We start from the raw sequence: 57671 nt of genomic DNA, 5'->3' as shown, positions 1-57671 counted from the left end.
CTGGTCAACCTGCCCGCGATGGTGCTGCTGCTGGCGCTCGGCCCGTTCCTGCTCCCCGAGTCGAAGAGTTCCGAGCCGGGCCGCTTCGACCTGCTGAGCGTGCCGCTGTCCATGGCGGCGGTGCTCCCCGTGATCTACGGGCTGAAGAAGATCCCGTCCGAGGGCGCGCACCCGCTCTACGTCGTCTCCGTCGCCGTCGGCCTGCTCTTCGCCGCCCTCTTCGTCCGCCGCCAGCGCACGGCGGCCTCGCCGATGATCTCGCCGGCCCTGTTCCGCGGCCGGGGCTTCGCGCCCGCGGTGGTCCTCAACCTCGTCTCGTCCTTCGCGATGATGGGCTCGGCGTTCTTCACCACGCAGTACCTCCAGTCGGTGCTCGGCAAGAGCGCGATGGAGGCGGCCCTCTGGGCGCTGCTGCCGTCCGTGCCGATCGGGATGGCCGCGCCGACGGCCGCCGCGCTGGTCCAGAAGGGCGTCAACCGGGCCTACGTCGTGACGGCGGGCTTCGCGATCGCCGCGGTGGGCTACGGCCTGCTCGCCCTGACCGGCACGGACTCGCTCTGGCTGGTGCTGGTCGCGGCCGGAGTCCTCGCCTCGGGCATCGTGACGGTGCTGTCCCAGATGACCGACCTGGCGCTGAGCGCGGCCCCGGTGGAGAAGGCGGGCGCGGCCTCCTCGCTGCTGGAGACCGGCGCGGAGTTCGGCGGCGCCCTGGGCATGGCGGCTCTCGGCTCGATCGGCACGGCGATCTACCGCCATGGGATCCCGTCCTCCGCCCCGGCGGCGGCACACGAGACCCTGGGTGGCGCGCTGGCCGTCGCCCGGCAGGTGCCGGGGCGCGCGGGAGACGCCCTGGCCACCGCCGCCCGGGAAGCCTTCACCAGCGGGATGCACGGCGCGGCGCTCACCGGGGCGGCGGTCCTGCTCCTCGCGGCGGCCGGTGCGGCGACGACACTGCGCCGGATCCACGTCAGGGAGACAGCGGCGCCGATCACGGAGACGGAGCCGTCGAAAGCCGCGGCCTGAGAACACGAAAACGCCGGACGGGCTCCAGGAGCGCGTCCGGCGTTTTCGTGGACAAGGCCGTCAGGCCGAAGCGGGGTCCGGGGCGCAAAGCCCCCGGGGACGGCGACCTCAACCGGGGGTCACCTGAAACGAACGGCGACCTCAGACCAGGTTGACCGAGCGGGCGGACGTGGCCCCGATCTCCTCCGCAACCTCCGCAAGCACCCCGGAGGGCACCGTGTCGTCGACCGTCAGCACCGCCAGCGCCTCCCCGCCCGCGATTGCGCGGGCGACCTGCATACCGGCGATGTTGATGCCGGCCTCGCCGATGACACGGCCGACGGTGCCGACGACGCCGGGGCGGTCCTCGTAGCGCAGGACGACCATGTGGTCGGCGAGCGCAAGGTCGACGTCGTACTCACCGACCGCGACGATCTTCTGGAGGTGCTTGGGGCCGGCCAGCGTGCCGGAGACGGAGACCTCCTCGCCGTCCGCGAGCGTGCCGCGCACGGTGACGACGTTGCGGTGGTCGGCCGACTCCGAGCTGGTGGTCAGGCGTACCTCCACACCCCGCTCCTGGGCGAACAGCGGCGCGTTGACGTAGGACACCGTCTCGTCGACGACGTCCTCGAAGACGCCCTTGAGCGCGGAGAGTTCCAGCACCTTCACGTCGTGCTGGGTGATCTCGCCGTACACCTCGACGTCGAGGCGGACCGCGACCTCGCCCGCGAGCGCGGTGAAGATACGGCCGAGGCGCTCCGCGAGCGGCAGGCCCGGCTTGACGTCCTGGGCGATGACGCCGCCCTGGACGTTCACCGCGTCCGGGACGAGCTCACCGGCGAGGGCGAGGCGGACGGACCTGGCGACGGCGATGCCGGCCTTCTCCTGGGCCTCGTCGGTGGAGGCGCCCAGGTGCGGGGTGGACACGACCTGGTCGAACTCGAACAGCGGCGAGTCCGTGCAGGGCTCCTTGGCGTACACGTCCAGACCGGCGCCCGCCACGCGGCCTTCCTTGAGGGCCGAGTACAGCGCCTCCTCGTCGACGATCCCGCCGCGCGCGGCGTTGACGATGCGCACACCCGGCTTGACCTTGTGCAGCGCCTCCTCGCCGATCAGGCCGAGGGTCTCGGGCGTCTTGGGCAGGTGCACGGTGATGAAGTCGGAGACCTCGAGCAGCTCGTCCAGCGTCAGCACCTTGACGCCCATCTGCGCGGCCCGCGCGGGCTGCACGTACGGGTCGTAGGCGACGACCTTCATGCCGAAGGCCGACATGCGCTGGGCGACCAGGGCGCCGATGCGGCCGAGGCCGACGACACCGAGGGTCTTCTCGGCGAGTTCCACGCCGGTGTACTTGCTGCGCTTCCACTCGCCGTTCTTCAACGCAGCGTTGGCCTGCGGGATGTTGCGGGCGGTGGCGAGGAGCAGACCGCAGGCCAGCTCGGCGGCGGTCACGATGTTGGAGGTCGGGGCGTTGACGACCATCACGCCGGCCTTGGTGGCGGCGGAGACGTCGACGTTGTCCAGGCCGACGCCGGCTCGTGCGACGACCTTGAGCTTGTTCGCCGCGGCAACGGCCTCGGCGTCGACCTTGGTCGCCGAGCGGATCAGGATCGCGTCCACGTCGGCGATGGCGGGGAGCAGTTCGGCCCGGTCGGCGCCGTTGCAGTGCCGGATCTCGAAGTCCGGGCCGAGCGCGTCGACAGTCGCGGGCGACAGCTCTTCAGCAATGAGTACGACGGGTTTCGAGCTCACGTGAGTCCTCACAGATCTGGGGGCACCTCCCATGCCTTGAAAAGCTAGGGGGGAGCATGCGGACGGCCGTGTCCCGACGGCCGCAGGCGGAGGAGGGGGCTAGCCGCGTGGAAGACGCACGACGCTGTGGGCCTGACGCGTTGTAGTTCAGAAGTGTAATGGCGCCGCGTGGATCGCATTGCGCCACTGCGGAAGGATCACCCGTCCGTGGCTGGACGGGCGGGACAACACCGCGAACCGGCCACGGACCGGCGGCGTGGCCCGGGCTCGCCGAAGGGGCCGGAGCGGTACCGCTCCGGCCCCTTCGGCACGAGGCTCACGCCTCCTCGTTCACCCAGCTCATCAGCTTGCGCAGCTCCTTGCCGGTGGTCTCCAGCAGGTGCTCGGAGTCCTGCTTCTTGTACTCGTTGTACTTCTTCAGACCGCCGTGGTACTCGTCCATCCAGGCGCGCGCGAAGGAGCCGTCCTGGATCTCGGCGAGGACCTTCTTCATCTCGGCCTTGGTGGCGTCGGTGATGATGCGCGGGCCGGTGACGTAGTCGCCCCACTCGGCGGTCTCGGAGATCGACCAGCGCATCTTCTCCAGGCCGCCCTCGTACATGAGGTCGACGATCAGCTTCAGCTCGTGCAGGCACTCGAAGTAGGCGATCTCCGGCTGGTAGCCCGCCTCGACCAGGGTCTCGAAGCCGGCCTTCACCAGCGCCGCGGTGCCACCGCACAGGACGGCCTGCTCACCGAACAGGTCGGTCTCGGTCTCCTCGGTGAAGGTCGTCTTGATGACGCCCGCGCGGGTGCCGCCGATGCCCTTGGCGTACGACAGGGCCAGCGCGAAGGCGTTGCCCGAGGCGTCCTGCTCGACGGCGACGATGCAGGGAACGCCGCGGCCCTCCTCGTACTGGCGGCGCACCAGGTGGCCCGGGCCCTTCGGGGCGACCATGCAGACGTCCACGCCGGCCGGGGGCTTGATGAAGCCGAAGCGGATGTTGAGGCCGTGGCCGAAGAACAGCGCGTCGCCGTCCTTCAGGTTCGGGGCGATGGACTCCTCGTAGACCTGGGCCTGGATCGGGTCCGGCACCAGGATCATGATGACGTCGGCCTCGGCGGTGGCCTCCGCCGGGGTGACCACGCGCAGGCCCTGCTCCTCGGCCTTGGCCTTGGACTTGGAGCCCTCGTGCAGACCGACCCGGACGTCGACACCGGAGTCGCGCAGCGACAGCGCGTGGGCGTGGCCCTGGCTGCCGTAGCCGATGACCGCGACCTTGCGGCCCTGGATGATGGACAGGTCGGCGTCAGCGTCGTAGAACAGCTCGGCCACTTTGGGTTCTCTCCTTGGTGTGCAGTTTGTGCTTCCCACCGTATGCCGGTGGGGGGACGGTAGGTCTCGGAGTCTCGGTATCCGGGCGGCCGGTGTCACCCGACCGCCCGGACCCGGATCATGCGGAACGGTCCAGGGCGCGCAGCGACCGGTCGGTGATCGAGCGGGCACCGCGCCCGATCGCGATCGTTCCGGACTGGACCAGCTCCTTGATGCCGAACGGCTCCAGCATCCTGAGCATGGCCGAGAGCTTGTCGCTGGAACCGGTGGCCTCGATGGTCACCGCCTCCGGGGAGACGTCGACGGTCTTGGCGCGGAACAGCTGGACGATCTCGACGATCTGGGAGCGCGTCTCGTTGTCGGCGCGCACCTTCACGAGGACGAGTTCGCGCTGCACGGCCTGCGACGGCTCCAGCTCGACGATCTTCAGCACGTTGACCAGCTTGTTGAGCTGCTTGGTCACCTGCTCCAGCGGGAAGTCCTCGACGCTGACCACGATGGTGATGCGGGAGATGTCGGGGTGCTCGGTGACGCCGACCGCGAGGGAGTCGATGTTGAAGCCGCGGCGGGAGAACAGGGCGGCGATCCGGGCGAGGATGCCGGGCGTGTTCTCGACGAGGACCGAGAGGGTGTGCTTGGTCATGGTTCTCACTCAGCTCTCTGTCAGTCGTCTTCGTTGTCGCCGAAGTCGGGGCGGACGTCGCGGGCGGCCATGATCTCGTCGTTGGAGGTGCCGGCCGCGACCATCGGCCAGACCATCGCGTCCTCGTGGACGATGAAGTCGACGACGACCGGGCGGTCGTTGATGGAGTTCGCCTCCTCGATGACCTTGTCGAGGTCCTCCGGGGACTCGCAGCGGATGGCGTGGCAGCCCATGGCCTCCGACAGCTTCACGAAGTCGGGGACGCGGGTGCCCCTGGCCTCCGGGTTGACGTCGTCGGGGCCGGAGTGCAGCACCGTGTTGGAGTACCGCTGGTTGTAGAACAGGGTCTGCCACTGGCGGACCATCCCGAGGGCGCCGTTGTTGATGACGGCGACCTTGATCGGGATGTTGTTCAGCGCGCAGGTGGTGAGTTCCTGGTTGGTCATCTGGAAACAGCCGTCGCCGTCGATCGCCCAGACGGTCTTCTGCGGCTGACCGGCCTTGGCGCCCATCGCGGCCGGAACGGCGTAACCCATGGTTCCGGCGCCGCCGGAGTTCAGCCAGGTGGCGGGCTTCTCGTACTGGACGAAGTGCGCGGCCCACATCTGGTGCTGGCCGACGCCCGCGGCGAAGATCGTGCCCTCGGGGGCGAGCTGCCCGATGCGCTCGATGACCTGCTGCGGGGAGAGCGAGCCGTCCGCGGGCTGCTCGTAGCCCAGCGGGTAGGTCTCGCGCCAGCGGGCGAGGTCGTTCCACCAGGCGGTGTAGTCCCCGCGGTGGCCCTCGCTGTGCTCCCTCTGGACGGCCTGGATCAGGTCGGCCAGGACCTCGCGGGCGTCGCCGACGATGGGCACGTCGGCGGCGCGGTTCTTGCCGATCTCGGCCGGGTCGATGTCGGCGTGGACGATCTTGGCGTACGGGGCGAAGCTGTCCAGCTTGCCGGTGACGCGGTCGTCGAAGCGGGCTCCGAGGGCGACGATCAGGTCGGCCTTCTGCAGCGCGGTGACGGCGGTGACCGCACCGTGCATGCCCGGCATTCCCACGTGCAGCGGGTGGCTGTCGGGGAATGCGCCGAGCGCCATCAGGGTGGTGGTGACGGGCGCTCCGGTGAGTTCCGCGAGGACCTTCAGCTCGGCGGTGGCGCCGGCCTTGATGACGCCGCCGCCGACGTACAGCACGGGCCGCCGCGCGGAGGTGATGAGCTTGGCCGCCTCGCGGATCTGCTTGGCGTGCGGCTTGGTGACCGGGCGGTAGCCGGGCAGGTCCATGACCGGCGGCCAGGAGAAGGTCGTCTGCGTCTGCAGCACGTCCTTCGGAATGTCGACGAGGACCGGACCGGGGCGACCGGTCGAGGCGATGTGGAACGCCTCCGCGATCGTCTTCGGGATGTCCTCGGCCTTGGTGACCAGGAAGCTGTGCTTGGTGATCGGCATCGTGATGCCGACGATGTCCGCCTCCTGGAAGGCGTCCGTGCCGATCGCCTTGGAGACGACCTGGCCGGTGATCGCGACCAGCGGCACCGAGTCCATGTTCGCGTCGGCGATCGGCGTCACCAGGTTGGTGGCACCGGGGCCCGAAGTGGCCATGCAGACGCCGACCTTTCCGGTCGCCTGTGCGTAACCGGTGGCCGCGTGGCCCGCGCCCTGTTCGTGACGGACGAGCACGTGGCGCACCCGGCTGGAGTCCATCATCGGGTCGTACGCGGGAAGGATCGTGCCGCCGGGAATGCCGAATACGGTGTCGACCCCGACCTCCTCAAGCGAGCGGATGAGGGACTTCGCACCCGTGACGTGCTCGGGCGCGGACGGGTGTCCTCCGGATCGGGGCCGCGGCTGCGGATGAGGGGCCCCGGTGGCCTGCTCGGTCATCGGCATTCTCTTCTCGATGCTGAGGGTTTTTGCGAGGTTTGGGCGGAGTTCGGACGCTGCACGCCTGGCACTCGTGCAACAAAAAACCCCTCGTGCCGTAAGGCAAGCGAGGGGAAGCGCGCCGGTGAGGTCGCTGGGTTCCGGATCGTCGTCCGGTGGGTCCCAGCTCAGCCGACGCGCTGTCCAAGTACGAGAATTCGGGTGCGCATGGAAATGACCCTCCCTCCGGCACGCACCCGGTGTCAAGTGGGTGGGACAGGAGTCTCATTATGTGAGCGGACGGCCGTCCCGCCTCCGAAGACGACGGGCACCGCCGCGGTGTAGGCCCCGGCGCTTCCCCCGGCGAACACCGGTTCGGCCGGACCGTGCGGCACCGGGTAGCGGCCGGAGGTGAGCGCCCGGCGCAGCCGGTACTCGTCCAGCGGGCCGGAGAACGCCATGCCCTGCCCGTGGGTGCAGCCCATCGCGCGCAGGGCCACGACCTGCTCCGGCAGGTCCACGCCGTCGGCCACGGACCGGAGCCCGAGATCGGCGGCGATCCGGAGCAGACCACTGGTGATCTTGTGCAGCCGGGCGGACTCGACGACGCCCTCGACCAGGCTGCGGTCGAGTTTCAGCACGTCGACGGGGAGCCTTCGGAGGGCCGTGACGGTCCCGTGGCCGCCGCCGAAGCCGTCCAGCGCGATGCGCACGCCGAGCCGCCGCAGCGCGGCCAGACGCCGCTCCAGCTCGTCCAGCGGCACCCGCGGGTCGGTGTCGGACAGCTCGATCACCAGGGCACCGGTCGGCAGCCCGTGCCGGGTCAGCAGGGCCTCCACGGAGCCGGGCGGCAGCGAGCGGTCCACCAGACGGCGGGCGCCCATCCGGACCGCCACGGACACGTTCGGGCCGGCCGTGGCGCGCTCGGCGGCCTGCGCGACGGCCTCCTCCAGCAGCCAGCGGCCCAGTTCGGACGTTCTGTCGCCGTCCTCGGCCACCCGCAGGAACTCGGCGGGCGTGAAGTGCACGCCCTGCGAGGACCGCCAGCGCGCCTGGGCCGCGACCGAGGTGATCCGGCCGTCGTCCAGGCGGACCACCGGCTGGTGCAGCAGGGTGAACTCGCCTTCGTGCAGAGCGTTTCTGAGCCGGGTGGCCAGCTCCGCCCTGCGGACGACGTCCTGCTGCATCTGCGGCTTGTACAGCTCGACCCGGCCCTTGCCCGCCGCCTTGGCGCGGTACATGGCGAGGTCGGCGTTGCGCAGCAGCTCCCCCGCGCCGAGTCCCTGTTCGGCGAAGGCCACACCGATGGAGGCGGCCACGCGCACCTCGTTGCCGTCGATGAGGTACGGCTGCGACAGCGTCACCCTGAGGCGGTCGGCGAGCTCCAGGATGTGCCGTTCACGGGCGGTGCGGTCGCGGGTGCCGTCCCCGACGATCAGGGCCGCGAACTCGTCGCCGCCGAGTCTGGACGCGGTGTCGCCGTGCCGTACCGCCTCCTGGAGTCTGCGGGCGGCCTGGACGAGCAGTTCGTCCCCGGCCTGGTGCCCGATCGTGTCGTTGACGGCCTTGAAGCCGTCGAGGTCGATGAAGAGCACGGCCGTGCCGTGGTCGGTCGAGCGGCGGCCGGACAGGGCCTGCTGGACGCGCTTGGTGAACAGCGCCCGGTTGGGCAGGTCGGTGAGCGGGTCGTGCTCGGCGTTGTGCTGGAGCTGCGCCTGCAGGCGCACTCTCTCGGTCACGTCCCTGCTGTTGAAGATGAGGCCGCCGTGGTGGCGGTTGATGGTCGACTCCACGTTGAGCCAGCCGCCGTCGCCGGAGCGGAAGCGGCACTCGATGCGCGTAGTGGGCTCCTGGCGCGGGCTGGCGACCAGGAAACGGCGCACCTCGTGCACCAAGCAGCCCAGGTCCTCCGGGTGGATGAGCCCGGCCAGTTCGGTCCCGACCAGTTCCTCCGCCGGCCGCCCGTACACCCCGGCGGCGGCCGGGGAGACGTACCGCAGGATCCCGTTGGGCGCGGCGATCATGATGACGTCGCTGGAGCCCTGCACCAGGGAGCGGAAGTGGTTCTCCTTCTGGGCCAGCTCCTGGGTGAGCGCGATGTTGTCGCGCAGCACGATGCCCTGGCGCACGACGAGCACCAGCACGACGGCGCCGGCGGTGATCAGCACCACACGGTCGACGCTGTGGCCGTTGAGCGCGTTGTACAGGACCCCCAGCGTGCACACGGCGGCGGCGAGGTACGGAGTGAGGGCGGCGAGGGAGCCGGCGAGGGGCCGGCCGGACGGGTACCGGTCGTGGTCCGCGCCCTGCGCGGGCGGCCCGCCGTGCGCGGGGCGCACGGCGGGTTGCCGCCCGGGCAGGTGGTCGTCCAGCACGCGGCCGTGGTCTTCGGGGATGTGCCCGTAGGCGTCGGCCACGCGCGCGTGCCCGTCGGCGGAGCGCGGGTCCGGCTCACGCCCGTCCAACTGGTGTCCCTCCGCCTGATACGGCGCCGCCCGGTACGGGTGCGTGTCGGACTGCTCGGCGGCCGGCTGCCCCGGGCGGGGCGCCGCCCACGGGGCGTACGCCAGGAGCAGGGATCCGGCGAACCAGCCGGCGTCGAGCAGTTGCCCCGAGCGGTAGTTGTTGTGCAGCAGCGGCGAGGTGAACAGGGCGTCGCACAGCACGGTCAGGGCGAGTGCCCCGATCGCCGTGTTCACTGCGGTGCGGTTGATCGGGGAGCACCGGAAGTGCAGCGCGAGCACCATGGAGACCAGGGCGATGTCCAGCAGCGGGTACGCCAGCGAGAGCGCGGTCTGCGCGACGCTCGGCCCGTCGAACCTCGCCGCCTGGGCGAGTGCGAGGCTCCAGGACAACGTGAGCAGCGAGCCGCCGATCAGCCACGAGTCCATTGCCAGACACACCCACCCGGCCCTGTTCACCGGCCGCTTGGCGAGCACGAGCAGACCGACGATCGCCGGTGGCGCGAAGCACACGAAGAACAGGTCGGCGTAACTGGGACTGGGCACGGACGTGCCGAGGACGACTTCGTACCACCCCCAGACCGAGTTGCCCAGGGCCGCCATCGCGGAGGAGAGGGCGAACAGCAGCCAGGCGGTTCGAAAGCGGACGTGGCGGCCGCGCGCGTACAGCGCGCACGAGACGGCGGCGGTGCCGGCCGCGGCGCTCAGCCCGAAGTCGCCCATGAACAGCGCGACCTCGCTGGAACCCCAGCCGAACGCGGCACCGATGGCATACCCCGCGCACAACAGGGCCAGCAGGAGCTGCGGCGCCAGTCTCGAACGGCCGTCGGCGGCCGGCGGCCGGGGCAGCGGCGCCTCCGGCGCGGACGGCGTCCGCAGGGCGCCGTCGAACGCGGTCATGACGGGCGGTGGCGGGCTCACCGGGGCCTCCCGGTCCGTGCGGCCGGGTCCCCCGGCTTCCGGTGCGCAGGGTGGGCGTGCCTCCGGCGGCCGCCGGGCCTGTGGTGGTGATGGCTGTGATGGCCGTGCTGGCTGGGGTGGCCGCGTCTGCGCGCGGCCGTGCGCCAGGGCCGCCGGTGGCGGCCCCGCCGCGTCGGATCGTTCGTCCATAGGCCGTGCATCGCCCGTCGCCCCCCTCGCAGTTTGAAATGTCCGTCCCCGGCGCCGAACGGTGCGCGGCGCAGCCCCTGTCGGGACGATACACCAGTCTCGTCACTCAGGGACATAGCTTCTCTACGCTCCGTGACGACCAGCGCAGATGCGAGTACGGAACGCGTTCGGAGGGTCGCGGACCGTACCCGAAACGGACTAGGCGCTTGCCGTGCCCGTCGTGAGGACCACGTTGGCGAGCGGCTCCTGGTTCACGAAACGGCGCAACTGATCCGTCAGAAGCCGCTTGGCGCGCGGCATGAAGGCGGAGGTGGGGCCGCCGACATGGGGACTGATCAGCACGCCCGGCGCGTGCCACAGGGGGTGGCCCGGGGGCAGCGGCTCGGGGTCGGTGACGTCGAGGGCGGCGGTGAGGCGGCCGCTGTCCAACTCGGCGAGCAGCGCCTTGGTGTCGACCACGCCGCCGCGCGCGACGTTCACCAGCAGCGCGCCGTCCTTCATCCGTGCCAGGAAGTCCGCGTTCACCAGTCCGTGCGTGGCCTCCGTCAAGGGCGTGGACAGGACGACGACATCGGCCTGCGGAAGCAGGGAGTGAAGATCGGTGAGCGGATGCACCGGGCCGCGCTCCGTGGTGCGCGCGGAGCGCGCCACGCGCGCCACCCGCGCGACCTCGAAGGGCACGAGCCGGTCCTCGATGGCGGCCCCGATCGAGCCGTAGCCGACGATGAGGACGTTCTTGTCGGCGAGGGCGGGGCGGAAGCCTCCGCCCCACTCGCCCCGGTCCTGGGCCCGGACGAAGTCGGGGATGCCGCGCAGCGAGGCCAGGATGAGCGTCAGGGCGAGCTCGCTGGTACTCGCCTCGTGCACCCCGCGCGCGTTGCACAGCCGTACGCCCGGCGGCAGGTGCCGCAGGCCCGGCTCCACGTGGTCGGTGCCGGCGGACAGCGTCTGCACGACCCGTAGGGAGCTCATCCGGGGCATCGGGCGCAGACCGACACCGCCGGGCTTCATGTACGGCACGACGTAGAAGGCGCAGTCGGCGGGGTCCGCGGGGAACTCCTCGGCTCCGTCCCAGAAGCGGTAGGTGGGCCCCTGCGGAAGCCCCGCGATCTCGTCCGGCGGAATGGGCAGCCATACGTCAGCAGTCATGCTCAGGAGGCTATGCCAGGGGCACGGGCGGCCAGAGGTTAGGTTGGTGGGCCCTGAGAGAGGGAGGGTTACGGCCAAGTGGAGCGCAGGACGATCGGCGCGGCGGCACTCGCGGTGGGGGCCGTAGGACTGGGGTGCATGCCGATGAGCTGGGCGTACAGCGCGTCGCGGCAGCGGGGAACGGAGTCGCTGAGGGCCGTGCACCGGGCGCTCGACCTGGGCTCGGCGCTCCTGGACACGGCCGACATGTACGGCCCGTTCACCAACGAGCTGCTGCTGGGGCGGGTGCTGAAGGAACGGCGGTCCGACGCCTTCGTCTCGACGAAGGTCGGTCTGCTGGTGGGCGAGCAGCACATCGTGGCCAACGGGCGTCCCGGCTATGTGCGGCGGGCGTGCGACGCCTCACTCAGGCGCCTCCAGACGGACGTGATCGACCTCTACCAGCTGCACCGCGCCGATCCGGAGGTCCCGGTCGAGGAGACCTGGGGGGCGATGGCGGAGCTCGTGCGGGCCGGGAAGGTGCGGGCGCTCGGCCTGTGCGCGGTGGGCGCGCGCGGCCGGCGCCGGTCCGGTGCGCGGCTGCACGACGGAACGATCCGCCAACTGGAGCGGGTGCAGCAGGTCTTCCCGGTCAGCGCGGTGGAGGCGGAGCTGTCGGTGTGGTCGCCGGAGGCGCTGGAGTCGTTGCTGCCGTGGTGCGCGGACCGCGGGATCGGCTTCCTTGCGGCGATGCCGCTGGGCAACGGCTTCCTGACCGGCACCCTCACCCCCGGCCAGGGGTTCGAGCCGGACGACCTACGGGCCCGGCACCCCCGTTTCACCGCCGAGATGATGGCCGCGAACCAGCCGATCGTGGCCGGCCTGCGGCGGACGGCCGCCCGGCACGGCGAGAACGTCACACCCGCCCAGGTGGCACTGGCCTGGGTACTGGCCCAGGGCCGCCACGTGATCCCGGTACCCGGCACCAAGCAGGAGCGGTGGGTGACGGAGAACGCGGGTGCGCCGGAGCTGCGCCTGACGGCCGAGGACCTGACGGAACTGAGCCGCCTGCCCGCGGCCCAGGGCTCGTGGGACTGAGCCGGGCCACACCTTGAGAACGCGATCGGCCTGGGCTGGGGGCTGGGCCGGTGGCTCGGGCCCGAGGCCTGGGCCGCGGGGCTCGGGCCCGAGGCCTGGGCCGGATGCCTGTCCCGGGGGCCTGGCCCAAAGCCCTATCCCGGACGCCCGGTCCGGGAAGCTCGACCCGAAAGCCTGACCCACGCTGGAGCACCCGCGCGTGCGCGGCACCGCACACCCGCGGCACCGGCCTCCCCAGAGCCCGGAAACCTGCCCCAAGGACCCGGCCCGGGGGCTTGGGCCGGAGACCCGACTCAGGGGCCTGGGCAGGAGGCCTGACTCGGGGATCTGGGCCGGAGGCCTGGCTCAGGGAGCGTGGTGAGCCGCTCGGCCCAGGTGAGGGTATGAACACCGCGCCCTCCGCTCGCCGGACAGGGGCGGGGTGGCGGTTTCGCGTCGGCGGTGGATTCGGGGGCCGCGTGGGATTCGGGTGATCGGGAACCTGGGAGGTGCGGGCGGTGTAAGACAGGTAGAACCCGCCGCGTCGAAGGGACGAAGATCGTGCAACGTCGAGCTGTGACGGGCGTGCTGGCCGCCGCCCTGCTGCTGACGGCCGGCTGCTCCTCCGGGGGCGCGTCGGCCGGTGGGGACGGCATGGCGCCCGGCCGTACGACGGCGGTGGCCTCGGCCTCGCCCTCCGGGCAGGCACCCACGGAGACCGCGCCGCCGGCCAAGGGCGCGGTGAAGGTGCTGCGCACGGTCGCGGAGGGCCTGAACAGCCCCTGGGGACTGGCCCCGATCCCCGGCGGTGGTCTCCTCGTCTCCTCCCGCGACAAGGCGACGATCACGCGGGTCGACGAGAAGACGGGGCAGAAGACCGAACTGGGCCGGGTGTCGGGGGTCTCCCCGGAGGGCGAGGGCGGCCTGCTGGGCATCGCGCTGTCCCCCGACTACGCCTCCGACCACATGATCTACGCCTACTTCACCTCGGCCTCGGACAACCGCATCGTCCGGATGCTGTACGACGACAAGAAGCCGGCCGGTATGCAACTGGGCGCACCCGACACGATCTTCAAGGGCATCCCCAAGGGGGTCATCCACAACGGCGGCCGGATCGCCTTCGGCCCCGACAGGATGCTGTACGCGGGCACGGGCGAGACCGGTGAACGAGGCCTGGCCCAGGACAGGAAGTCCCTGGCCGGCAAGATCCTGCGGCTGACCCCGGACGGCCTGCCCGCCCCGGGCAACCCGTACCCCGACTCCCCCGTGTACTCGTACGGCCACCGCAATGTGCAGGGCCTGGCCTGGGACGACAAGCAGCGTCTGTTCGCCTCCGAGTTCGGCCAGGACACCTGGGACGAACTGAACGCGATCAAACCGGGCGGCAACTACGGCTGGCCGGACGCGGAGGGCAGGACGAACGACCCGAGGTTCCACAATCCGATAACCCAGTGGCACACGGACGTGGCCTCCCCCAGCGGCATCGCCTACGCCGAGGGGTCCATCTGGATGGCGGGCCTGAGGGGGCAGCGCCTGTGGCGCATCCCTTTGAGCGGCACCAAGCTCGCGGCGGCCCCCGAAGCGTTCCTCACCGGCACCTACGGCCGCCTGCGCACGGTGGTCTCGGCGGGCGGCGACAAGCTCTGGCTGGTCACCAGCAACACCGACGGCCGCGGCACTCCGAAGAAGGGCGACGACCGGATCCTGGAACTGGAGGTGAAGTAGCCCCCGGACCTCACTCCCGCCCGGTTCCGGCTTCCTCCGCGGGAGGTTCGGGCGGCCGTACGACGACCTTCCCGGAGGCGAGATCGATCGGTCCGCGCCCGGGATCGTTGTCCCCGACGTCCTCCCGGGTCAGCTCCAGCCGGTTCTGTTCGTCCCGGGTGTGCTTGCGGCCTGGCGCGAACAGTTCCTCGAAAACGTTGAACACGGCTTCCCTCCCGGTCGGCGTCTTCCGGTCATCCCGCGACCAGCCGGTCTTCGGCCCCGGGTGGGAACAGGCCCAGCCGGTGGGCCAGAGCGGCCGCCTCTCCCCGACCCGAAACACCCATTTTGGCCAGGATGTTCGAGACATGGACGCTGGCCGTCTTCGGCGAGATGAAGAGTTCCTCGGCTATCTGGCGGTTGGTGCGGCCGGCCGAGACCAGCCGCAGGACATCGCGTTCCCGGCTGGTCAGGCCCAGGGATTCGACCGGATCGGCGGAAGCGGAGGGCTGCTGCGGGGTGCCGGTCAGGGCGAGGCGGGCGCGGCGGGCCAGCAGGGCGACGGAGTCGGCGAGCGGGCGGGCGCACAGGTGCTCGGCGACGGCGTGCGCCAGGCGCAGCAGCTCGGTGGCCCGGTCCCGCGGGCCCTCGTCGGTGCCGAGCAGGGCCTCGGCGAGGCGGAAGCGGACGCGGGCGAGGTCGTAGGGGCGTTCCAGCGTCTCGAAGGCGGCGACGATCTCGGCCCACTCCTCCGGGCAGCCGCGACCCTCGGCACGCAGCAGTTCGGCGCGCACCCAGCGTTCGTACGCCTGCCAGACGGGCACGTTGGTGGCCAGCGTCTTGGCGGCGCCGCGGATGCGCCGCAAGGTCTCGGCGCGTCCGGGGCCGGCGGCGGGCAGCCCTGCCGCGCGGGTCTCCTCCCTGGCGGCGGTGAGCAGCAGCGGCCAGCCGTAGCGCTGGGTGCCTGGTGGGAAGCCGTCGTCCAGGACGCGTTCGAGTTCGGCGCGGGCGTCCAGCAGGCGGCCCTCGCCCGCGGCGACCCCGAGCGCGATGCGGGCGAGCGGCAGGGAGTACTGGGGTGCGTAGTCGTGGGGGCCGAAGTGCTCACGGGCATTGGCCAGTTGCTCGGACGCCTCGGCGAGGTCGCCGCGTTCGAGGGCGAGTTCGGCGCGGATCCGGGCGTGGAAACCGCGCGGCTTGGCGCTCTGCTCGGCGCGCCGGAACTGGGACGCCGCCTCGGCGGCCTCCTCCCAGCGCCCCAGGGTGAACAGCGATTCGGCGAGGTTGCCCCACACCCACGCCTCGCTGTTCAGCAGGCCGAAGCGCCGGGTGAAGGCGATCCCTTCCTCCATCAGCGGCACGGCCTCGCGGGAGCGGCCGACGGACTCCAGTTCGGAGGGCAGGTTGACGTAGGAGCGACCGGCGACGGCGGCGATGCCGTCGCCGACGGTGCGCTTGTTGACCTCGTACATCTCGGCGAGGCCCGCCTCGACGTCGCCGGCCTGGACCATGAGGCTGCCGAGGGTGAGCCGCGCGGTCATCTCGATCTCGCAGGCGCCGACCATGCGCGCGTACTCCACCGCCCGTTCGGCGGCGGAGAAGGCGTCGGGACCCGGCACGTGCACCATGGACCAGTTGGCGACGTTGGCCAGCACCTCGGCGTGCACCTCGGACGGCGGCAGCCCGCGCACCAGCTCCTGCGCGGTGCCCAGTTCCCGCCAGCCGTCGCCGTGGGCCTTCGCCTGGACCAGCCAGGAGCGCTGGACCCAGAACCAGGCGGCCCGCAGAGGGTCGTTCTCGTCCTCCAGGAGACGCAGCGCCCGCTTGATGATCTTCATGGAGCGGTCCCGCTCCCCGCAGAAGCGGCCGGCCACGGCGGCCTCGGCCAGCAGGTCGAGGTAGCTCAGCGGGGTGGTCGCCGGGTCGCAGCCGCACGGGGAGTACGTCTCGGTGTAGTCGACGGGGCGCAGCCGGGAGCGTACGTCCTGGGGCGCGGCGTCCCACAGTTCCATCGCCCGTTCCAGCAGCCTCAGTTGCTCGCTGTAGGCGTGCCGGGCGCGGGCCGCGACGGAGCCGTCGAGGACGGCGGGCAGGGCCTTGGCCGGGTCGTGGGCGTGGTACCAGTAGCTGGCCAGCCGCATGACGCGCTGGTCGGCGGGGACGAGGGTCGGGTCGGCCTCCAGAGCCTCGCCATAGCGGCGGTTGAGGCGGGAGCGCTCGCCGGGCAGCAGGTCGTCGCTGACGGCCTCACGCACCAGGGAGTGCCGGAAGCGGTAGCCGTCGCCGGTGGGGGCGGCGATGAGGATGTTGGCGTTCACGGCGCCCCGCAGCGCCTCGATGAGGTCGTCCTCGGTGAGCCGGGCCACGGCCGCGAGCAGCCGGTGCTCGACGGTGGACCCGCCCTCGGCGACGATCCTGGCGATCCGCTGGGCGGGCTCGGGCAACTTCTCGACCCGGACGAGCAGCAGGTCGCGCAGGGAGTCGCTGAGGCTGGTGCGGCAGCCCTCGTGGGCGGCGACGGCGAGTTCCTCGACGAAGAAGGCGTTGCCGTCGGAGCGTTCGAAGATCTCGTCGACCTGGACCGGGTCCGGTTCGGTGGCGAGGATGCCGGCGATCTGACGGCCCGCCTCCTGCCGGGTGAAGCGGGCGAGTTCGAGACGGCGGACCGTGCGCAGCCGGTCGAGTTCGGCGAGCAGGGGCCGTAGTGGGTGGCGACGGTGGATGTCGTCGGACCGGTAGGTGGCCAGAACGACGAGGCGGCCGGTGCGCAGGGTGCGCAGGAGGTAGGCGAGCAGGTGCCGGGTGGAGGCGTCGGCCCAGTGCAGGTCCTCCAGGGCGACGACGACGGTGTGGTCGGCGGCGACGCGCTCCAGCAGACGGGCGGTGAGTTCGAAGAGACGGGCCATGCCCTCCTCGTCGTGCCGGCCGGTGCCTCGCGAGGGGGCCGGCTCGCCGAGTTCGGGCAGCAGCCGGGCGAGTTCCTCCTCCTGCCCGGCGGCCGCCGCGGCGAGTTCGCCGGGCAGTTCGCGGCGCAGGGCGCGCAGGGCTGCGGAGAAGGGGGCGAACGGCAGTCCGTCGGCGCCGATCTCCACGCAGCCGCCGAGCGCCACGACGGCGCCGGCGCGAACCGCGGCGCCGGTGAACTCCTCGATCAGGCGGGTCTTGCCGACGCCCGCCTCACCGCCGAGCAGCAGGGCCTGCGGCTCTCCCCGGGCCGCGCGCGCGAGCGCGTCGTGCAGAGTGCTCAACTCGTCGGCGCGGCCGACGAACACCGGACTGACGGACCTGGTCTCCACATGCCCGAGCATCGCACGAGGGTCCGGCAGGGCGGCACCTGTTTTCCCCACGGCAGACGGACGGACCTGCGGGAGGCCCCGGCCCGCCTCCGTGGAACCGGGGCCGTCCCTGCCGCCGGGATCGCGCCGGCCCGTGTTCACGCCGCGCGGGCGAACCGCCGCCGGTGGTGGGGGCCGTGGGTATGGGGCTCCGCCTCGGCGGTTCGCCCGTCGGCCGAGCGACGGGCGGCACGGCGGGCGCGCAGGACCTCGCGGACCAGGCGGTTCTGCTCGGCGCGGCGGCCGAGTTCGGCGGAGCGCAGCTGGTGCAGTTCGTAGTGGAACATGTTCTCTCCCCGGTGAGCGGTGGTTTCGGCGTCGCTTTCCGCGATGCCTCCACTGTCGTCCCCCAGGGGGTACGGCCACATCGGGAGAGTTCCGCATCTTCCCCGCGCGGGGTGCCTTAGGCGCGTGTACGGGGACCGCGGGGCGGCCGTAAGGCACCGGTGGACGCGAGTAAGGCGGGTCCAGGGCACGCCCGGAACCTCGCCTGGCACGGGGGACGGTGGCACGGGGACGGCGGCACGGGGACGATGGCGAACCCGCCCGGCCGTCTCAACGACCGTCGCGCGCGCGTGCCTCACGCCACTCGGGGGCGAGCACCGCCCACACCTCCATGTCCTGGCGCACGCCCCGGTAGGGGAACCTCTCGCGCAGGACGCCCTCGCGGGTCATCCCCAGCCGTCGCGCCACGTTGATGCTCGCCTCGTTGGCGGAGGAGGCGTGCCACTCCACACGGTGCATGCCCCGCTCGTCGAACGCCCAGTCGATGAGCACCCGCGCGCCGCGTGTGACGAGTCCGCGCCCGGTGCCGGCCGGCTCCAGCCAGCAGCCGATCTCGCAGGTGCCGGTGGCCGTGTCGAAGACGCGGAACAGCAGTCCGCCGACCAGCTCGCCCTCCAGCCACAGCCCGTGCAGGAAGCCGCTGTCGGCGGCACGCTTGTCGGCGTACGACTGGAGGACGGCTCGCGCGGAGTCCACGTCCGTGGCGTTCGCGCCGAACGGGATGTGCCGCGTGACGAACTCCCGTCCCCGCTCCAGGTGCGCGAGGAACTCCTCGGCGTGCCACGGCTCCAGGGGCCGCAGTTCGGCTCCCTCGTCACCCAGAGGTATCGCGTACATCCCGCTGCGTCTCCTTCGTCAGAGCGTCCATGACGTCCGTGAGCCTCTCATGCGCCGCGCGGCACTCGGGCGGCTCGATGCTGATCCGGGGCAGCACGCGGTCGAGCCGGCGCGGCAGCCACCAGTTGGCGCGGCCGAGCATGTGCATCAGGGCGGGCACGAGCAGCGTGCGCAGCACGAAGGCGTCGAGGGCGACGGCGGAGGCGAGCGCGATGCCGAACATGGCGATCACGCGGTCGCCGCTGAGGACGAAGGCGAGGAAGACCGAGATCATGATGACCGCGGCGGAGTTGATCACCCGGCTGGTCTCGGCGAGTCCGACGCGGACCGCCCGCCGGTTGTCACCGGTCTCCAGCCACTCCTCGTACATCCGGCTGACCAGGAAGACCTGGTAGTCCATGGAGAGCCCGAAGAGCACCGAGACCATGATCACGGGCAGGAAGGGCTCGATCGGTCCCTCCCGGCCGAGGCCGAGGAACTCACTGCCCCAGCCCCACTGGAAGATCGTGACGACGACACCGAACGCGGCGGCGACGGCGGCGATGTTCATCGCGGCGGCCTTCAGGGGTATGCCGAGGGACCGGAAGGCGAGCAGCAGCAGTACGCAGCCGAGGCCGACCACCACGCCGACGAACAGCGGCAGTCTGCCGATGATCACGCCGGCGAAGTCGTCGTATCCGGCGGTGACTCCGCCGACGTGCAGGTCGAGCGTGGTGCCGGTCTCGGCGCGCGGCAGCACGTCGGTGCGCAGCCGGTGGACGAGGTCGCTGGTGCGCTGGGACTGCGGCGCGGAGTCGGGGACCACGTTGAGGTAGGCCATGGTGCCGCCGGAGTTGTAGGTCACCGGGGTCACCGCGACGACGCCCTCGGTGGCGCGCAGGGTGGTGTCGAGGTTGTCCAGGGCGAGCCTGCCCTCGGCCCCCTCCACGCGGGTCACCAGGGTGAGCGGCCCGTTGACGCCCGGCCCGAAGCCCTCGGCGACGAGGTCGTACGCCTTCCGGGTGGTCGCCGTCCTGGGGTCGTTGCCCTGGTCGGAGGTGCCGAGGCGGAGGGAGAGCGTGGGCAGGGCCAGCACGGTGACGACGGCGAGGGCGACGAGGCCGAGCGCCTTGGGGTGGCGTTCGACGAAGGCCGACCAGCGGGCGGCGAACCCGGTGGGCACCTCGGGCTCGGGCCCGTGTTCGGCCAGGCGGCGCCGTTCGCGGCGGCTCAGGGCGCGCGGGCCGATGAAGGACAGCAGCGCGGGCAGCAGGGTCACCGAGGCGGCGACGGTGAGGACGACGGTCAGCGAGGCGGCGACCGCCACGCCGTTGAGGAAGCCCAGCCGCAGGATGAGCATGCCGAGCAGGGCGATGCACACCGTGGCACCCGCGAAGACGACGGCGCGTCCGGTGGTGGCGACGGCGTTCGTGACCGCCTCGGTGGGGCTGAGTCCGCGTTTCAGTCCGCGCCGGTGCCGGGTGACGATGAACAGCGCGTAGTCGATGCCGACGCCGAGTCCGATCAGCATGCCCAGCATGGGCGCGAAGTCGGCGACCGTCATGGCGTGACCGAGGAGTCCGACGGCGGCGTGCGCGGTGCCCACGCTCAGGAGCGCGGTGGCGATGGGCAGCACGGCGGCGGCGAGCGAGCCGAAGGCGATGAGCAGCACCCCGGCGGCGACGAGCACGCCGACGACCTCGGCGGTGTGGTCGCCGGATGCCGCGGTGAGGCTGATCGCGCTGCCGCCGAGTTCCACCTGGAGCCCGCCGGTCCCGGCCGCCTTGGCCGCTTCGACCACGGCCTCGGCCTGGGGCTTGGTGATGTCCTGGGAGGGGCGGGTGAAGGTGACCGTGGCGTACGCGGTGTGCCCGTCGGGGCTGATCTGGTCGGAGCCCTGGGCGTCCTGGTCCTTGTAGGGGCTGGTCACGGACGCCACCTGGGGCAGGGCGGCGATCTTGTCCAGGGCGCGGGTCATGGTCTGCTCGACGTCCGGGGCGCGCACCGTGCCGGACGTGGTGTGCCAGACGACGGTGTCACTGTCTCCGCCGAGTCCCGGGAAGCCCTCCTTGAGCAGCTGGGTGGCGCGTGCCGAGTCGGTGCCGGGGACCTCGTAGTCGTTGGAGTAGGCGGAGCCGGTGACCGAGGCGGCCGCGGTGACCCCACCGAAGGCAAGGAGCCAGAGCAGTACGACGACGAGGCGGTGCCGGACACACCAGCGCGCTAGGGCTGCCACGAACGTGCTCCCAGGAAGGATTTGTGGATCTTTGACCGGGAAAAGACGTCCATGATCGGAACAGCCCGCAAAGAACGCATGAGCAATCTGAAGACACTCTTGCAGGCGAATCTGATCGTTTAGCCGGTTCGTGTGCTGATTCACAGCAGTGCGACCCAATTCACAGGACAATCAGATGAAGCCCGTCGCCCCTCCGGGCGTGAAGCCCATCGCCCCTCCGGGCGTCCACCGCGCGGTCAGTCGAGCTGGTCGCCGAGCGCCATCACCATCACCCCGGCGATCAGCAGCCACAGTGCCCGCCGAGTGCGCCCCCGGGAGCCGATGAAGGTCGCCACGGCACAGACGGCGGCGCCGGCGGCGTAGGCGGCCGGGACGAGCGCGGAGGCCGAGCGGGACAGCCGCAGCAGTGCGGCGGCGAGTCCGGCGAGCGTCAGCAGGGCCCCGGCCCCGGCCGCCGTCCACCGGGCGCGGCGTGCGACCTCCGCGGGGTCCTCCGCCTCGTCCTCGGCGCCGTCCCCGTCCTCGGCGCCGTCGTCCTTCACGGCGCCGTCCTCACCCACGTCGACGTCGCCCTCGGCGTGGTCCCCCGTCCCGGCCGCCTCGACGTCGTCGGCCCCGGATATCGCGGGGTGCGTTTCGGAATCGGCGCGTCCACTCATGGCGCGCGAGCGTAGCGCCTCCGTCCGACGGCACCGACGGGGGGTCGGACCGTTCCCCCCGTACCGGCATGCCTCGGGGGGTGCACCGGATCCGGTGCACCCCCCGAGACGGTTCCGCGGGCTCAGCCCTCGACGCCGAGCTTCTCCAGGATCAGCTCCTTGACGCGGGCCGCGTCGGCCTGGCCGCGGGTCGCCTTCATGACCGCGCCGACCAGGGCGCCGGCCGCGGCCACCTTGCCGCCGCGGATCTTGTCCGCGACGGCCGGGTTCCCGGCGATGGCCTCGTCGACGGCGGCGGTCAGCGCGCCCTCGTCGGAGACGACCTTCAGGCCGCGCTTGTCGACGACCTCGTCCGGGGTGCCCTCGCCGGCGAGGACGCCCTCGATGACCTGGCGGGCCAGCTTGTCGTTCAGATCGCCCTTGGCGACCAGCTCGGTGACCCGGGCGACCTGCGCCGGCGTGATCGCCAGCTCGTCCAGCGCCTTGCCGGACTCGTTGGCGGCACGCGCCAGCTCGCCCATCCACCACTTGCGGGCGGAGGCGGCGTCGGCACCGGCGTCGATGGTGGCGACGATGAGGTCCAGGGCACCGGCGTTGAGGATCGCCTGCATCTCGGTGGCCGAGACGCCCCACTCCTCGCGGAGCCGGCTGCGGCGCACCAGCGGCAGCTCGGGCAGCGCGGACCGGATCTCCTCGACCCACTCGCGCGAGGGCGCCACCGGGACCAGGTCCGGCTCGGGGAAGTACCGGTAGTCCTCGGCCTCCTCCTTGACGCGGCCGGAGGTCGTGGACCCCGTGTCCTCGTGGAAGTGACGGGTCTCCTGGATCACCGTGCCGCCGCCGTTCAGCACGGCGGCGTGGCGCTGGATCTCGAAACGGGCCGCGCGCTCCACGGACCGCAGCGAGTTGACGTTCTTCGTCTCGGAGCGGGTGCCGAACTTGTCGGCGTCCTTGGGCATCAGCGACAGGTTGACGTCGCAGCGCATCTGGCCCATCTCCATACGGGCCTCGGACACGCCCAGCGCCCGGATGAGCTCGCGCAGCTCACGGACGTAGGCCTTGGCCACCTCAGGCGCCCGCTCGCCGGCACCGGTGATCGGCTTGGTGACGATCTCGATCAGCGGGATGCCGGCGCGGTTGTAGTCCAGCAGGGAGTGGGACGCGCCGTGGATGCGGCCGGTGGCGCCGCCGACGTGCGTCGACTTGCCGGTGTCCTCCTCCATGTGGGCGCGCTCGATCTCCACGCGGAAGGTCTCGCCGTCCTCCAGCTGCACGTCGAGGTAGCCGTTGAAGGCGATCGGCTCGTCGTACTGGGAGGTCTGGAAGTTCTTCGGCATGTCCGGATAGAAGTAGTTCTTCCGGGCGAAGCGGCACCACTCGGCGATCTCGCAGTGCAGCGCGAGGCCGATCTTGATGGCGGACTCCACGCCGGTCGCGTTGACGACCGGGAGCGCGCCGGGCAGGCCGAGGCAGGTCGGGCAGGTCTGGGTGTTCGGCTCGGCACCGAGCGCGGTCGAGCAGCCGCAGAACATCTTGGTGGCGGTGCCGAGTTCGACATGGACCTCGAGGCCCATGACGGGGTCGTACGACGCCAGCGCGTCCTCGTACGACACCAGGTCGGTCGTGGTGGTCACGGTGAAAACTTCCCTCTCAGCCCAGCAGGACGTCGTCGTCGCCCAGCCGCTTGAGCTCGCGGCAGAGGATGGCGAGGCCGGTGACGATCGCTACGGCGGACACGGTGGCGTCGATCAGGCGCAGCGTGTCGTGCTCGGCGCGGGCCTTCCTGATCTGCTTGGCGACACCCACCGCGCCGAACGCGGTGGTGGCCATGGACAGGTACGTACCGGACTTGGACTTCTTGAAGCCCTTGGCCTTGGCGAGTGCCTTACTCACAGCGACGGAGCCTCCTCGAGCAGCGGGTGCCCCCACTTTTCCACGAAGGCGGCCTCGACCGCGGCACCCACCTTGTACAGGCGGTCGTCCTTCATCACCGGGGCGATGATCTGCAGGCCCACCGGGAGGTTGTCCTCCGGGGCGAGACCGCAGGGCAGCGACATGGCCGCGTTGCCCGCCAGGTTGGTCGGGATGGTGCACAGGTCGGCGAGGTACATCGCCATCGGGTCGTCGGCGCGCTCGCCGATCGCGAAGGCGGTGGTCGGGGTCGTCGGGGAGACGATCACGTCGACCTGCTCGAACGCCTTGTCGAAGTCCCGCTTGATCAGGGTGCGGACCTTCTGGGCGCTGCCGTAGTACGCGTCGTAGTAGCCGGAGCTGAGCGCGTACGTGCCGAGCATGATCCGGCGCTTGACCTCGGCGCCGAAGCCCTCCTCACGGGTGAGGGAGGTGACGTCCTCGGCGGAGCGCGTGCCGTCGTCGCCGGTGCGCAGGCCGTAGCGCAGGCCGTCGAAGCGGGCCAGGTTGGACGAGCACTCGGACGGCGCGATCAGGTAGTACGCCGACAGGGCCAGGTCGAAGGACGGGCAGTCCAGCTCGACGATCTCGGCGCCCAGCTCCTTGAGCAGCTCGACGGACTCGTCGAACCGCTGGATGACGCCGGCCTGGTAGCCCTCGCCGCGGAACTGCTTGACGACGCCGACGCGCATACCCGCGACGCTGCCGTTGCGGGCGGCCTCGACGACCGGCGGGACCGGCTCGTCGATGGAGGTGGAGTCGAGCGGGTCGTGCCCGGCGATCACCTCGTGCAGCAGGGCCGCGTCCAGGACCGTACGGGCGCAGGGGCCGCCCTGGTCGAGGGAGGAGGAGAACGCGACCATGCCGTAGCGGGAGACCGCGCCGTACGTCGGCTTGACGCCGACCGTGCCGGTGACGGAGGCCGGCTGGCGGATGGAGCCGCCGGTGTCGGTGCCGATGGCGAGCGGGGCCTGGTAGGAGGCGAGCGCGGCGCTCGACCCGCCGCCGGAGCCGCCGGGGATCCTGGTGAGGTCCCAGGGGTTGCCGGTGGGCCCGTAGGCGCTGTTCTCGGTGGAGGACCCCATGGCGAACTCGTCCATGTTGGTCTTGCCGAGGATCACCACATCGGCGTCCTTCAGGCGCTTGGTGAGCGTCGCGTCGTACGGCGGGATCCAGCCTTCGAGGATCTTCGAACCGACGGTCGTGGGGATGCCCTCGGTGGTGAAGATGTCCTTGAGCGCGAGCGGCACGCCGGCCAGCGGGCCGAGCTTCTCGCCGCGCGCGCGCTTCTCGTCGACGGCGCGGGCCTGGGCGAGCGCGCCCTCGCGGTCGACGTGCAGGAAGGCGTGCACCTTCTCGTCGACGGCCTCGATCCGGGCCAGGTGGGCCTCGGTGACCTCGACGGCCGTCAGCTCGCCGGAGGCGATCTTCTCGGCGGTCTCGGCGGCGGTGAGCCTGATGATGCTGTTCATGTCCGTCACGGCTGTCACTCCTCACCCAGGATCTGCGGCACCTTGAAACGCTGCTGCTCCTGGGCCGGGGCGCCGGAGAGCGCCTGCTCGGAGGTGAGCGACGGACGGACCTCGTCCGCGCGCATGACGTTGGTCAGCGGCAGCGGGTGGGAGGTCGGCGGTACGTCTTGGTCGGCGACCTCGCTGACGCGGGCCACCGCGCCGATGATGTCGTCGAGCTGTCCCGCGAGGTGGTCGAGTTCCTCGGGCTTCAGCTCCAGACGCGCCAGCCGGGCGAGGTGGGCGACCTCCTCGCGCGTGATGCCAGGCATGCAGCGATCCTCTGGGTGAGTGTGTGTGCTTTGGCTCAATCCTATGGGGCGGGGCGGGGTGGCCGTGAAACGGTTCGCCGGACCCCGCCCCACGGGGCCGGCGTTCAGCGGCGCGCGTCCCAGGCCCGGCTGCTCAGGAAGTGGTTGTCGTACAGGTCCTGCACCTCCAGCAGGCTCTCCGGGGTGACCTCGCCCAGGCGGATGCGCTGGAGGTGGCGGAAGTACGCGAAGCGCTCGACGCCCGGCGTGATGACGATGAGGAGGTCGGCCCCGCGGCCGGGGGCGGCGGCGAACGCGTGCGGCCGGCCCGGCGGGACGACGACCAGGTCACCGCGCTCGGCCGTGACCACGTCGTCGCCGGAGAGCAGCTCCGCGGACCCGTCCAGGACGAAGAACATCTCGGCGGAGCTGTCGTGCCGGTGCGGCCGGGCGCCGTCGGCGCCCTCGGCCAGGGTGACGCGCACGGTGGACAGCGCGCCGCCGGTCGCGCTGCTGTCGGCCAGCAGCTTCACGCCGACGGGGTCCCCGCCGACCACCTCGGCCCGAGCGTCACGGACCAGCACGGTTTCGTCGAACTTCGGCACGAACAGCGACATGATGCGACTCCCCCGGTCGGATGGCGGACGCGCTCAGAGCGCGAAGAGCAGTGCGGCACTGAGCAGTACAACGAGTGCGGTGGCGAAGTGGATCCCGAAGGCGACGGCCTTCGTTCCGCCGTTGCGCAGCACTATCAGGGTGTCACCGAGCGGTACGAGCGCCACGGCGACCATGAACCACGCCTCGGCACGGGCTCCGGCGAAGGCCAGCAGGACGAGGCCCAGCAGCCCGAAGGTGCCGTCCCGCAGGCCCTTGACCGACAGATAGGCGCGGGAGTCGCCGCGCGGGTCGGCCGGGACGCCGTAGCCGGCCGCAGAGGGGCCGGGCCGGAACAGGAAGCGGTAGCCGAGGAACACACAGAACAGATCGAGCAGGACGGCCAGGGTGTACGCGGCGACGGTCATCTCTCTCCCCCTTTTTGCTAGCACTGCTAGGACTGAGAGTGAAGCTAGCAGAACGTCGGCAGAAGTTCTAGCACTGCTAGAATCGAAACCATGTCGATCCAGACGCGCCGGGAGCGCGAACGAGCGGAGCGCCGGCGGCTGATCGTGACGGCCGCACGGGAGCTGGCGGAGGCCGAGGGCTGGGACGCGGTGACCACCCGCCGGCTGGCCGCCGAGATCGAGTACAGCCAGCCGGTCCTCTACAGCCACTTCACGAGCAAGGGCGCGATCATGGCGGCGGTCGCCGTCCAGGGTTTCGCGGAGCTGGGCGCCGAGATGCGCACGGCCCGCGAGGCGGCCGGGAGCACGCGCGAGGCGCTGGCCGCGGTGGGCGAGGCGTACACCGCCTTCGCACAGCGGCGCCCCGCGCTCTACGACGCGATGTTCACGCACACGGTGGACCTGCCGTTCGCCACACCCGAGGCCCCGGCGGCCCTGTGGGAGGCGTTCGGCGAACTGCTGCGGGCCGTGGAGCCCATCGCGGCGAAGGACGACGACCCGGGCCTGCTGACGGAGACGTACTGGGCCGGGCTCCACGGCCTGGTGACCCTGATGCGCAGCGGTCGGCTGCCGCCGCAGGCCCACGAGCGCCGGCTCGCGTTGCTGATCGGTCACTTCGTGCCGCACGGCACGGGCTGAACAGGGCGGGCCCGGCCCACGCTCAGGACTGGCGGACGGGCGGAACGGTCACTCGTCGGCGGCCGCCGCGGGCAGCGCGGCGGCGGGGCGCTGCCAGCCGCGTGATCCGCGCGCCCGCAGCCACGCCGTCGTCTCCTCCGGCGGCATCGCGGCCGCGACGAGCCAGCCCTGTACGGCGTCGCAGCCGAGGTCCCGCAGCCGTTCCCAGGTCTCGTCGTCCTCGACGCCCTCCGCGACGACCAGCAGCCCGAGGGAGTGCGCGAGGTCGACGGTGCAGCGCACGATCTCGGCGTCCTCCGTGTCGACCGCCAGCCGGGCCACGAACGAGCGGTCGATCTTCAGCTCGCTCACCGGCAGCCGGCGCAGGTGCACCAGCGAGGAGTAGCCGGTGCCGAAGTCGTCCAGGGACATCTTCACGCCGTGCCCGGTCAGCGCGTGCAGGGTGTCGGCGGCCCGCTGCGGGTCCTCCAGCAGGACGTGCTCGGTGATCTCCAGTTGGAGCGCTCCCGCCGGCACGCCGTGCCGGGCCAGCCGGGCGGCCACCGAACCGGCGAACCCGGGGATGTGCACATCACGCGGGGAGACGTTGACCGCGACCGGGACGTACAGGCCCTGGGCCCGCCACCGGGCGACCTGCGCGAGCGCGGTCTCCAGCACGTACTCCGTCAGATGGGGCATCAGACCCGAGGACTCGGCGATCGCTATGAACTCGTCCGGCGGCACCTTGCCGCGCTCGGGGTGCACCCAGCGGACCAGCGCCTCCAGGCCCGCGACCTGTCCGTCGAAGCGGACCTTCGGCTGGTAGTGCAGCTGGACCTCGTGGGCGTCGAGGGCCCGGCGCAGATCGCCCAGCAGCCCCAGCCGGTCGGGGGTGTTGGAGTCCCGCTTGGACTCGTAGACCTCCACGCCCGTGCGGTCCCGCTTGGCCTGGTACATCGCCACGTCCGCCCGGCGCAGCATGCCTTCGGCGTCCAGGGCGTGGTCGGGGAAGACGGCGACTCCGGCGCTGGCCTCCAGGACCAGGGTGAGCCCGTCGAGGTCGAGCGGGGAGCTGAGGACGGTGACCAGGGCGCGCGCGATACGGGTCGCGGACGTCGTGGAGTCGGCGACCGGCAGCAGCACGGCGAACTCGTCGCCGCCGAGCCGCGCCGCCTCCGCCCCGCGCGGCAGCGCCTGCCGCAGCCGGTCGGCGATCTGCAACAGCAGCCGGTCACCGGCGAGGTGACCGAGTGTGTCGTTGACCGAACGGAACCGGTCCAGGTCGATCAGCATCAGCGCGGACCGGGCGCCGATGCGTTCGGCGTCGTCCAGGGCGGTCCAGATGCGCTCCAGGAGCCACTGCCGGTTGGGCAGTCCGGTCAGCGGGTCGCGCAGCTGCTCCTCGGCCCGGGCACGGGCTATCCACAGCGAGGAGTCGAGGGCGATCAGCGGGACGGCGAACAGCGGCAGCAGCACGGGTTTGGCCACGGCGACGACGCAGACCAGCGGGGAGATGCCGAGCAGGGCGACGGCGACCAGTCCCTGTCTGATCACGGCGGTGCGGGCGACGGGGGACACTCCGCCGTTGCGGGAGTTGTGCACGAACCACAGCAGGGCGCGGGTGACCAGGAGGTAGGCGCCGGCGGCCAGCACCACCTGAGGCAGGGTGGAGGCGGTCCAACCGCCCGGGCTCCAGGGGCTCTCCACGGTCGGTACGCGGCCGAAGGCGCCCAGCATCAGGCCGCCGGCGCCGATGCCGAGGATGTCCACCGCCCCGTGCAGCACGCCCTGCCGCCAGTGGTGGCGCCGGGCTGTGCCGACCAGGACGACGACGGTGAGGCTGACCATCCCGGCGGGCACCCAGCCGTAGAGCAGCAGCACGGCGACGGTGAGGGTGGCGCCGGAGCCGGTGCCGCCCCACCAGCGGGCCCGGCCGAGCATGACCAGGTGACCGACGATGACGCCGGTGAGCAGGGCCAGGGACCAGCCGGCCGCGCCGGACGGGAAGAGCGCGTGGTGGTCGGTGAACGCCTGGTACACGCCGGCGCTCAGCGCGGCCCCGGCCGCCGCGACGATCGCCACGGGCAACGCGGAGCGGACCCGGTGCCGTTCGGGTTCGTCGCCGGGCAGCCCGGAGAAACGTTCGACGGCCATATGTGCGGAGGCGCGGGCGCGGGCGACGGTGTACTGTCCGGCGGCAATGCGTCCGGCGCGCTCCATGGCGCCCGGACGCTCCGGCGTCCACGCCCGTCTCCCCCACCATGCGCCGGCCATCCGGCGCAGCCGTGAGTGCGGGGCGGCGCTCTCGGTCGGTTCCATTCCCGTCCCTCTCACAGCCGGCGGTGCCCACGCCACGCGGCCCGATGCCCCACGACCCCTGGACGGCACCGCGCTGGAAAACCCTTCCACGCACTCCTGACGAGCACGGGGATGCCCCGACCGCGGTTGGGCACGGCGGGCGCACAGCTCAACAGTAGGCCGCAGAAGGCTTCCACGGGCAGCGGTCGTCGACGGTTGCCCGAATGCGCCCCGGCCACCCGTATGCATCTGGTATGCGCCGAACGGGTGGAGTTCAACCCCTACTCGCCGGTCGGAAGCGCGACTTCGGCCGCCGCATCCGGCCCGCGCTCCAGAAGGACGACGAAACCGTCCTCGTTCAGCACGGGCACCTTCAGTTGCATCGCCTTGTCGTACTTCGAACCGGGGTTGTCACCCACGACCACGAAGGAGGTCTTCTTCGACACCGAGCCGGTCACCTTCGCCCCCCGGCTCTGCAGCGCCTCCTTGGCGCCGTCGCGGGTGAACTGTTCGAGGGTTCCGGTCACCACGACCGTCAATCCCTCGAGCGGGCGCGGGCCTTCGTCCTCGCCGGAGCTCTCCTCCTCCCTGCGGACGCCGGCCTCCCGCCACTTGCGCAGGATCTCCTGGTGCCACTCCTCGGCGAACCACTCCTTGAGCGAGGCGGCGATGATCGGGCCCACACCCTCCGTGTTCGCCAACTCCTCCTCACCGGCCTGCTCGATGCGGTCGATGGAGCGGAACTCCCGGGCCAGCGCCTGGGCCGCGACCGGTCCGACGTGACGGATCGACAGGCCGGTGAGCACGCGCGCGAGCGGGCGCTCCTTGGCGGCCCGGATGTTCTCCAGCATCGCGAGCGCGTTCTTCTTCGGCTCGCCCTGCTGGTTGGCGAAGACCGTGACGACCTTCTCCTCGCCGGTCTTCGGGTCACGCTTGGGCAGACCGCTGTCCTGGTCGAGGACGTAGGCCTTGATGGGGAGCAGCTGCTCCACCGTCAGGTCGAACAGGTCGCCCTCGTCCTTCAGCGGCGGCTCTGCGGGCTCCAGCGGCTTGGTGAGGGCGGCCGCGGCGACATAGCCGAAGTGCTCGATGTCCAGCGCCTTGCGGCCCGCGAGGTAGAACAGGCGCTCGCGCAACTGGGCCGGGCACGCCCGCGCGTTGGGGCAGCGCAGATCGACGTCGCCCTCCTTCATCGGCCTGAGCGGCGTACCGCACTCGGGGCACTCGGAGGGCATGACGAACTCGCGCTCGGTGCCGTCGCGCAGATCGACGACCGGCCCGAGGATCTCCGGGATGACGTCACCGGCCTTGCGCAGCACGACCGTGTCGCCGATGAGCACGCCCTTGGCCTTGACCACGTCCTGGTTGTGCAGGGTGGCGAACTCGACCTCGGAACCGGCCACCGTGACCGGCTCGACCTGCGCGTACGGCGTGACCCGGCCGGTCCGGCCCACGCCCACCCGGATGTTGACGAGCTTGGTGTTGACCTCCTCCGGCGCGTACTTGTACGCGATCGCCCAGCGAGGGGCGCGGGAGGTGGAGCCCAGGCGGCCCTGGAGCGGGATCTCGTCGAGCTTGACGACGACGCCGTCGATCTCGTGCTCCACCGAGTGGCGGTTCTCGCCGTAGTGGGCGATGAACGCGCGGACGCCGTCGAGGTCGTCGACGACCCTGTTGTGCCGGGAGGTGGGCAGGCCCCAGGACCTCAGCAGCTCGTAGGCCTCGGAGAGGCGGGTGAGGCCCTCGTACCCCTCCAGGGCGCCGATGCCGTGGACCACCATGTGCAGCGGCAGCGTCGCGGTGACCTTGGGATCCTTCTGGCGCAGCGAACCGGAGGCGGAGTTGCGAGGGTTGGCGTACGGCTTCTCGCCGGCCGCGACCCGGCGGGCGTTGAGGTCCTGGAAGGCCTCCATGGGGAAGTAGACCTCCCCGCGGATCTCCACCAGGCTCGGGACGCGGTCGCCGTCCAGCCGGTGCGGGATCTCGGCGATCGTCATGACGTTGGGCGTGATGTCCTCGCCGACGCGGCCGTCGCCGCGGGTGGCCGCGCGGGTGAGCCTGCCGTCCTCGTAGGTCAGGTTGACCGCGAGGCCGTCGACCTTGAGCTCGCACAGAAAGTGGTGACCGGTGGTGCCGACGTCCTTGGCGACGCGGTCCGCCCAGGCGGCGAGCCCCTCGTCGTCGAAGACGTTGTCGAGGGAGAGCATCCGCTGGCGGTGCTCGACCTCGGCGAGGCCGGTCTCGTACGCCACGGCGACCTTCTGGGTCGGCGAGTCGGGCGTGCGCAGCTCCGGGTACTCCTCCTCCAGCGCCTCCAGCGAGCGCAGGAGCTCGTCGAACTCGGCGTCGCTGATGATGGGAGCGTCCTTGACGTAGTACCGGAAGCGGTGCTCCTCGACCTGCTCCGCGAGCCGCGCGTGCTTCTCCCGTGCCTCGACGGGCACCGCTGTTTCCGCTTGCTGCTTGTCGCCGGCCACCGTGTTGTCCTCCCGTTACTCTGGGTTGTCCGCGAGCGATCTCGCCGCCCGGACGCAGTGGGCGAGCGCCTGGCGCGCGTACGCGGGAGAAGCGCCCGCGAGTCCGCACGCCGGGGTGACCGTGACCGCCTCGGCGAGAAGCTCCGGCCGCAGCCCCAGCCTGCGCCACATCGTCCTGACACCCATGACGCTACCGGCAGGGTCTGACAACGGGCCGTCCGTGCCGGGGACGACACCGGCGAAGAGGCGGGTGCCCGCCTCGACCGCTTCTCCGATCACCTCGTCGTCACGCTCGGTGAGGAGCGAGACGTCGAGGGAGACCGCCGCGGCGCCCGCGCGGCGCAGCAGGGCGAGCGGGACGTCCGGAGCACACGAGTGGACCACGACAGGCCCCTGATCGTGCGCCCCGAGGACGTCCCGGAGCGTGGCCTCCACGATCTGCCGGTCGACGGCGCGGTGGGTCCGGTAGCCGCTGGCGCTCCGCACCTGCCCGCGCAGGACGGCGGTCAGGGACGGCTCGTCGAGCTGGAGGACGAGCCCGGCGCCGGGAACGCGCCGGCGCACCTCCGCGAGATGGAGCCGCAGCCCCTCGGCGAGCGAGGCGGCCAGGTCCCGGCACGCGCCGGGATCGGACAGGACCGCCTCGCCGTTCTTGAGCTCCAGGGCGGCGGCGAGGGTCCACGGCCCCACCGCCTGCACCTTCAGCGCGCCCTCGTACCCCTGGGTGAACTCCTCCAGGGCGTCGAGGTCCTCCCCGAGCCAGGACCGGGCCCGCCTGGTGTCCCGGCCCGGGCGGTCCCCGAGCCGCCAGCCGCTGGGCTCCACGCGCGCGTACAGCTCGACGAGCATCCCCGCGGTACGCCCGATCATGTCCGCGCCGGGCCCGCGTGCGGGCAGCTCGGGCAGGAAGGGGAAGTCCTCGAAGGTGCCCGTGACGGTCTTGGCGGCCTCCCGGGCGTCCCCACCGGGCATGGACCCGACGCCGGTGGCGGCACCGAACCTGAACTGGCTGTTCTCGCTCACCCGGGAAGACTACGCAACCCCGCGGGGGCAGCGCCGCCTCAGGGGGCGGCAGCCTTCGGGGACCGCCCCCGGCCGTCCGTCACAGGCCCGGGCGGACCGTCAGGTCGTTGACCTCCGCGTCCCGCGGCAGGTCGAGCGCCATGACGATGGTCGTGGCGACGGAGTCGGGGGCGATCCACTTCCCGGGGTCGTACTCCTTGCCCTCCTGCTGGTGCACCTTGGCCTGCATACGGCTGGCGGTGCGGCCCGGGTAGACCGAGGTGACCCGGACGCCGTTGGCGTGCTCCTCGTGGCGCAGCGAGTCCGCCAGCGCCTTCAGGCCGTGCTTGGAGGCGGCGTACGCGGACCAGTCGGCGTGGGCGCTCAGGCCCGCGCCCGAGTTCACGAACACCACGTGGCCGCGCGAGGCGCGCAGTTGGGGCAGGAAGTGGCGGGTCAGTTCGGCGGGGGAGATCAGGTTGACGTCGAGCTGGTGGCGCCAGGTCTTCGGGGTGAGCTCGCCGACCGGGCCGAGGTCGACCACGCCCGCGACATGGAGCAGGGAGTCCACCCGGTCGGGCAGCGCCTGGTGCGAGAACGCCCAGCTCAACCGGTCGGGGTCGGCCAGGTCGCCGACGAGCGTCCGGGCGCCGGGGAACGCGGCGGCCAGTTCCTTGGCCCGGCCGGCGTCGCGCGCGTGCAGCACGAGCTCGTCCCCGCGCGCGTGCAGGCGGCGGGCGACGGCCGCGCCGATGCCGGAGCCGGCCCCGGTGATCACATGAGTAGCCATGCCCGCCATGCTCGCATCACCGGCTCAGCTGCCGCCGAGCGCCTCGTCCAGATACGCCATCGCGCCCGCGGGCTCCTCGGCGAAGAACACCAGCTCGGCGAGCGGCCGGGGCAGGAACCCGTCCTCCTCCATGCGGCGGAACTGCTGCTTGAGACCGTCGTAGAAGCCGTCGGTGTTCAGCAGCACCACCGGCTTGCCGGTCCGGCCGTGCTTCTTCAGCTCCAGGATCTCGGTGGCCTCGTCGAGCGTCCCGGTGCCGCCCACCATGATCACGACCGCGTCGGCCTTCTCCAGGAGCAGCTTCTTGCGCTCGGCGAGGTCCCGGGCGATCACCATCTCGTCCGCGCCGGGCCGCGCCTTCGCCGACAGGAAGTCGACCGACACTCCGACGAGCCGGCCGCCCGCCTCCTGCACACCGTCCGCGACCACCTTCATCAGCCCGGTGTCGGAACCGCCCCAGACCAGGCTGTGCCCGCCCTTGCCGATCAGCCGGGCGAAGTCCCGCGCGGGGCGGGTGTAGCGGTCGTCGAGGTCGGCGGCGGAGAGGAAGACGCAGATGTTCATGCGCCCACGGTACGCGGCGGGGCAATCGGTCCCGTGGGCGGGAAGAAGCGGGGCCCGGCGGGTGCTGTACGGGTATGAGCCAAGGACACACGATCACGATCGACAAGAGCGACGAGCACGTGCGTGTGGTGCGCGGCGGCCAGGTCCTCGCGGAGAGCGACCGCGCCCTGGTACTGCGTGAGACGGGGTGCCCCCCGCGCTACTACCTGCCGCCCGAGGACGTGCGCCTCGACCTGCTGACGGCGTCCGACACGCACACGTACTGCCCCTTCAAGGGCACGGCGTCCTACTGGTCCCTGCCCGACGCGGCGGACCTGGTGTGGGCCTACCCCGAGCCGAAGCCGGACGTCGCCGAGATCAAGGACCACCTGTGCTTCTACGAAGTGGAAGTGTTGTGACCCGATGAGGCCGCCGCGGCGTGGCAGTCTTCACTGGCATGACCGGCATGGACAAGAAGACCGTCTCGCGTGACGGCACGCCCCTCGCCTACCGCGGTACCGGACAGGGCCCGGTGGTCGTCCTCGTCAGCGGTGCGATGTCGACGGGTGCCACGCTCGCGCCACTGGCGGCGGCGTTGCCGGACCGCTTCGACGCCGTCGTCTACGACCGCCGGGGCCGCGGCGCGAGCGGGGACACGGCGCCCTACGCGGTGGAGCGCGAGGTCGAGGACCTGGCCGCGCTGATCGACGCGGTGGGCGGCGAGGCGGCGCTGTACGGCGTCTCCTCCGGCGGCGCGCTGGCCCTCAGGGCGACGGCGAGCGGATTGCCGGTCCGTCAGGTCGCCGTCTACGAGCCGCCGTTCGCCGTGCACGAGGGCGGCGAGCGGGAGCGCGCAGAATACACCGGCAAGCTGTCCGCGGCGCTCGCCGAGGGCCGGCGCGGGGACGCGGTGGAGCTGTTCCTCCTCCTGACCGGGCTGGCCCCGCAGATGATCGCCAGCGCCCGCCAGTCCCCCATGTGGGCGGGCATGGAGGCGATCGCGCCCACACTCGCCCACGACGACGCGGTGATGGGGAACGGGCTGGTCCCCCGCGACCTGCTGGCCTCGGTGACCGTGCCGGTCCTGTCCGTGGCGGGCAGCGCGAGCCCGGCCTGGCTGCGTGAGGCGGCCAGGGCGGTCGCGCAGGCCGCGCCCCGGGGCACGTACCGGGCCCTGGAGGGCCAGACCCACGCGGTGGAACCGGAGGCACTGGCACCGGTGCTGGCGGAGTTCTTCGCGTCCTGAACAGCACACCTCCCGAACCGAACAGGCCGTTGCCACAGGTCCGCACGCCCGCCGGCCTCCCGAGCCGTCACGGCCGCGCGGTGTTCTCGTACCGGACAGCCGGACAGCCGGGCGCCGGCCAGGACGGCCGTGTCCCCGGTCGCGGCCGGCCTCCGTGTCCGCGCGGCCCGGCCGGCTCACGGTCCCGGCGCGGTCCCCGCCGGCGGCGCGGTGGGCCGGGGCCGGAAATGCGCCGAGCCCCGTCCTTGTTGGCGACCACCGAGACGGCGACCCGCCCGACGGGTGCCGCCCCGCGACCGGAAGGGACATCCCCGCCATGCCCAGCACCACTCCCGACATCACCGAAGCCGCTTCCACTCCGGATGCCCCCCACCCCTGGACCGTGGCCGTGCTCGGCCCCGGCGGTGTCGGCGGGCTGCTCGCCGCGCTGCTGTCCCGGGCGGGTCACCGGGTGATCTGCCTGGCCGGGGACGCGACGGCACGGTCCCTGAGCGAGGGCGGGGTACGGGTGCACAGCGGCCAGTTCGGGGACTTCACCGCCAAGGTCGAGGCGGACACCGAGCTGCGGGAACCGGTCGACCTGTGCGTGGTGACCGTCAAGCACACCAGCCTGGACGCCGCGCTGGACCGAGTCCCGCCGGCCATGCTCGGCACGGACGGCCTCGTCCTGCCGCTCCTCAACGGCGTCGAGCACCCCGGGACCCTGCGCCGCCGCTACGGCGACGACCGGGTGGCCGCGGGCGTCATCCGCGTCGAGTCGACCCGCGTCGCGCCCGGTGTCGTCGAGCACGGAAGCCCGTTCACCGAGATCGATCTGGCCGGGACGACCGCGCGCCCGCTCGGTGACCTGGCCGCCGTGCTGGAGTCCGCCGGGGTGCGGACCCGCGTGGCCGAGTCCGAGACCGCCGTCCTCTGGGCGAAGCTGGCCTTCCTCGCCCCCTTCGCCCTCCTCACCACCCGCTACGACGCCCCCATCGGCACGGTCCGCACCGGCCACCGCGAAGAACTGGTCGCCCTCGTCGACGAGATCACCGCCGTCGGCCGCGCGGCCGGGGCGCCGCTCGACGCGGACCGGACGCTGGCGATGTACGACGCGTTTCCGGCCGGGATGAAGTCCTCGATGCAGCGTGACGCCGAGGCGGGCCGCGCCCTGGAACTCGACGCGATCGGCGGTGCCGTGCTGCGCGCCGCCAAGCGGCACGGCGTTCCGGCGCCGACGGCTGCCCGGCTGGTGTCCGAACTGACACCCGTGTGACCAACCCAACGTATTTCAAGAAGAGTTGGCGACCCTAGACTCCCTGCGCGGGAGCGGCGAACGACCGCGCCCGCACGGGGAGCAGCCATGCGCTACGCCGACCAGCCCAGCACACACCGCGAGGTGCACATCGCGGCGGAACCCTCGCGGGTCTGGGAAGTCGTCACCGACGTCGAGGCCATGGCCGGGTGGAGCCCGGAGCTGGTGCGCGTGGAGTGGCAGGGCGGTGCCGACGGGCCGGCGCCGGGCGCCTGTTACTTCGGGCACAACCGGAATCCGCTCGTGGGCGAGTGGCGGACCCTCGCCCACATCACGGAGGCCGCCCCGGAGCGCTCCCTCACCTGGTGCGTGCTGGACCCGGACGGACGGTACGGCAAGGCCTCCGAGGACCCGGCGGACCGGATGGCCACCTGGTCCTTCGCGCTCTCCCCGGCGCCGGAGGGGGGCACCGTGCTGCGCCAGTCCGTCACGGTCGGGCCCGGCCGCTCCGGCCTGAGCGCGTACATCGACCGCGCCCCCGACCAGGAGGAGGCGATCATCGCCTACCGCCTCGACGAACTCGGCAAGGGCATGGACGCCACCCTGACCGGCATCAAGGAGACGGCGGAACACCGGTCGTAGTGCTGTGACCGGCGCCGCCGGCGGTCCGTGCGTCAGACCGCCGTGGTCGGCTCCTTCGCCCGGACCGTCGCGGCGATGGTCGCCGAGCCCACCACGCGCGTCCCGTCGTACAGCACGACCGCCTGGCCGGGGGCCACGCCGCGGACCGGCTCGGTGAAGGTGACCCGGAGTTCGTCGCCGACGAGTTCGGCGGTGACCTCGGTCTCGCCGCCGTGGGCGCGCAGTTGGGCGGTGTAGGTGCCGGGGCCGGACGGGGCCGTGCCGCACCAGCGGGGCTTGATCGCGGTGAGGCCGGTGACGTCCAGGGCGGAGGCCGGGCCGACCGTCACCGTGTTGGTCACCGGGGAGATGTCCAGGACGTAGCGCGGCTTGCCGTCGGATGCCGGGGTGCCGATGCGCAGGCCCTTGCGCTGGCCGATGGTGAAGCCGTACGCGCCCTCGTGGCTGCCGACGACCGCTCCCGACTCGTCGACGATGTCGCCCTCGGCCTTGCCCAGGCGGCGGGCCAGGAAGCCCTGGGTGTCGCCGTCGGCGATGAAGCAGATGTCGTGCGAGTCGGGCTTCTTGGCGACAGCCAGGCCCCGGCGCTCGGCCTCCGCGCGGATCTCGTCCTTGGTCGTGAGCGTGTCCCCGAGCGGGAACATGGCGTGTGCGAGCTGCTTGTCGTCGAGGACGCCGAGGACGTACGACTGGTCCTTGGCCATGTCGGAGGCGCGGTGCAGCTCGCGGGTGCCGTCCTCGTTCACGATCACCTTGGCGTAGTGGCCGGTGCAGACCGCGTCGAAGCCGAGGGCGAGCGCCTTGTCCAGCAGCGCGGCGAACTTGATCTTCTCGTTGCAGCGCAGGCACGGGTTCGGGGTGCGGCCGGCCTCGTACTCGGCGACGAAGTCCTCCACGACGTCCTCGCGGAAGCGCTCGGCGAGGTCCCACACGTAGAAGGGGATGCCGATGACGTCCGCGGCGCGGCGGGCGTCGCGCGAGTCCTCGATGGTGCAGCAGCCCCGCGCGCCCGTCCGGAAGGACTGCGGGTTCGCGGAGAGCGCGAGGTGGACGCCGGTGACGTCGTGGCCGGCTTCCGCGGCGCGTGCGGCGGCGACGGCGGAGTCGACCCCGCCCGACATGGCGGCGAGGACGCGGAGGGGACGGGAGCGCTGCGGGGTGTCAGTCATAGCCCTTCCAGGGTACGGGGCGCGGGAACCGGGGCCGCCTGACGTGCGTTGAAGATCGCATGGGGGCGAAGAAGACGAACGCGGCGGACGCCACGGACGCGCGGGGGCGGCGGCTGGGGCGACGGGCCCTGCTGATCGGCGGCGCCGCGGTCGTGGTGGGCGGGGCCGCGCTGGAGCGCAGTGGGCTGGCCCGGCTGTGGTGGCGGCTGCCCGGCGCGCAGAAGCCGCGGGTGGCGGGCGCGGTCGACTTCGTGGGCGCGCGGTGGGTGGCGGCCTCCCGGGCGAACTACCGGCCGGCGGACCGCCCGGACGACTACCGGATAGACCGGGTCGTCATCCACGTCACGCAGGGCAGCTACGCGAGCGCCGTGAGGGTCTTCCAGGATCCGGGGCACGGGGCCGCCGCGCACTACATCGTCGGCGCGGACGGGAATGTCACGCAGATGATCCGCGAGCTGGACGTGGCCTTCCACGCGGGCAACCGGGCGTACAACGAGCGGAGCGTCGGCATCGAGCACGAGGGCTTCGTCGACGACGCCTCGTCCTTCACCGACGCGATGTACGCCGCCTCGGCGCGGCTGACGGCCGGGATCTGCGGCCGCTACGGCATATCCGTCGACCGGGAGCACATCATCGGCCACGTGGAGGTACCGGGCGCCGACCACACGGACCCGGGCCCCCACTGGGACTGGGACCGCTACATACGCCTGGTCCGCGCAGCCCGGACCTCCCGGGCCCGAACCACGGAGGCCCACCCCACCGCGCCGGCCTGAACCGCCGGAGGCCGTCCCGCCGCACGGACCTGAAGGGCTGGGGTTCGCCTCACCGCCTTCGCCCCACCGCGCGGGCCTGAAGCGCCGAGGCTCGCCTCACCGCACCAGCCGGAGCGCCGGGGCCGTCCCGCCGCACGGACCTGAAGGGCTGGGGTTCGCCTCACCGCCTTCGCCCCACCGCGCGGGCCTGAAGCGCCGAGGCTCGCCTCACCGCACCAGCCCGAACCGCGGGCCCGGCCCGCGCGGACGCGAATCGCCGGGCCGCCCGCCACACGGGTCTGGAGCGCTGGGCCCACCCGCGGCGCGGATCGAGAACGCGGGCCCGCTCGGCCCAACCCGCCCCGCCCCGCAGTCCTACGTCAGGCCGGCCGCGCGGGCCCTTTCCACCGCCGGGCCGATCGCCTTCGCGACCGCGTCGATGTCGGACTGGGTGGAGGTGTGGCCGAGGGAGAAACGGAGGGTGCCGCGGGCCAGGTCCGGGTCGGTGCCGGTGGCGAGCAGTACGTGGCTGGGCTGGGCGACGCCCGCGGTGCAGGCGGAGCCGGTCGAGCACTCGATGCCCTGGGCGTCCAGCAGGAGCAGCAGGGAGTCGCCCTCGCAGCCGGGGAAGGTGAAATGGGCGTTGGCCGGGAGGCGGCCCTCCGGTGCCGGGTCGCCGCCGAGGATCGCGTCCGGGACGGCCGACCGCACGGCGGTGATCAACTCGTCGCGCAGCGCGCCGATCTCGCGGGCGAACCACTCGCGCCGCTCGGCGGCGAGCCGGCCTGCCACGGCGAAGGAGGCGATCGCGGGCGCGTCGAGGGTGCCGGAGCGGACGTGCCGTTCCTGGCCGCCACCGTGCAGGACGGGCACGGGGGTGTACTCGCGGCCCAGGATGAGCGCGCCGACGCCGTACGGGCCGCCGATCTTGTGGCCGGAGACCGTCATCGCGGCCAGTCCGGAGGCGGCGAAGTCGACCGGGACCTGCCCGAGGGCCTGCACCGCGTCGGCATGCAGCGGGACACCGAACTCGGCGGCCACGGCGGCCAGTTCGCGCACCGGCAGCAGCGTGCCGATCTCGTTGTTGGCCCACATGACGGTGGCCAGGGCCACGTCGTCGGGGTTGCGGGCGACGGCCTCGCGCAGCGCCTCGGGGTGGACGCGGCCGTAGGAGTCGACCGGAAGGTACTCGACGGTGGCGCCCTCGTGCTCGCCGAGCCAGTGCACGGCGTCGAGGACGGCATGGTGCTCGACGGGACTGGAGAGGATGCGGGTGCGGGCCGGGTCGGCGGCGCGGCGGGACCAGTACAGGCCCTTGACGGCGAGGTTGTCCGCCTCGGTGCCACCGGAGGTGAAGACGACCTCGCTGGGACGGGCGCCGAGGGCCTCGGCGAGGGTTTCGCGGGCCTCCTCGACCCTGCGGCGGGCCGCGCGCCCGGACGCGTGGAGGGAGGAGGCGTTGCCGGTGACACCCAGTGCCGCGGTCAGCGCCTCTGCCGCCTCCGGGAGCATCGGGGTGGTCGCGGCGTGGTCGAGGTAAGCCATGGTGAGGCCGATTCTACGGGCGCCCGCAGCCGGGCCGGAGATCAGGATGGGCCAGGTGTCACAAGCTCCAGGACAGTGTGTTGTCCGCCTGCACGAAGGCCAGCAGGACCACGAGGTCGGCGATGCCCAGGGTCAGGCCGAGCCAGGCGCGGCCGCGGCGGCCGGTGCCGCGCCACAGGGCGACGCCGGCCAGGACGATGGCGGCGGGGCCGAGGAACAGGTTGAGGACGAGCAGGCCGAGCAGGCCGAGGACGAAGGACGCGACGGCCATGCCGTCGGCGTCCTGCGTTCCGGTGCGGCGTGTGGCCGGTGCGGTGAGTTGCATGGCGGATCTGCTCCAGACGGTCGTGGGAACGGGGCGGGCGGGTGAGGCGTCAGCGGGACGTGCCGCGCCTGCGGCCGTGACGCTCGCGGAGCGCGAAGACGCCGAGCCAGACGGCGATCACCACGGCCGCGGCGACCGTGAAGTCGAGCGGCGCGTGAGCCACCGTGCCCAGGACCACGCCGAGCAGCAGCAGTGCGGCGACGAGGAACAGCATGAGATCGGATCCCCCTTGTCGGTGAACGCTTGTGGTTACACTTGTTCACTGACTACCCAGTCTAGCGCCCCTCCGGCTTTGACAATCCGGAGAACACTTGTTGACTGAATGGCATGAGTCACATTCCCGGCGTCCGGCAGGCCCAGAAGCAGAAGACCCGGCAGGCCCTGATGGACGCGGCGTTGGGGCTGCTGGAGGAGCAGAGCCTGAGCAGCCTCGGCCTGCGCGAGGTCACACGCGCCGCCGGTGTCGCCCCGACCGCCTTCTACCGCCACTTCCACTCCACCGCGGATCTCGGCGTGGCCCTGGTCGAGGAGGCGCTGAGCAGCCTGCACCCGATGATCCGGTCGACGGTGTCCCAGGCGGACGACAGCGAGCAGCGCATCACGCGCGCGGTCGAATTGATCGCGCGTCATGTCGAGGCGTTCCCTGCCCACGTCCGCTTCATCGCCCGGGAGCGCCACGGCGGGGTGCAGCGGGTGCGGGAGGTCGTCGGCGAGCAACTGGTCAGGTTCGCCCGCGAGGTGAGGGACGAACTGGCCAAGGACCCCCAGTCCGCGGGGTGGAGTGAGGACGACCTGCTGATGCTCGCCCATCTGTACGTCGATCAGATGCTGATCACCGGTTCGCTGTTCCTGGAGGCGCTCGACGCCCCCGAGGAGGAGCGCGAGCGCGTCACCCGGGTCGCGACCCGGCAGCTGCGTCTGATCAGCATCGGCCGCCGGCACTGGCTGGACTGACGGTCCGGCCCGTCGCCGGTGCGGCGCTCCCTCAGTCCAGCCTGACCCGTGCGAGCTGGCGGGACTGCGCCACCAGCCGGTCGGCGCCGTCCCAGACCTCGGCGTCCTCCTCCAGGAAGCCGCCGGCCAGGTTGCGGGTGGTGATGGACACGCGCAGCGGGCCCGGCACCGGACGGCAGCGGACGTGCACCGTCAGCTCGACGGTCGGCACCCAGCCCTTGATGCCCAGCTCGAACGCGGTCGGGGGCAGCGCGTCCACCGCGAGCAGCAGGGACAGCGGGTCGTGGTCCCGGCCGTCGGCGAGACCGAACCAGGCGCGCATCTCCCCGCTCCCGGAGGGCGAGCCGAGCGCCCAGCCGAGGGTGGCGGGGTCCAGCTTGAGCATCAGGCGGTCGGTGATGGCCGAGCTGCCCGGTACGGGCGTGGGAACGCCGGCCGCGTCCTGGGGGCCGAAGCACTGCTCCATGGGCGGGATCGCGGGCGGCTTCGCCGAGGTGCGCACGTCGTCGGGCAGGGTGCCGAGGTCGCCGTAGGAGGCCAGGACGCGGATGCGCTCCACCTCGCGGCCGTCGTCGTCGCACTGGAAGAGGGAGGCCTGGCCGGTCGACAGGGTGCGGCCGGCGCGGACCACGTCCGTGCGGACGACGGCGGGACCGGGCCGGGACGCGGTCAGGTAGTGGGCCGAGATCGTGAACGGGTCCGGGTGCGGCAGGGCGTCCGCGAGCGCGCGGCCGAGGACGGCCAGCAGATAGCCGCCGTTGACGGCGTTGATGATCGTCCAGCCGGCGGAGAGGTCGATGCCGTAGACGCCGGGCTCGCTCCGGGTGACCGCGGTGTCCCGGTCGAACTCACTGTCGCCGATCGTGGCCCGCGCGACCGCGGCGGTGGCTGCTTCTGACATGTGTGAACGGTACATCAGGGCACTACTAAGCGGTAGCTTTCGTCCGTTGTGCTCATATGACGAGCACTCCGCGGGGTGAGACGCAGGCAATTTCTCGGTAAGTGTCCGTACTTGCCCGTAACCCCGGGGCCCCGTTCCCCCTCTATCGGGACATGAGCCTCACCGGGACTCCGTTCCTGTACACCGCCATCGTGCTGGCCGTGGTCGCCCTGGCCCTGCCGTTCGTCCTGTGGACGCGGCTCGGGGGCCCCAAGTCGCTGCGTGCCGCCCTCCGGGCACTGATGCTGCTGTTCGCCCAGGTCACGGCGATCACCCTGGTCTTCGTCCTGGTGAACAACGCCAACAACCTGTACGACAACTGGGCCGACCTGCTCGGCACGGGCAACCACGTGCAGCAGGCCGCCAACCTGGGCGCCGACGGCACCGGGGGCATCGCCTACCGGAAGCTGCCCAGGGTCGTGCAGAAGTTCGGCCCGGCCGACGGGCCCGGGATGCACGCGGCCGGCGGGGTCAGGGTCACCCAGCTCAGGGGCCGGGTCTCGGGGGTGAACGCGGAGGTCTACGTATGGCTGCCGCCGCAGTACGACGACCCCGCCTACAAGAACAGGAAGTTCCCGGTGGTCGAGCTGCTGTCGGGCTACCCGGGCTCGGCGAAGGCCTGGTTCGGCTCTCTGAAGGTGCACCAGCAACTGGAGCCGCTGATGCGGAGCGGACAGGTCGCGCCGTTCATACTGGTGGCGCCGCGCACGAACCTGATCGCCAAGATCGACACGGGCTGCGCCAACATCCCGGGCACCGTGAACGCGGACACCTGGCTGAGCATCGACGTACCGAAGATGGTCACGGACAACTTCCGCGCCGCGACCGGCCCGAACGGCTGGGCCACCGCCGGCTACTCGGCCGGGGCGCACTGCGCCACCAAGCTCGCCGTCGCCCACCCCGACCGCTACCGGGCCGCGGTGAGCCTGTCCGGGTACAACGACCCGATCGGCGAGCGCAATTCGCTCGCCAACCAGAACCTCCGGCTGCGGCGCGCGAACAACCCCTACATCCTGCTGAAGAACTACCGCACGCCGCCGCCCGTCGCGCTCTACCTCTCGGGCCAGACCGGCGACGGGTACCAGGCGGGCGTCGCCCTGGAGCAGATCGCGAAGCCGCCGACGACCGTGCACGTGGTCTTCGTGCCGCGCAGCGCGGGCGGCCACAGCATGGCGCTGTGGCGCCCCCAGGTCCCGGCGGCGTTCCGCTGGCTGACCAGGGTGATGGGGCAGAGGCCGCCCCACCGCCTCCGGACGGCCCTCACCCCTCCCGTACCGTCGACCGGCGGTTCCAGGCCCGCGGAGCTCGCCAGTGGTACCGCATCGCGAGCAACCGCAGGACAAAAGCGGTGACCACCGCCAGCCCGCTGGTGAACGGGTTCAGCGCGTCGTAGTGGATGCACAGCACCACCATGGTGGCGCCGACGATCGCCGGGACCGCGTACAGGTCGCGGTCCCAGCGCAGCAGCGACGGCACCTCGTTGGCGAGCACGTCCCGCAGCACACCGCCGCCCACGGCGGTGGCCATGCCCAGCGTCGCCGACGCGGTGAGGTTCAGCCCGTAGGCGTACGCCTTCGTGGTGCCGGCCACGCAGAACAGGCCGAGGCCGGCCGCGTCGAACACGTACACCGCGGTCTGGATGCGCTCCATGTGCGGGTGCAGGAAGAAGACCACGAGCGCGGCGAGCAGGGGGGTGAGGAAGTACCCGAGGTCGGTGAAGGCGGCCGGGGGCACGGCCCCGATGACGATGTCACGGAACAGCCCTCCGCCCAGCGCGGTGACCTCGGCGAGGACGGCGATGCCGAAGACGTCGAAGTTCTTGCGGACGGCCAGCAGCGCGCCGGAGATGGCGAAGACGAAGATGCCGACCACGTCGAGCGTGTGCTGGACGGAGGGACTGAACAGTTGCTGAAGCACGCCACATTGTTACGCGGGGCCGGTTCGCCCCCGAACACGACGGAGCGGGAGAGTGCGACCGCCGGAGCCGCCGGCTCCGCACTCTCCCGCTCCATCACACGCGCGGCTTCAGCGAGCCGCCCCGCCTACTTCTCGGTCGGCTCCTGGCTGCCGGAGCCGTCGGTGCCGGACTCCGAGGACTCGGCGGTCTCGGAGGTCGCGGCGGACTCCGAGGTCTCGGCGGACTCCACGGTCTCGGGGGTCGCGGCGGTCTCGGGGGTCGCGGCGGACTCGGCGGTCTCCGCAGACTCCGAGGACTCCGCAGACTCCGAGGACTCGGCCGACCCGGACGGCTCAGCCGTCTCGCCGACCTCCGCGGCCACCGCCGCCGACGTCGCCGCCGACTCCGCGAGGACCTCGTCGGCCACGAGCTCCGCGGCCTCCTTGGCGGCCGTGAGCAGCACGGTGTCCTGCGGGGCCTGGTCCTCGAAGTTCTCCGGGTGGTGGCAGGCCACCTGCTGACCGGGCTTCAGCTCCTTGAGCGGCGGCTCGGCCGTACGGCAGATCTCCGTCGCCTTCCAGCACCGGGTGTGGAAGCGGCAGCCGCTCGGCGGGGCGATCGGCGAGGGCACGTCGCCCTTGAGCAGGATGCGCTCGCTCTTGGCACTCTTGCGGCTGGGGTCCGGGATCGGGACGGCCGACATGAGCGCCTTGGTGTACGGGTGCATCGGCGCCTTGTAGAGCGACTCGCGGTCGGCCAGCTCCACGATCTTGCCGAGGTACATCACCGCGATCCGGTCCGAGACGTGCCGGACGACCGACAGGTCGTGCGCGATGATCACGTACGTCAGGCCGAGCTCCTGCTGGAGGTCGTCCAGCAGGTTGACGACCTGCGCCTGGATCGACACGTCGAGCGCGGAGACCGGCTCGTCGGCCACGACGAGCTTCGGGTTGAGCGCGAGCGCCCGGGCGATGCCGATGCGCTGGCGCTGACCGCCGGAGAACTCGTGCGGATAGCGGTTGTAGTGCTCGGGGTTGAGACCGACCACCGACAGCAGCCGCTGCACTTCCTTCTTGATCCCGCCCTCGGGCTCGACGCCCTGGAGCCGGAAGGGAGCGCCGACGATCGTGCCGATGGTGTGGCGCGGGTTCAGCGACGAGTACGGGTCCTGGAAGATCATCTGCACATCACGGCGCAGCGGGCGCATGCCGCTCACCCCGAGGTGCGTGATGTCCTTGCCCTCGAACTCGATGCTGCCCGCGGTCGGTTCGAGCAGCCGGGTGATCAGCCGGCCCATCGTCGACTTGCCGCAGCCGGACTCGCCCACGACACCGAGGGTCTCGCCGGAGCGGACCTCGAAGTCGATACCGTCGACCGCGCGCACCGCTCCGACCTGGCGCTGGAGCAGGCCCTTCCGGATGGGGAAGTGCTTCTGCAGGCCGGTCACTTTGAGCAGGACCTCGCCCGGGGCGGCGTCCTTGGTGAGGGTGGCCGTGCCGGAGGCCCTGTCCTCGGCGCCGTCGCTCTGTGCAGGGATGCTCACTGCCTTGTCCTCTGCGTTCTCACTCACAGCTTCGGCGCAATCTCTTCGGTCCAGATCCGCTCCCGCTGCTCCTGCGTCATGTGGCAGGCGGCCCAGTGCTGGCTGCCGACCTCGGTCAGCTCGGGGCGGACCGTGCGGGTGACGTTGTCCTTCGGGACGTCGGCGTACGGGCAGCGCGGGTTGAACGCGCAGCCGGACGGAACGTTGATCAGGGAGGGCGGGGACCCCTTGACGGGGATGAGCCGCTCCTGCTGATCGCGGTCCAGACGCGGCATCGAGCCGAGCAGGCCCCAGGTGTAGGGGTGCCGGGGCTCGTAGAACACCTTCTCGGCCGGTCCGCGCTCGACGCAGCGGCCGCCATACATCACCAGGAGGTCGTCGGCCAGTTCGGCGACGACGCCCAGGTCGTGGGTGATGATGATGACCGCGGAGCCGAACTCCTTCTGCAGATCGCGGATCAGGTCGAGGATCTGCGCCTGCACGGTGACGTCCAGGGCGGTGGTCGGCTCGTCCGCGATGAGCAGTTCGGGGTTGTTCACCAGCGACATCGCGATCATCGCGCGCTGGCGCATACCGCCGGAGAACTCGTGCGGGTAGTTGTCCACACGCTTGTCCGGCTGCGGGATGCCCACCCGGTCGAGCATTTCGACGGCCCGCTTGCGGGCGGTCTTCTTGTCGACGTTGTTGTGGATCCGGTATGCCTCCACGATCTGCTGACCGATCGTGTAGTACGGGTGCAGCGCGGACAGCGGGTCCTGGAAGATCATCGCCATCTCGCGGCCGCGCATCTTCCGCACGTGGTCGGGATCGGCGGACAGCAGCTCGGTGCCGTTCAGCCAGATCTCGCCGGAGATGCGTGCCTTGCGCTTGCCGTACTGGCCGGCGGTGTGCAGGCCCATGATGCCCAGCGAGGTCACCGACTTGCCGGAGCCCGACTCGCCCACGATGCCGAGGGTCTTGCCCTTCTCCAGCTTGAAGCTGAGCCCGTCGACGGACTTCACCAGGCCGTCGTCGGTCGGGAAGTGCACCTTCAGGTCGCGTACTTCGAGGAAGGAGGTCGAAGCGGGCGAGGCGGCGGTGGGTTCGCCCACGGCGGCGTCGCTCTTGCTGAGTTCGGTCATGCGAGCCTCACTCGGGGGTCGATCACGGCGTACAGGACGTCCACCACGAGGTTGGCGATGAGCACCGCGAGAGAGGTGATCAGAACGACACCCAGGATGATGGGCAGGTCCTGGGTCTTGATGGCGTTGAGCACCGCCTGGCCGAGGCCGGGCAGGCTGAACGTCGTCTCGGTCAGGATCGCGCCGCCGATGAGGGCGCCGAGGTCCATGCCGAGCATGGTCAGGATGGGCGTCATGGTCGAGCGCATCGCGTGCTTGCCGATGACGGTCTTCTCCTGCAGGCCCTTGGCACGGGCCGTGCGGATGTAGTCCTCACCCAGGATCTCCAGCATGGTGGCGCGGGTGATACGGGCGTACATCGCCGCGTAGAGGAACGCCAGCGTGATCCAGGGCAGGATCATGCCGCCGAGCCAGCCGGTGAAACTGTGGCCGAGGGGTACGAACTCCCCGTCGATCCAGTTCAGGCCGAACGCGAAGATCGCCAGGCTGAGCATGCCGGTGAAGTAGATGGGGAGCGAGACACCACCGAGGGCGACCAGCATCGCGCCCCGGTCCCACAGGCTGCCCCGCTTGAGCGCGGAGAGCACACCCGCGGCGACACCGAAGAGAAGCCACAGCACGGCGGCACCGAGCGCCAGTCCCAGGGTCACCGGGAAGCGGTCGGTCAGCACCGGCCAGACGGCCTGCTCGCTGCGGAAGGAGTAGCCGAAGCACGGCGCGGCGCAGTGGGTGACGTCGCCACCGGCCGCGTAGGTGCGGCCGACGAAGATGCCCTTGAAGAACTCCCAGACCTGGGCGTAGACCGGTTCGGCCAGACCCAGCTTCTGCCGCACCGCCTCGATGGCGGCAGGGTCGGCCTGCTTGCCTATGAAGTTGGTGGCCACGTCGACGCCCGCCCACTTGGGGACGAGGAAGAAGATGCTGAAGACCACCAGGATGATGACCACCAGCATCACGGCGGCGGCGAACAACCGCCTGATGAGGTAAGCGAGCACAGCTTACGGCCCGCCGCGGGACCGCGGACCTCCGGATGTTTTCCGGGGTCCGCGGTCCCGCCGCGCCGGCCTTCACCTGCCTTTCGTGCCGTACGGCGGGTGTGCCGGGTTTACTTCGAGGACTTCAGGCCGAGGTTGACGAAGTCGTACTGGCCGCTGTAGCCGGCCGACGTGTAGACGTTCGCCAGCCGGTCCGAGCGCCAGTTGATGAACCGCTCGAAGACGAAGGGCAGGTAGTAGCCGCCCTCCATGACCTTGTGGTTGATCTGCGTGGCGATCTCGGCCTTCTTGGCGTCGTCGAGCGAGTTGACGTAGTCGTCGAACAGGCCGTCGATCGCCTTGTCCTTGATCAGGGCGTAGTTGTTGTTACCGCTCTGCAGGATGTACTTGCTGTTCCACAGCGGCAGACCGTAGCCCTGGACGGACGGGAAGTCCGGGCCCCAGCCCATGATGATGATGCCGTAGCCCTTCTTCTTCACGTTCGAGGGGCTGCCGATGATGCCGGCGGTCTGCGAGCCGTCGTACTGGTCGATCTGGACGTCGACGCCGATCTTCTTCAGCGACGCCTGGAGCGACTCGGCCGTGGCCACCTCGACCGGCTTGTTGTTGCGGACGGCGATGGTGGTCTTGAAGCCGTTCGGCTTGCCGCAGGCCTTCAGCTCTTCCTTGGCCTTCTCGACGTTGCCGTTCTTGTTGGCGCCGGCCAGCTCGAACGGGTCGTACTTCTGGCCCTCGGCGCCCGGCACCGACGGGGGCAGCATGTTGGTGCCGATGTCACCACCGGCGACCGGGCCACCGCGCGCGGTCTGGAGCGACACGTGGTCCGCGCCGTAGATCACGGCGTTGCGGCAGTGGATGTTGTCGAACGGCTTCACGCTCTGCGGGAAGACCGCGTAACGGACGTAGCCGGAGACCGGGTTGTCCAGGTTGCCCTTGTACTTCTTCAGGGCGGTCTGGCGGCCCTGCGGCGACATACCGGTCTGGTTCAGGTCCAGGTCGTAGTCACCGGCGATCAGGCGCTGGTCGAGATCGTTGGCGTTCGAGAAGAACTTGATGGTGATCTCGTCCGGGTACGCCTTGCGGATGGGGTCCGAGGCCTGCTTCCACTCGGTGTTGCGGACCAGCTTCAGGTCCTTGCCCGGGCTGTACGACTCGAACTTGTAGGGGCCCGAGGAGAACGGGTGCAGGCCGTACTTGGACTTGGTGTCCATGTCCTGGCGGACCGGGGACGCCGAGATCAGGGACAGCATCTGCTCGAAGTCCGAGTTGGCCTTCGGCAGGCGGAAGACGACGGTCTTGTCGTCCGGCGTCTCGATCGCCTTCAGACCCAGGTGTTCCTTGTCCTTGTCCTTGTAGGGGCCCTGGTACTTGCCGTCCGGGTCCAGGACCTCCTTCAGGTAGGTCGGACCGCCGGACAGCACGTCCTGCGCCCACACGCGCTCGATGCCGTACTTGACGTCCTTGGAGGTGATCGGCTTGCCGTCCTCCCACGTCACACCGTCACGCAGCGTGTACGTGTAGGTCTTGCCGCCGTCGCTGACCTTGGCGAGGCCCGTCGCGAGGTCCGGGGTCAGCTCGGCGCCGGCCGCGCCGGGCTCCGTCTTGTTCGTGACCAGCTGGCGGCTGTAGTAGCGGGCGAAGTTCCACATCATGCCGTAGTAGCCGCGCGTGGTGTCCCACGAGTCGGCGTCCTGGGCCGCGCCGAACTTCAGCGTGCCGCCCTTCTTGGCCAGGGAGGCCTGGGCAACCTTGTTGTTGGCCGCGTCGAAGCCGGCCGCGCCGCTCTTCGAACCGCCGCCACCACCGCCGTTGCTGTCGTTGCCGCCGCCGCACGCCGCCGTGGTCAGCAGCGCGGCGACCACGGCCGCAGCGGCCATGGCCTGCTTGCGCCGCCCTGAGGTGCGTTGGGTAGTCACGTTCTCGGATCCTCCGGATAGATGAGAGACCCCGTGTGGGTGCACGGGTCGCTGGGGGTAGGGCAGTTCAGCGAGAGCCCTTGGGGTCGAGCGCGTCGCGCACGCCGTCGCCGAAAAGATTGAAGGCAAGGACGGTGACGAAGATCGCCACACCGGGGACCACCATGTACATGGGGTCCGCTTCGTAGTAGTCGATCGCGTTCGAGAGCATCTGACCCCACGAGGCGGTCGGCGGCTTGACGCCCACGCCGAGGAAGCTGAGCGCGGCCTCGGTGAGGATGTTGGTCGGGATCATCATGGTCGTGTACACGATGATCGGCGCCACGAGGTTGGGCAGCAGCTCCTTGAACAGGATGTAGAAGCGGCCGGCGCCGAGCGAGCGTGCCGCCTCGACGTACTCGCGTTCGCGCAGCGACAGCGTCTGGCCGCGCACCACGCGGCCGATGTAGGGCCAGCCGAAGAAACCGATGACCAGGATCATCACGAAGACGCGCACACCCGTGCCGGTCAGGCCGAGCATCTCGTTCGGCATGACGGAGACCAGCGCGATGATGAACAGCAGCTGCGGGAAGGCGAGCAGGCCGTCCATGACCCGGCTGATGGCCGCGTCCACCCAGCCGCCGAAGAAACCGGCGAGGATGCCGAGGATGGTGCCCAGGATGACGGCGACGACGGCGGACAGGAAGCCCACGAGCAGCGAGATCTGGGCGCCGTAGACGATGCGGGCGAAGATGTCGCGGCCGCTGACCGGCTCGACGCCGAGGAGGTGGTCGCCGCTCATGCCGCCGAGGGAACCCTTGGGGGTGCCGAAGAGCGGGTCGATCAGGTCCTCGTGGTGCAGCTCGGGGTCCTGACCGGCCAGGTGCGCGATCACGGGCGCGAGCAGCGCGACCAGGATGAGGAGGAGCACGACGATGCCGCCCGTCAGGGCGAGCTTGTCCCGCTTGAGGCGCTCCCAGGCGATCCGGCCCAGGGAACGCCCCTGTACGGCCTTGGCAGCGACGTTGGCGGCCGTCGCCTCGTCGGCAGCGCTCGGGGCCGCTTCCGCGGTCGGCTCGTGCAGTGGTGCCGTCATCTGGCAGGGACCCCTCTCAACCGGCGGTGGCCGGCCCGCGCTTGCCGCTGTGGCGGCTGTTCAGTCCGTCGTACACAGGGGCGAACGCCCCCTTGGAGCGGGAGTCTTCAACGCCATGGTGATCTGTTGCCAGTCTTGGCGGTGAATGGATGCGCAAACGTGATGCGGGTTAAGGGGTTCCGTTATCCGGACAGTGGGTAACGGGGGTCGGACATGGACCAGTTGGGGCGGCCCACAGCAAAAGCGGACCATCCGCATCCATCTACGCGCGCAGAGGGTCACCGGTGCGAGAGCCCTGCGGGCGGACGGACCGGACGGATCAGTAGCCGCCGCGCACCGGCGGATAGCCGTAGCCGGCCGCCGGGGCCTGGGCGGGTGCCGCGTGGGTCTCCCGGTCGTAGAACGGGCGGGAGTTGGCGCGCAGCCACATCGCGACCGGGTCGTACTCGTCGGACATCGCGACCGTCGACACCGGCAGCCCGTCGGGGACGGCGCCGATGGACTGCTGCATCATCACGCGCACCGAGTCGACGGCCGGTGGCGAGGTGTCGTACACGTCGAGGCCGATGGCGAGATACGGCGCCCCGAGCGCGGGCTGCACCCAGGTGCGCCGCAGCGAGCGCAGGGCCGGGGTACGGTGTGCGTTCTGGGTGAGCAGGGCGTAGAACTGCGAGGCCTCCACGGCGGGTTCGGACAGCCGGAGCGGTCCCGCGGGCTGCCGGTCCAGACCGGTGGCGATACGGCGCAGGTCCAGCCACGGGATGCCGACGCCGCCACCCGGGGCGTGCGGGTTCAGCCAGAGGCCGTAGTGGTCGGGGTAGAGGGTGCGGGCCACGTCGAGGCCGTCCACGACCTCGTACGAACGGTTCCAGCCGCTCGCCGACAGCTCCTGGGCGGAGGTCACGCAGGGCGCGTAGCCGTGGCCGTCGACCTCCATGTGGCCGTACTGGGCGTCGGGGGAACCCGCCTGGCCGTGCCAGAGCAGCATCCAGACCTGGCCGGAGGAGGGGGTCGCCAGCGCGCGCAGCAGCGCCTCGTAGGCGTCGTAACGCCCGGGCGTCACCTGGCGCAGCGTCTGCTCGACCTGTCCGGCCGTGGTGCCGCTGGCGCTCACTTGTACCGCCCCTCCATACAACCGACGTTTCGACCGAGCCGTGGGTCCGGGTCCTGTCGTCACCTTCCCGTCGTCCGCCCGGCGGGCAGGCGGGAAAGTGACGGCAGGCCTAGCTTAAGCCGCCGTCCGGCGGCCGGGGACTCGCCGTGCGCTGCCGACTGCGGATCGTGTGCGCTTCTCCGGCGTCCCTGGTCGGGCTCAGTGGGCGTGCTGGTAGAACGGGCGGACGTTCTCCCTCATCCAGTCCGCCACGGGATCCTGGGCCACGTCCAGGAGGACCAGGTTGACCGGCCACCTGGCCGGGGTCCTGGTCAGGGCGCGGCCCAGGGCTTCCAGGGGGCCGGCCTGCGGGTCGCCCTCCCACTGGGACAGTTCGACGCCTATGAACATGACCGGTTCGTCCGTCTCGACGGCGGCCAGGCAGCGGCGGGCGGTGCCGATCACGCCGGTCTCGGCGAACTCGGCACTGGCGGCGGCGAGGAAGTCCACCGGGTCGTCCTGCCAGTCCGGTTCGAAGAGGCGGACACGGCCGCCGCTCGACGGGCCGTCCAGGTGGGTGCGCCCCACCCGGCACAATTCGGCCACGGCGGCCGGCGGCAGCGGGACGCCGACCACGCCGTCCGGGTTGAGCGCGATGCCGGCCTGCGGGGGCAGTCCGCGCGCGAAGTCGACGGCGGGCGCGACGGTGTACGCCATGTGCGGGCCCACGACCTGGCGGAACTGCTCCTCGGAGCTGAAGACCGGCACGTATGCCTGGCCGTCGATCTCCAGCGTGGGCAGGTCGAGCGGGCCGCTGCGCGGACCGCCGCCGCTGGGGAGGGGCACCCAGACGAGGCTGCGGCCGAGGACCTCGACGATCCGGCCACCGGCGGTCGGGACGCCGAGGGAGGCGGACAGCACCTCCTCCAGCTCGTTGCCGGGCCATCCGCCGTGCGGATGGGATTGCGCCTGTGCCGGAAGGTCCGCGGAGAAGTCCGCCGGGAAGTCCATCTGCTACCGCCTGCTGTGAACACTGCTGTGGCCGAAAGGCTATCGGGTACACGCCCGAACCTCACGGAAAATCCCATGACCAGACCCCACGACGCTCCACGCGAGCACTCCCGGCGGCCGACCGCATCACCGGCTCGCGGGCCAACCGGCCACCCACCGCGAGACGCGCCTCGGCACGTCGGCCCGGACGGCCTCCGGCGCCGGACGGGACTCCGTGCGCAGGGCTGCCCACGGCCCTCGGACCGCGAACTCGGCCCGCCGCGACAGCACAGCACCGGCTGCTTCCCGGTCCAGCGGAGCCGCAGCCCCCGGCAGGACAGCGGTGGCGCCAGAGGACCTACCGGTGGGACACCGCGCCCTGATCCGGTCAGCGGTCCGCGTGCTGCGCGCCGCCGGGCCCGGCGGGTGTCGGCGCGGTGGGCGGGTCACGCGAGGTCGACAGGAGCACACCCGGCGGACGGCCTCCGGCGCCGGACGGGACTCCGCGCGCAGGGCTGCCCACGGCCCTCGGACCGCGAACTCGATCCACCGCGACAGCACTGGCCGCTTCCCGGTCCAGCGGAGCCGCAGCGCCCGGCAGGACAGCGGTGGCGCCAGAGGCGCCTACCGCGCGACGCCGCGCCCTGTCCGGGCGGCGCGCGGCGCGTCTCGGTCCGGCCGGTGGTCGGCGAGTCGCGCGCCGCGCCGCCGGCCGCTGGGCCCGGGGTGGGGCCGGGCCTTCGCGCGAGGCGGCGGGGGCGTGTCCCATGGGCGTCCTCCGGCGCCGGGCCGGGCTCCGCGTGCGAGCCGCCGTGACGGGCCGCGTGTGGTTCTCAGGGGGCGAAATCGATCCGGTGCAGGCGGGTCGCCGCCTCGCGGTCGAGGAGGACCGCCGAGCCGCAGCCCCTGGGCAGGGCACTCCGCTCCACCGCACGGAGCAGGGCGGCGGTGGCGCGGCGGTGACGGTGGAAGGCGTAGCGGGAGACACCGCGGCCCCGCGCGCGCTGGCCGGTCAGGGCGATGCCCGGGGCGACGTCCAGCAGGACGAGGTGCAGGGTGCCGCCGCGGCGGCGGGCGGTGCGGGCCAGCCAGGCGCGGACCCAGGGCTGCGTGCCGCAGTCGTGGACCACGAGCGCCGACCCGGAGCGCAGCGCGCGGCGCAGCCCCGCGAAGTGGGCGAGGCGGACCAGGGGGCGGTACAGGGCGTAGGGGAGGTGCGCCGCCAGGCGCGCGTCCCAGCGGTCGCGGGTGTCCTGGGAGTCGACGCGGACGCCGTGCACCGCGCGCCGCATCAGCGTGGACTTGCCGCTGCCGGGCAGGCCGGTCACCACGACCAGGTCGCGCGGGCCGAAACGCAGCACGCGCGGGCCGCCGCCGGACCGGTCCCGCAGGTCGCGCACCAAGAGGGCGGGGGCCTGGGCCGTCGCGTACAACGGGGTCCTGTGCGCCGTCATCATTCCTCCCCACGGATCGTAAAGAGAAGGTAATGTGCGGGCCCGGCGTTTCCGTGCACGTCCTGCCACAGGACGGTCACAGATGCCGCCCTGCCGCGAAACGGGCCGGGCGTGCAATGATGTGCGCGCAACTGCATATCGGCCGCTTGAATCCGCGCGGGAGAGTCCCCAGCCGTCTCGCTGGGGCGCCGAAGGAGCAAGTACCTCCCTTGAATCTCTCAGGCACCGTTACCGCGCGGGCGAGGCACATCTGAAAAGCGGGCCGCTGGCGCAGTGGCTCCACCCAAGGTGCAAGCCGTGCACCGTCCGTCCGACGGCGGTCATGGCGAACCTCTCAGGTTCCGATGACAGATGGGGAGGACATGGATCCGTCCTCGCCTGTCATGCCTGGGAGACCGCCCGATGAGCAGTACCGAACCCGACCGCCCTCGCCGCACCGCGCTCGACGCGCTGCACCGCTCGCTCGGCGCGACGATGACCGACTTCGCCGGCTGGGACATGCCGCTGCGTTACGGCTCCGAGCGCGACGAGCACATCGCCGTGCGGACGAAGGCCGGCCTCTTCGACCTGTCCCACATGGGCGAGATCACCGTCACCGGCCCGCAGGCCGTCGCGCTGCTGAACCACGCCCTGGTCGGCAACATCGCCACGGTCGGCCTCGGCCGCGCCCGCTACACCATGATCTGCCAGGCCGACGGCGGCATCCTGGACGACCTGATCGTCTACCGGCTGGGTGAGACCGAGTACCTGGTCGTCGCCAACGCCTCCAACGCCCAGGTCGTGCTCGACGCGCTGACCGAGCGGGCGGCGGGCTTCGACGCCGAGGTGCGCGACGACCGGGACAGCTACGCACTGCTCGCCGTGCAGGGCCCCGAGTCCGCCGGCGTCCTGAAGTCCCTCACCGACGCCGACCTGGAGGGCCTGAAGTACTACGCCGGGCTCCCCGGCACGGTCGCCGGCGTCCCTGCGCTGATCGCGCGTACCGGCTACACCGGTGAGGACGGCTTCGAGCTGTTCGTGGCCCCGGGCGACGCGGAGAAGCTGTGGCAGGCGCTGACCGAGGCCGGCGCGGACGCCGGGCTGGTCCCGTGCGGCCTGTCCTGCCGGGACACGCTGCGCCTGGAGGCGGGCATGCCGCTGTACGGGCACGAGCTGTCGACCTCGCTGACCCCGTTCGACGCGGGTCTCGGCCGGGTGGTCAAGTTCGAGAAGGAGGGCGACTTCGTGGGCCGCGAGGCGCTGCTGGCCGCCGCCGAGCGCGCCGCCGCCGAGCCGCCCCGGGTGCTCGTCGGCCTGGTCGCCGAGGGCCGCCGGGTCCCGCGCGCCGGGTACGCGGTCGTCGTGGGCGGTGAGGTGATCGGCGAGGTCACCTCCGGCGCCCCCTCCCCCACCCTGGGCAAGCCGATCGCCATGGCGTACGTCGACGCCGCGCACGCCGCTCCGGGCACGGCCGGTGTCGGTGTGGACATCCGGGGCAACCACGAGCCGTACGAGGTCGTGGCGCTGCCCTTCTACAAGCGGCAGAAGTGACACGGCTGTAGTCGCCACGGAGTCGACGTGAGACACGTCACCCCTGGTCACGCACGCCTTTCGCACTCCCCATTCATCACCATTGACCCGCGTACAGGAGAATTCTGGCCATGAACAACCCTCAGCATCTGCGCTACAGCAAGGAGCACGAGTGGCTGTCGCCCGTCGAGGACGGCGTGGCGACGGTCGGCATCACGGAGTTCGCGGCCAACGCGCTCGGCGATGTCGTCTACGCCCAGCTCCCGGAGGTCGGCGACACGGTGGCCGCGGGCGAGACCTGCGGTGAGCTGGAGTCGACCAAGTCGGTGTCCGACCTGTACTCCCCCGTCAGCGGTGAGGTCACCGAGTTCAACGAGGACGTGGTGAACGACCCGTCGCTGGTGAACTCCGCGCCCTTCGAGGGCGGCTGGCTGTTCAAGGTGCGCCTGGCCGAGGAGCCCGCCGACCTGCTCTCCGCCGACGAGTACGCCGCCGAGACGGCCGGCTGAGAATCGGACGCACGCACATGACTGTTCTCAACACACCCCTGCACGAGCTCGACCCGGACGTTGCCGCCGCGGTCGACGCCGAGCTGCACCGCCAGCAGTCCACGCTGGAGATGATCGCCTCCGAGAACTTCGCCCCGGTGGCGGTCATGGAGGCGCAGGGCTCGGTCCTCACCAACAAGTACGCCGAGGGCTACCCCGGCCGCCGCTACTACGGCGGCTGCGAGCACGTCGACGTGGTCGAGCAGATCGCCATCGACCGCATCAAGGAGCTGTTCGGCGCCGAGCACGCCAACGTGCAGCCGCACTCCGGCGCGCAGGCGAACGCGGCCGCGATGTTCGCGCTGCTCAAGCCCGGTGACACGATCATGGGTCTGAACCTCGCCCACGGCGGGCACCTGACCCACGGCATGAAGATCAACTTCTCCGGCAAGCTCTACGACGTCGTCGCCTACCACGTGGGCGAGGACGGCCTGGTCGACATGGCCGAGGTGGAGCGGCTGGCGAAGGAGTCCAAGCCGAAGCTGATCGTGGCCGGCTGGTCCGCGTACCCGCGGCAGCTGGACTTCGCCGCGTTCCGCCGGATCGCGGACGAGGTCGGCGCGTACCTCATGGTCGACATGGCGCACTTCGCCGGCCTGGTGGCCGCGGGCCTGCACCCGAACCCGGTGCCGCACGCCCACGTGGTCACCACCACCACCCACAAGACGCTGGGCGGCCCCCGCGGCGGCGTGATCCTGTCCACGGCCGAGCTGGCGAAGAAGATCAACTCCGCGGTGTTCCCCGGTCAGCAGGGCGGCCCGCTGGAGCACGTGATCGCCGCCAAGGCGGTGTCCTTCAAGGTCGCCGCGAGCGAGGAGTTCAAGGAGCGCCAGCGCCGTACCCTGGAGGGCGCCCGCATCCTGGCCGAGCGCCTGGTCCGGGACGACGTC

At 71.6% G+C, this 57671-nt stretch carries 51 protein-coding genes and 1 riboswitch (2 of these 52 cut by a window edge); of the genes, 14 read left to right on the top strand and 37 right to left on the bottom strand.

The features are described from left to right. On the top strand, positions 1-1023 hold the 3' portion of the coding sequence (locus ACIQMV_RS07535; RefSeq protein WP_401773487.1) for an MFS transporter. The gene continues 546 nt to the left of window position 1, outside the view; only the last 1023 of its 1569 coding nucleotides appear in the window; its start codon lies off the left edge, out of view; it ends in the stop codon at positions 1021-1023. A gap of 141 nt (positions 1024-1164) precedes the next feature. Here the strand turns inward: ACIQMV_RS07535 and serA are convergent, their stop codons facing one another. From serA to ACIQMV_RS07505, 6 genes are all read right to left on the bottom strand, one after another. Next, on the bottom strand, positions 1165-2754 hold the full coding sequence (gene serA, locus ACIQMV_RS07530) for a phosphoglycerate dehydrogenase (RefSeq protein WP_402591864.1): 1590 nt from the start codon (positions 2752-2754) through the stop codon (positions 1165-1167). A 316-nt stretch (positions 2755-3070) separates the two neighbouring features. After that, positions 3071-4069, bottom strand: a complete 999-nt coding sequence (ilvC, locus tag ACIQMV_RS07525) for a ketol-acid reductoisomerase (protein ID WP_402591862.1) — start codon at positions 4067-4069, stop codon at positions 3071-3073. Positions 4070-4187: 118 nt separating this feature from the next. Then, positions 4188-4712, bottom strand: coding sequence for an acetolactate synthase small subunit (gene ilvN, locus ACIQMV_RS07520; RefSeq protein WP_225079594.1), 525 nt, complete (start codon positions 4710-4712; stop codon positions 4188-4190). 20 nt (positions 4713-4732) lie between these two features. Then, positions 4733-6580, bottom strand: coding sequence for an acetolactate synthase large subunit (locus ACIQMV_RS07515; protein WP_402591860.1), 1848 nt, complete (start codon positions 6578-6580; stop codon positions 4733-4735). 242 nt (positions 6581-6822) lie between these two features. Continuing rightward, on the bottom strand, positions 6823-9942 hold the full coding sequence (locus tag ACIQMV_RS07510; RefSeq protein ID WP_402591858.1) for a putative bifunctional diguanylate cyclase/phosphodiesterase: 3120 nt from the start codon (positions 9940-9942) through the stop codon (positions 6823-6825). Positions 9943-10329: 387 nt separating this feature from the next. After that, on the bottom strand, positions 10330-11280 hold the full coding sequence (locus tag ACIQMV_RS07505; RefSeq protein ID WP_402591856.1) for a 2-hydroxyacid dehydrogenase: 951 nt from the start codon (positions 11278-11280) through the stop codon (positions 10330-10332). A 78-nt stretch (positions 11281-11358) separates the two neighbouring features. On the opposite strand from ACIQMV_RS07505, the gene ACIQMV_RS07500 reads away from it, so the two are divergent. After that, a complete protein-coding gene (locus ACIQMV_RS07500; protein WP_402591854.1) occupies positions 11359-12357 on the top strand; it encodes an aldo/keto reductase in 999 nt (332 codons plus the stop codon). A 540-nt stretch (positions 12358-12897) separates the two neighbouring features. Next, entirely contained in the window at positions 12898-14061 is a 1164-nt protein-coding gene (locus ACIQMV_RS07495; RefSeq protein WP_402591852.1) for a PQQ-dependent sugar dehydrogenase, read from the top strand. A gap of 10 nt (positions 14062-14071) precedes the next feature. On the opposite strand, the gene ACIQMV_RS07490 is transcribed toward ACIQMV_RS07495, so the two are convergent. From ACIQMV_RS07490 to ACIQMV_RS07435, 12 genes are all read right to left on the bottom strand, one after another. Continuing rightward, on the bottom strand, positions 14072-14266 hold the full coding sequence (locus ACIQMV_RS07490) for a DUF6191 domain-containing protein (protein ID WP_141358096.1): 195 nt from the start codon (positions 14264-14266) through the stop codon (positions 14072-14074). A gap of 28 nt (positions 14267-14294) precedes the next feature. Further along, positions 14295-17348 (bottom strand): AAA family ATPase, encoded by a 3054-nt coding sequence (locus tag ACIQMV_RS07485; RefSeq protein WP_402591850.1) that lies wholly within the window; start codon positions 17346-17348, stop codon positions 14295-14297. 125 nt (positions 17349-17473) lie between these two features. Further along, positions 17474-17662 carry a hypothetical protein gene (locus ACIQMV_RS07480; RefSeq protein ID WP_141358100.1) on the bottom strand — a complete coding sequence of 63 codons (189 nt, stop codon included), beginning with the start codon at positions 17660-17662 and terminating at the stop codon, positions 17474-17476. 268 nt (positions 17663-17930) lie between these two features. Beyond that, complete coding sequence (locus tag ACIQMV_RS07475; RefSeq protein ID WP_401773475.1) at positions 17931-18497, bottom strand: GNAT family N-acetyltransferase; 567 nt, start codon at positions 18495-18497, stop codon at positions 17931-17933. Beyond that, positions 18475-20712: an MMPL family transporter gene (locus ACIQMV_RS07470; RefSeq protein ID WP_402591847.1), complete on the bottom strand. Its 2238-nt coding sequence runs from the start codon at positions 20710-20712 to the stop codon at positions 18475-18477. The genes ACIQMV_RS07475 and ACIQMV_RS07470 overlap by 23 nt, the downstream gene beginning before the upstream one ends. Positions 20713-20948: 236 nt before the next feature. After that, positions 20949-21371 carry a hypothetical protein gene (locus ACIQMV_RS07465; protein WP_402591845.1) on the bottom strand — a complete coding sequence of 141 codons (423 nt, stop codon included), beginning with the start codon at positions 21369-21371 and terminating at the stop codon, positions 20949-20951. Between the two features lie 122 nt (positions 21372-21493). Further along, the gene (gene gatB / locus ACIQMV_RS07460; RefSeq protein WP_402591843.1) at positions 21494-23005 is read right to left on the bottom strand and encodes an Asp-tRNA(Asn)/Glu-tRNA(Gln) amidotransferase subunit GatB; all 1512 of its coding nucleotides are present in this window, start codon (positions 23003-23005) and stop codon (positions 21494-21496) included. Between the two features lie 16 nt (positions 23006-23021). Next, positions 23022-23264 (bottom strand): hypothetical protein, encoded by a 243-nt coding sequence (locus ACIQMV_RS07455; protein WP_141358110.1) that lies wholly within the window; start codon positions 23262-23264, stop codon positions 23022-23024. Further along, positions 23261-24763: an Asp-tRNA(Asn)/Glu-tRNA(Gln) amidotransferase subunit GatA gene (gene gatA, locus ACIQMV_RS07450; RefSeq protein WP_402591841.1), complete on the bottom strand. Its 1503-nt coding sequence runs from the start codon at positions 24761-24763 to the stop codon at positions 23261-23263. Before gatA ends, ACIQMV_RS07455 begins: the two co-directional genes overlap by 4 nt. A 5-nt stretch (positions 24764-24768) precedes the next feature. Then, positions 24769-25065: an Asp-tRNA(Asn)/Glu-tRNA(Gln) amidotransferase subunit GatC gene (gene gatC, locus ACIQMV_RS07445; RefSeq protein ID WP_100572135.1), complete on the bottom strand. Its 297-nt coding sequence runs from the start codon at positions 25063-25065 to the stop codon at positions 24769-24771. A gap of 104 nt (positions 25066-25169) precedes the next feature. Continuing rightward, positions 25170-25661, bottom strand: a complete 492-nt coding sequence (locus ACIQMV_RS07440) for a cupin domain-containing protein (RefSeq protein WP_402591839.1) — start codon at positions 25659-25661, stop codon at positions 25170-25172. A gap of 33 nt (positions 25662-25694) precedes the next feature. Continuing rightward, positions 25695-26066 (bottom strand): DUF4267 domain-containing protein, encoded by a 372-nt coding sequence (locus ACIQMV_RS07435; RefSeq protein ID WP_402591837.1) that lies wholly within the window; start codon positions 26064-26066, stop codon positions 25695-25697. Between the two features lie 90 nt (positions 26067-26156). Here ACIQMV_RS07435 and ACIQMV_RS07430 point away from each other — a divergent pair, with 90 nt between their 5' ends. Then, positions 26157-26744, top strand: coding sequence for a TetR/AcrR family transcriptional regulator (locus ACIQMV_RS07430; protein WP_402591835.1), 588 nt, complete (start codon positions 26157-26159; stop codon positions 26742-26744). A gap of 48 nt (positions 26745-26792) precedes the next feature. Here the strand turns inward: ACIQMV_RS07430 and ACIQMV_RS07425 are convergent, their stop codons facing one another. From ACIQMV_RS07425 to ACIQMV_RS07405, 5 genes are all read right to left on the bottom strand, one after another. Then, on the bottom strand, positions 26793-29042 hold the full coding sequence (locus ACIQMV_RS07425; protein ID WP_402591833.1) for a putative bifunctional diguanylate cyclase/phosphodiesterase: 2250 nt from the start codon (positions 29040-29042) through the stop codon (positions 26793-26795). Positions 29043-29302: 260 nt separating this feature from the next. Beyond that, entirely contained in the window at positions 29303-31498 is a 2196-nt protein-coding gene (gene ligA, locus ACIQMV_RS07420; RefSeq protein ID WP_402591831.1) for an NAD-dependent DNA ligase LigA, read from the bottom strand. A gap of 15 nt (positions 31499-31513) precedes the next feature. Continuing rightward, on the bottom strand, positions 31514-32521 hold the full coding sequence (locus ACIQMV_RS07415) for a methionine synthase (RefSeq protein WP_402591829.1): 1008 nt from the start codon (positions 32519-32521) through the stop codon (positions 31514-31516). A gap of 79 nt (positions 32522-32600) precedes the next feature. Further along, complete coding sequence (locus tag ACIQMV_RS07410) at positions 32601-33299, bottom strand: SDR family oxidoreductase (RefSeq protein ID WP_402591827.1); 699 nt, start codon at positions 33297-33299, stop codon at positions 32601-32603. A gap of 15 nt (positions 33300-33314) precedes the next feature. Continuing rightward, entirely contained in the window at positions 33315-33854 is a 540-nt protein-coding gene (locus ACIQMV_RS07405; protein WP_141358125.1) for a TIGR00730 family Rossman fold protein, read from the bottom strand. Positions 33855-33928: 74 nt separating this feature from the next. Here ACIQMV_RS07405 and ACIQMV_RS07400 point away from each other — a divergent pair, with 74 nt between their 5' ends. The 4 genes from ACIQMV_RS07400 to ACIQMV_RS07385 all read left to right on the top strand — a co-directional run bounded on the left by ACIQMV_RS07400 (position 33929) and on the right by ACIQMV_RS07385 (position 36955). Beyond that, positions 33929-34252, top strand: coding sequence for a DUF427 domain-containing protein (locus tag ACIQMV_RS07400; RefSeq protein WP_402591824.1), 324 nt, complete (start codon positions 33929-33931; stop codon positions 34250-34252). Between the two features lie 47 nt (positions 34253-34299). Continuing rightward, positions 34300-35079: an alpha/beta fold hydrolase gene (locus tag ACIQMV_RS07395; RefSeq protein ID WP_402591932.1), complete on the top strand. Its 780-nt coding sequence runs from the start codon at positions 34300-34302 to the stop codon at positions 35077-35079. Between the two features lie 316 nt (positions 35080-35395). After that, the gene (locus ACIQMV_RS07390) at positions 35396-36334 is read left to right on the top strand and encodes a ketopantoate reductase family protein (protein WP_402591822.1); all 939 of its coding nucleotides are present in this window, start codon (positions 35396-35398) and stop codon (positions 36332-36334) included. Between the two features lie 87 nt (positions 36335-36421). Continuing rightward, a complete protein-coding gene (locus ACIQMV_RS07385; protein WP_141358131.1) occupies positions 36422-36955 on the top strand; it encodes an SRPBCC family protein in 534 nt (177 codons plus the stop codon). A gap of 32 nt (positions 36956-36987) precedes the next feature. Here ACIQMV_RS07385 and mnmA read toward each other — a convergent pair whose 3' ends face one another. Beyond that, the gene (mnmA, locus tag ACIQMV_RS07380) at positions 36988-38124 is read right to left on the bottom strand and encodes a tRNA 2-thiouridine(34) synthase MnmA (RefSeq protein WP_402591819.1); all 1137 of its coding nucleotides are present in this window, start codon (positions 38122-38124) and stop codon (positions 36988-36990) included. A 59-nt stretch (positions 38125-38183) separates the two neighbouring features. On the opposite strand from mnmA, the gene ACIQMV_RS07375 reads away from it, so the two are divergent. Next, positions 38184-38897: an N-acetylmuramoyl-L-alanine amidase gene (locus ACIQMV_RS07375; RefSeq protein ID WP_402591818.1), complete on the top strand. Its 714-nt coding sequence runs from the start codon at positions 38184-38186 to the stop codon at positions 38895-38897. A 354-nt stretch (positions 38898-39251) separates the two neighbouring features. On the opposite strand, the gene ACIQMV_RS07370 is transcribed toward ACIQMV_RS07375, so the two are convergent. The 3 genes from ACIQMV_RS07370 to ACIQMV_RS07360 are packed head-to-tail and all read right to left on the bottom strand — an operon-like array spanning position 39252 to position 40960. Next, the gene (locus ACIQMV_RS07370) at positions 39252-40421 is read right to left on the bottom strand and encodes a cysteine desulfurase family protein (RefSeq protein WP_401773447.1); all 1170 of its coding nucleotides are present in this window, start codon (positions 40419-40421) and stop codon (positions 39252-39254) included. Between the two features lie 58 nt (positions 40422-40479). Beyond that, positions 40480-40746 carry a DUF4190 domain-containing protein gene (locus ACIQMV_RS07365; RefSeq protein ID WP_401773445.1) on the bottom strand — a complete coding sequence of 89 codons (267 nt, stop codon included), beginning with the start codon at positions 40744-40746 and terminating at the stop codon, positions 40480-40482. A gap of 49 nt (positions 40747-40795) precedes the next feature. Further along, positions 40796-40960, bottom strand: a complete 165-nt coding sequence (locus ACIQMV_RS07360; protein WP_361423655.1) for a hypothetical protein — start codon at positions 40958-40960, stop codon at positions 40796-40798. Between the two features lie 113 nt (positions 40961-41073). Between ACIQMV_RS07360 and ACIQMV_RS07355 the strand changes: the two genes are divergently transcribed. Beyond that, the gene (locus ACIQMV_RS07355; RefSeq protein WP_402591815.1) at positions 41074-41700 is read left to right on the top strand and encodes a TetR family transcriptional regulator; all 627 of its coding nucleotides are present in this window, start codon (positions 41074-41076) and stop codon (positions 41698-41700) included. Between the two features lie 31 nt (positions 41701-41731). Here ACIQMV_RS07355 and ACIQMV_RS07350 read toward each other — a convergent pair whose 3' ends face one another. Then, complete coding sequence (locus tag ACIQMV_RS07350) at positions 41732-42601, bottom strand: thioesterase family protein (RefSeq protein ID WP_402591813.1); 870 nt, start codon at positions 42599-42601, stop codon at positions 41732-41734. Between the two features lie 152 nt (positions 42602-42753). Here ACIQMV_RS07350 and ACIQMV_RS07345 point away from each other — a divergent pair, with 152 nt between their 5' ends. Beyond that, positions 42754-43992: an alpha/beta hydrolase gene (locus ACIQMV_RS07345; RefSeq protein WP_402591811.1), complete on the top strand. Its 1239-nt coding sequence runs from the start codon at positions 42754-42756 to the stop codon at positions 43990-43992. Here ACIQMV_RS07345 and ACIQMV_RS07340 read toward each other — a convergent pair. From ACIQMV_RS07340 to ACIQMV_RS07300, 9 genes are all read right to left on the bottom strand, one after another. After that, entirely contained in the window at positions 43901-44557 is a 657-nt protein-coding gene (locus ACIQMV_RS07340) for a trimeric intracellular cation channel family protein (protein ID WP_402591809.1), read from the bottom strand. The two genes, ACIQMV_RS07345 and ACIQMV_RS07340, sit on opposite strands and share 92 nt — an antisense overlap. A gap of 125 nt (positions 44558-44682) precedes the next feature. Next, positions 44683-46080 carry an ABC transporter ATP-binding protein gene (locus ACIQMV_RS07335; protein ID WP_402591807.1) on the bottom strand — a complete coding sequence of 466 codons (1398 nt, stop codon included), beginning with the start codon at positions 46078-46080 and terminating at the stop codon, positions 44683-44685. A 23-nt stretch (positions 46081-46103) separates the two neighbouring features. Then, positions 46104-47201 (bottom strand): ABC transporter ATP-binding protein, encoded by a 1098-nt coding sequence (locus ACIQMV_RS07330; RefSeq protein ID WP_141358152.1) that lies wholly within the window; start codon positions 47199-47201, stop codon positions 46104-46106. Then, a complete protein-coding gene (locus ACIQMV_RS07325) occupies positions 47198-48196 on the bottom strand; it encodes an ABC transporter permease (protein ID WP_141358154.1) in 999 nt (332 codons plus the stop codon). Before ACIQMV_RS07325 ends, ACIQMV_RS07330 begins: the two co-directional genes overlap by 4 nt. Before the next feature lie 110 nt (positions 48197-48306). Beyond that, complete coding sequence (locus ACIQMV_RS07320) at positions 48307-50112, bottom strand: ABC transporter substrate-binding protein (protein WP_401773434.1); 1806 nt, start codon at positions 50110-50112, stop codon at positions 48307-48309. Between the two features lie 67 nt (positions 50113-50179). Beyond that, positions 50180-51187, bottom strand: a complete 1008-nt coding sequence (locus tag ACIQMV_RS07315; protein ID WP_141358158.1) for an ABC transporter permease — start codon at positions 51185-51187, stop codon at positions 50180-50182. Between the two features lie 319 nt (positions 51188-51506). Further along, positions 51507-52301 carry an enhanced serine sensitivity protein SseB C-terminal domain-containing protein gene (locus tag ACIQMV_RS07310; RefSeq protein ID WP_225079560.1) on the bottom strand — a complete coding sequence of 265 codons (795 nt, stop codon included), beginning with the start codon at positions 52299-52301 and terminating at the stop codon, positions 51507-51509. A 198-nt stretch (positions 52302-52499) separates the two neighbouring features. Then, on the bottom strand, positions 52500-53291 hold the full coding sequence (locus tag ACIQMV_RS07305; protein WP_141358162.1) for an enhanced serine sensitivity protein SseB: 792 nt from the start codon (positions 53289-53291) through the stop codon (positions 52500-52502). An 812-nt stretch (positions 53292-54103) separates the two neighbouring features. Beyond that, a complete protein-coding gene (locus ACIQMV_RS07300) occupies positions 54104-54724 on the bottom strand; it encodes an AAA family ATPase (RefSeq protein ID WP_401773429.1) in 621 nt (206 codons plus the stop codon). Between the two features lie 147 nt (positions 54725-54871). After that, positions 54872-54968: riboswitch (glycine riboswitch) on the top strand. 158 nt (positions 54969-55126) lie between these two features. Between ACIQMV_RS07300 and gcvT the strand changes: the two genes are divergently transcribed. The 3 genes from gcvT to glyA all read left to right on the top strand — a co-directional run. Beyond that, positions 55127-56254: a glycine cleavage system aminomethyltransferase GcvT gene (gene gcvT / locus ACIQMV_RS07295; RefSeq protein WP_402591803.1), complete on the top strand. Its 1128-nt coding sequence runs from the start codon at positions 55127-55129 to the stop codon at positions 56252-56254. A gap of 110 nt (positions 56255-56364) precedes the next feature. Next, positions 56365-56742 (top strand): glycine cleavage system protein GcvH, encoded by a 378-nt coding sequence (gcvH, locus tag ACIQMV_RS07290; RefSeq protein WP_225079556.1) that lies wholly within the window; start codon positions 56365-56367, stop codon positions 56740-56742. A gap of 17 nt (positions 56743-56759) precedes the next feature. Beyond that, positions 56760-57671 carry the 5' portion of a serine hydroxymethyltransferase gene (gene glyA, locus ACIQMV_RS07285; RefSeq protein ID WP_388479667.1) on the top strand. Its footprint extends 351 nt past the window's final position, so the window shows 912 of its 1263 coding nt (coding positions 1-912); the start codon lies at positions 56760-56762; its stop codon lies off the right edge, out of view.

Origin of the sequence: Streptomyces sp. NPDC091412 (genome assembly GCF_044756885.1) — a bacterium.
GTDB lineage: Bacteria > Actinomycetota > Actinomycetes > Streptomycetales > Streptomycetaceae > Streptomyces.
The sequence above is the reverse complement of the archived record's forward strand: the minus strand, read 5'-3'. Positions and strand labels throughout refer to the sequence as shown.

Coding starts and splice junctions, on each gene's coding strand:
- ilvN (WP_225079594.1), bottom strand. CDS start 4,712: ATGACCAAGCACACCCTCTCGGTCCTCGTCGAGAACACGCCCGGCATC.
- ACIQMV_RS07410 (WP_402591827.1), bottom strand. CDS start 33,299: ATGGCGGGCATGGCTACTCATGTGATCACCGGGGCCGGCTCCGGCATC.
- mnmA (WP_402591819.1), bottom strand. CDS start 38,124: ATGACTGACACCCCGCAGCGCTCCCGTCCCCTCCGCGTCCTCGCCGCC.
- ACIQMV_RS07405 (WP_141358125.1), bottom strand. CDS start 33,854: ATGAACATCTGCGTCTTCCTCTCCGCCGCCGACCTCGACGACCGCTAC.
- ACIQMV_RS07350 (WP_402591813.1), bottom strand. CDS start 42,601: ATGTCAGAAGCAGCCACCGCCGCGGTCGCGCGGGCCACGATCGGCGAC.
- ACIQMV_RS07315 (WP_141358158.1), bottom strand. CDS start 51,187: ATGACGGCACCACTGCACGAGCCGACCGCGGAAGCGGCCCCGAGCGCT.
- ACIQMV_RS07345 (WP_402591811.1), top strand. CDS start 42,754: ATGAGCCTCACCGGGACTCCGTTCCTGTACACCGCCATCGTGCTGGCC.
- ACIQMV_RS07515 (WP_402591860.1), bottom strand. CDS start 6,580: ATGACCGAGCAGGCCACCGGGGCCCCTCATCCGCAGCCGCGGCCCCGA.
- ACIQMV_RS07370 (WP_401773447.1), bottom strand. CDS start 40,421: ATGGCTTACCTCGACCACGCCGCGACCACCCCGATGCTCCCGGAGGCG.
- ACIQMV_RS07360 (WP_361423655.1), bottom strand. CDS start 40,960: ATGCTGTTCCTCGTCGCCGCACTGCTGCTGCTCGGCGTGGTCCTGGGC.
- ACIQMV_RS07385 (WP_141358131.1), top strand. CDS start 36,422: ATGCGCTACGCCGACCAGCCCAGCACACACCGCGAGGTGCACATCGCG.
- ACIQMV_RS07425 (WP_402591833.1), bottom strand. CDS start 29,042: ATGGAACCGACCGAGAGCGCCGCCCCGCACTCACGGCTGCGCCGGATG.
- ACIQMV_RS07465 (WP_402591845.1), bottom strand. CDS start 21,371: ATGAGTGGACGCGCCGATTCCGAAACGCACCCCGCGATATCCGGGGCC.
- ACIQMV_RS07400 (WP_402591824.1), top strand. CDS start 33,929: ATGAGCCAAGGACACACGATCACGATCGACAAGAGCGACGAGCACGTG.
- ACIQMV_RS07375 (WP_402591818.1), top strand. CDS start 38,184: ATGGGGGCGAAGAAGACGAACGCGGCGGACGCCACGGACGCGCGGGGG.
- ACIQMV_RS07390 (WP_402591822.1), top strand. CDS start 35,396: ATGCCCAGCACCACTCCCGACATCACCGAAGCCGCTTCCACTCCGGAT.
- ACIQMV_RS07435 (WP_402591837.1), bottom strand. CDS start 26,066: ATGACCGTCGCCGCGTACACCCTGGCCGTCCTGCTCGATCTGTTCTGT.
- gcvT (WP_402591803.1), top strand. CDS start 55,127: ATGAGCAGTACCGAACCCGACCGCCCTCGCCGCACCGCGCTCGACGCG.
- ACIQMV_RS07395 (WP_402591932.1), top strand. CDS start 34,300: ATGGACAAGAAGACCGTCTCGCGTGACGGCACGCCCCTCGCCTACCGC.
- ACIQMV_RS07430 (WP_402591835.1), top strand. CDS start 26,157: ATGTCGATCCAGACGCGCCGGGAGCGCGAACGAGCGGAGCGCCGGCGG.
- gatC (WP_100572135.1), bottom strand. CDS start 25,065: ATGCCTGGCATCACGCGCGAGGAGGTCGCCCACCTCGCCCGGCTGGCG.
- ACIQMV_RS07440 (WP_402591839.1), bottom strand. CDS start 25,661: ATGTCGCTGTTCGTGCCGAAGTTCGACGAAACCGTGCTGGTCCGTGAC.
- ACIQMV_RS07330 (WP_141358152.1), bottom strand. CDS start 47,201: ATGACCGAACTCAGCAAGAGCGACGCCGCCGTGGGCGAACCCACCGCC.
- gcvH (WP_225079556.1), top strand. CDS start 56,365: ATGAACAACCCTCAGCATCTGCGCTACAGCAAGGAGCACGAGTGGCTG.
- ACIQMV_RS07480 (WP_141358100.1), bottom strand. CDS start 17,662: ATGTTCCACTACGAACTGCACCAGCTGCGCTCCGCCGAACTCGGCCGC.
- ACIQMV_RS07485 (WP_402591850.1), bottom strand. CDS start 17,348: ATGCTCGGGCATGTGGAGACCAGGTCCGTCAGTCCGGTGTTCGTCGGC.
- ACIQMV_RS07305 (WP_141358162.1), bottom strand. CDS start 53,291: ATGGACTTCCCGGCGGACTTCTCCGCGGACCTTCCGGCACAGGCGCAA.
- ACIQMV_RS07300 (WP_401773429.1), bottom strand. CDS start 54,724: ATGACGGCGCACAGGACCCCGTTGTACGCGACGGCCCAGGCCCCCGCC.
- ACIQMV_RS07365 (WP_401773445.1), bottom strand. CDS start 40,746: ATGCAACTCACCGCACCGGCCACACGCCGCACCGGAACGCAGGACGCC.
- ACIQMV_RS07505 (WP_402591856.1), bottom strand. CDS start 11,280: ATGACTGCTGACGTATGGCTGCCCATTCCGCCGGACGAGATCGCGGGG.
- ACIQMV_RS07475 (WP_401773475.1), bottom strand. CDS start 18,497: ATGTACGCGATACCTCTGGGTGACGAGGGAGCCGAACTGCGGCCCCTG.
- ACIQMV_RS07355 (WP_402591815.1), top strand. CDS start 41,074: ATGAGTCACATTCCCGGCGTCCGGCAGGCCCAGAAGCAGAAGACCCGG.